At 70.1% G+C, this 56636-nt stretch carries 49 protein-coding genes and 4 pseudogenes (2 of these 53 running past the window's edge); 18 read left to right on the forward strand and 35 right to left on the reverse strand.

From position 1 onward, the window contains the following. From ACJX2R_RS10530 to ACJX2R_RS10555, 6 genes are all read right to left on the reverse strand, one after another. Nucleotides 1-1534, reverse strand: the 5' portion of a protein-coding gene (locus tag ACJX2R_RS10530; RefSeq protein ID WP_413099851.1) for an FAD-dependent oxidoreductase. Its footprint begins 449 nt before the window's first position; only the first 1534 of its 1983 coding nucleotides appear in the window; it begins with the start codon at nt 1532-1534; the stop codon falls past the left edge of the window. 29 nt (nt 1535-1563) lie between these two features. After that, nucleotides 1564-3210 (reverse strand): GMC family oxidoreductase, encoded by a 1647-nt coding sequence (locus tag ACJX2R_RS10535; RefSeq protein WP_413099852.1) that lies wholly within the window; start codon nt 3208-3210, stop codon nt 1564-1566. Between the two features lie 319 nt (nt 3211-3529). Further along, entirely contained in the window at nt 3530-5974 is a 2445-nt protein-coding gene (locus tag ACJX2R_RS10540) for a beta-glucosidase (RefSeq protein WP_413099853.1), read from the reverse strand. A gap of 99 nt (nt 5975-6073) precedes the next feature. Continuing rightward, nucleotides 6074-7426, reverse strand: a complete 1353-nt coding sequence (locus ACJX2R_RS10545; RefSeq protein WP_413099854.1) for an MFS transporter — start codon at nt 7424-7426, stop codon at nt 6074-6076. Between the two features lie 44 nt (nt 7427-7470). Continuing rightward, nucleotides 7471-9219 carry a sulfatase gene (locus tag ACJX2R_RS10550; protein WP_413099855.1) on the reverse strand — a complete coding sequence of 583 codons (1749 nt, stop codon included), beginning with the start codon at nt 9217-9219 and terminating at the stop codon, nt 7471-7473. Between the two features lie 39 nt (nt 9220-9258). Beyond that, nucleotides 9259-9864 carry a PadR family transcriptional regulator gene (locus ACJX2R_RS10555; RefSeq protein ID WP_413099856.1) on the reverse strand — a complete coding sequence of 202 codons (606 nt, stop codon included), beginning with the start codon at nt 9862-9864 and terminating at the stop codon, nt 9259-9261. 156 nt (nt 9865-10020) lie between these two features. Here ACJX2R_RS10555 and ACJX2R_RS10560 point away from each other — a divergent pair, with 156 nt between their 5' ends. Continuing rightward, on the forward strand, nt 10021-10995 hold the full coding sequence (locus tag ACJX2R_RS10560; protein WP_413099857.1) for a formylglycine-generating enzyme family protein: 975 nt from the start codon (nt 10021-10023) through the stop codon (nt 10993-10995). 28 nt (nt 10996-11023) lie between these two features. Here ACJX2R_RS10560 and ACJX2R_RS10565 read toward each other — a convergent pair. The 7 genes and pseudogenes from ACJX2R_RS10565 to ACJX2R_RS10595 all read right to left on the reverse strand — a co-directional run. After that, nucleotides 11024-11248, reverse strand: a pseudogene (locus ACJX2R_RS10565) (response regulator transcription factor); the annotation flags it as partial. Nucleotides 11249-11408: 160 nt separating this feature from the next. Beyond that, nucleotides 11409-11876 (reverse strand): cupin domain-containing protein, encoded by a 468-nt coding sequence (locus ACJX2R_RS10570; protein WP_413099858.1) that lies wholly within the window; start codon nt 11874-11876, stop codon nt 11409-11411. Continuing rightward, complete coding sequence (locus ACJX2R_RS10575; RefSeq protein WP_413099859.1) at nt 11873-12811, reverse strand: NADP-dependent oxidoreductase; 939 nt, start codon at nt 12809-12811, stop codon at nt 11873-11875. The genes ACJX2R_RS10570 and ACJX2R_RS10575 overlap by 4 nt, the downstream gene beginning before the upstream one ends. 132 nt (nt 12812-12943) lie before the next feature. Then, nucleotides 12944-13093: a hypothetical protein gene (locus ACJX2R_RS10580; RefSeq protein WP_413099860.1), complete on the reverse strand. Its 150-nt coding sequence runs from the start codon at nt 13091-13093 to the stop codon at nt 12944-12946. Beyond that, nucleotides 13090-13341 (reverse strand): hypothetical protein, encoded by a 252-nt coding sequence (locus ACJX2R_RS10585; protein WP_413099861.1) that lies wholly within the window; start codon nt 13339-13341, stop codon nt 13090-13092. Before ACJX2R_RS10585 ends, ACJX2R_RS10580 begins: the two co-directional genes overlap by 4 nt. Nucleotides 13342-13512: 171 nt before the next feature. Then, complete coding sequence (locus tag ACJX2R_RS10590; RefSeq protein WP_413099862.1) at nt 13513-15066, reverse strand: hypothetical protein; 1554 nt, start codon at nt 15064-15066, stop codon at nt 13513-13515. Between the two features lie 176 nt (nt 15067-15242). Beyond that, nucleotides 15243-15710 (reverse strand): annotated as a pseudogene (locus ACJX2R_RS10595) (TetR/AcrR family transcriptional regulator C-terminal domain-containing protein); the annotation flags it as partial. A 105-nt stretch (nt 15711-15815) separates the two neighbouring features. Between ACJX2R_RS10595 and ACJX2R_RS10600 the strand changes: the two are divergent. Continuing rightward, on the forward strand, nt 15816-16154 hold the full coding sequence (locus tag ACJX2R_RS10600; protein ID WP_413099863.1) for an FAD-dependent oxidoreductase: 339 nt from the start codon (nt 15816-15818) through the stop codon (nt 16152-16154). After that, nucleotides 16145-16954 carry an FAD-dependent oxidoreductase gene (locus ACJX2R_RS10605; protein ID WP_413099864.1) on the forward strand — a complete coding sequence of 270 codons (810 nt, stop codon included), beginning with the start codon at nt 16145-16147 and terminating at the stop codon, nt 16952-16954. The genes ACJX2R_RS10600 and ACJX2R_RS10605 overlap by 10 nt, the downstream gene beginning before the upstream one ends. A gap of 34 nt (nt 16955-16988) precedes the next feature. Here the strand turns inward: ACJX2R_RS10605 and ACJX2R_RS10610 are convergent, their stop codons facing one another. Beyond that, nucleotides 16989-17333 carry a hypothetical protein gene (locus ACJX2R_RS10610; protein ID WP_413099865.1) on the reverse strand — a complete coding sequence of 115 codons (345 nt, stop codon included), beginning with the start codon at nt 17331-17333 and terminating at the stop codon, nt 16989-16991. Nucleotides 17334-17345: 12 nt separating this feature from the next. Between ACJX2R_RS10610 and ACJX2R_RS10615 the strand changes: the two genes are divergently transcribed. Continuing rightward, a complete protein-coding gene (locus ACJX2R_RS10615; RefSeq protein WP_413099866.1) occupies nt 17346-17624 on the forward strand; it encodes a hypothetical protein in 279 nt (92 codons plus the stop codon). A gap of 177 nt (nt 17625-17801) precedes the next feature. On the opposite strand, the gene ACJX2R_RS10620 is transcribed toward ACJX2R_RS10615, so the two are convergent. Further along, the gene (locus ACJX2R_RS10620; protein ID WP_413099867.1) at nt 17802-18461 is read right to left on the reverse strand and encodes a GntR family transcriptional regulator; all 660 of its coding nucleotides are present in this window, start codon (nt 18459-18461) and stop codon (nt 17802-17804) included. 24 nt (nt 18462-18485) lie between these two features. Next, nucleotides 18486-19658 (reverse strand): acyl-CoA dehydrogenase family protein, encoded by a 1173-nt coding sequence (locus tag ACJX2R_RS10625; RefSeq protein WP_413099868.1) that lies wholly within the window; start codon nt 19656-19658, stop codon nt 18486-18488. A gap of 83 nt (nt 19659-19741) precedes the next feature. Here ACJX2R_RS10625 and ACJX2R_RS10630 point away from each other — a divergent pair, with 83 nt between their 5' ends. Beyond that, a complete protein-coding gene (locus ACJX2R_RS10630) occupies nt 19742-20866 on the forward strand; it encodes a CaiB/BaiF CoA transferase family protein (RefSeq protein ID WP_413099869.1) in 1125 nt (374 codons plus the stop codon). A gap of 16 nt (nt 20867-20882) precedes the next feature. On the opposite strand, the gene ACJX2R_RS10635 is transcribed toward ACJX2R_RS10630, so the two are convergent. The 3 genes from ACJX2R_RS10635 to dapA are packed head-to-tail and all read right to left on the reverse strand — an operon-like array spanning nt 20883 to nt 23169. Then, nucleotides 20883-21518, reverse strand: coding sequence for a flavin reductase family protein (locus tag ACJX2R_RS10635; protein WP_413099870.1), 636 nt, complete (start codon nt 21516-21518; stop codon nt 20883-20885). Beyond that, entirely contained in the window at nt 21515-22264 is a 750-nt protein-coding gene (locus ACJX2R_RS10640) for a hypothetical protein (protein ID WP_413099871.1), read from the reverse strand. The genes ACJX2R_RS10635 and ACJX2R_RS10640 overlap by 4 nt, the downstream gene beginning before the upstream one ends. Beyond that, on the reverse strand, nt 22261-23169 hold the full coding sequence (gene dapA, locus ACJX2R_RS10645; RefSeq protein WP_413099872.1) for a 4-hydroxy-tetrahydrodipicolinate synthase: 909 nt from the start codon (nt 23167-23169) through the stop codon (nt 22261-22263). Before dapA ends, ACJX2R_RS10640 begins: the two co-directional genes overlap by 4 nt. Nucleotides 23170-23273: 104 nt before the next feature. On the opposite strand from dapA, the gene ACJX2R_RS10650 reads away from it, so the two are divergent. Then, entirely contained in the window at nt 23274-24176 is a 903-nt protein-coding gene (locus ACJX2R_RS10650) for a LysR family transcriptional regulator (protein WP_413099873.1), read from the forward strand. A gap of 83 nt (nt 24177-24259) precedes the next feature. On the opposite strand, the gene ACJX2R_RS10655 is transcribed toward ACJX2R_RS10650, so the two are convergent. The 4 genes from ACJX2R_RS10655 to ACJX2R_RS10670 all read right to left on the reverse strand — a co-directional run bounded on the left by ACJX2R_RS10655 (nt 24260) and on the right by ACJX2R_RS10670 (nt 28341). Then, nucleotides 24260-25636 (reverse strand): MFS transporter, encoded by a 1377-nt coding sequence (locus ACJX2R_RS10655; protein WP_413099874.1) that lies wholly within the window; start codon nt 25634-25636, stop codon nt 24260-24262. Then, the gene (locus ACJX2R_RS10660) at nt 25623-26552 is read right to left on the reverse strand and encodes an amidohydrolase family protein (protein WP_413099875.1); all 930 of its coding nucleotides are present in this window, start codon (nt 26550-26552) and stop codon (nt 25623-25625) included. The genes ACJX2R_RS10655 and ACJX2R_RS10660 overlap by 14 nt, the downstream gene beginning before the upstream one ends. Before the next feature lie 99 nt (nt 26553-26651). Further along, nucleotides 26652-27053 carry a Rid family hydrolase gene (locus ACJX2R_RS10665; protein ID WP_413099876.1) on the reverse strand — a complete coding sequence of 134 codons (402 nt, stop codon included), beginning with the start codon at nt 27051-27053 and terminating at the stop codon, nt 26652-26654. Between the two features lie 202 nt (nt 27054-27255). Beyond that, complete coding sequence (locus ACJX2R_RS10670) at nt 27256-28341, reverse strand: hypothetical protein (RefSeq protein WP_413099877.1); 1086 nt, start codon at nt 28339-28341, stop codon at nt 27256-27258. 349 nt (nt 28342-28690) lie between these two features. Here ACJX2R_RS10670 and ACJX2R_RS10675 point away from each other — a divergent pair, with 349 nt between their 5' ends. The 4 genes from ACJX2R_RS10675 (at nt 28691) to ACJX2R_RS10690 (ending at nt 31746) form a co-directional block, all read left to right on the forward strand. Next, a complete protein-coding gene (locus tag ACJX2R_RS10675) occupies nt 28691-29287 on the forward strand; it encodes a TetR/AcrR family transcriptional regulator (RefSeq protein ID WP_413099878.1) in 597 nt (198 codons plus the stop codon). A 71-nt stretch (nt 29288-29358) separates the two neighbouring features. Then, nucleotides 29359-30417 carry an SDR family oxidoreductase gene (locus tag ACJX2R_RS10680; protein ID WP_413099879.1) on the forward strand — a complete coding sequence of 353 codons (1059 nt, stop codon included), beginning with the start codon at nt 29359-29361 and terminating at the stop codon, nt 30415-30417. 65 nt (nt 30418-30482) lie between these two features. Next, complete coding sequence (locus ACJX2R_RS10685) at nt 30483-30803, forward strand: nuclear transport factor 2 family protein (protein WP_413099880.1); 321 nt, start codon at nt 30483-30485, stop codon at nt 30801-30803. A gap of 97 nt (nt 30804-30900) precedes the next feature. Continuing rightward, the gene (locus tag ACJX2R_RS10690; protein ID WP_413099881.1) at nt 30901-31746 is read left to right on the forward strand and encodes a MerR family transcriptional regulator; all 846 of its coding nucleotides are present in this window, start codon (nt 30901-30903) and stop codon (nt 31744-31746) included. A gap of 264 nt (nt 31747-32010) precedes the next feature. On the opposite strand, the gene ACJX2R_RS10695 is transcribed toward ACJX2R_RS10690, so the two are convergent. Beyond that, on the reverse strand, nt 32011-32775 hold the full coding sequence (locus ACJX2R_RS10695; protein WP_413099882.1) for a TetR family transcriptional regulator: 765 nt from the start codon (nt 32773-32775) through the stop codon (nt 32011-32013). 165 nt (nt 32776-32940) lie between these two features. Between ACJX2R_RS10695 and ACJX2R_RS10700 the strand changes: the two genes are divergently transcribed. Beyond that, nucleotides 32941-34161, forward strand: a complete 1221-nt coding sequence (locus ACJX2R_RS10700; RefSeq protein ID WP_413099883.1) for a metallophosphoesterase — start codon at nt 32941-32943, stop codon at nt 34159-34161. A 135-nt stretch (nt 34162-34296) separates the two neighbouring features. Here the strand turns inward: ACJX2R_RS10700 and ACJX2R_RS10705 are convergent, their stop codons facing one another. Beyond that, complete coding sequence (locus ACJX2R_RS10705) at nt 34297-34512, reverse strand: integrase core domain-containing protein (RefSeq protein WP_413105819.1); 216 nt, start codon at nt 34510-34512, stop codon at nt 34297-34299. Here ACJX2R_RS10705 and ACJX2R_RS10710 point away from each other — a divergent pair. The 3 genes from ACJX2R_RS10710 to ACJX2R_RS10720 all read left to right on the forward strand — a co-directional run bounded on the left by ACJX2R_RS10710 (nt 34429) and on the right by ACJX2R_RS10720 (nt 39593). Then, a complete protein-coding gene (locus ACJX2R_RS10710) occupies nt 34429-34629 on the forward strand; it encodes a hypothetical protein (protein WP_413106182.1) in 201 nt (66 codons plus the stop codon). The genes ACJX2R_RS10705 and ACJX2R_RS10710 overlap by 84 nt on opposite strands. A gap of 69 nt (nt 34630-34698) precedes the next feature. Then, a complete protein-coding gene (locus ACJX2R_RS10715; protein WP_413099884.1) occupies nt 34699-38118 on the forward strand; it encodes a protein kinase domain-containing protein in 3420 nt (1139 codons plus the stop codon). Nucleotides 38119-38225: 107 nt separating this feature from the next. Then, nucleotides 38226-39593, forward strand: a complete 1368-nt coding sequence (locus ACJX2R_RS10720) for a protein kinase domain-containing protein (protein ID WP_413099885.1) — start codon at nt 38226-38228, stop codon at nt 39591-39593. Here the strand turns inward: ACJX2R_RS10720 and ACJX2R_RS10725 are convergent. Genes ACJX2R_RS10725 through ACJX2R_RS10735 form a run of 3 tightly spaced genes read right to left on the reverse strand, consistent with a single transcriptional unit; the run spans nt 39505 to nt 41867 of the window. Next, nucleotides 39505-40116 carry a nucleoside hydrolase gene (locus tag ACJX2R_RS10725; RefSeq protein WP_413099886.1) on the reverse strand — a complete coding sequence of 204 codons (612 nt, stop codon included), beginning with the start codon at nt 40114-40116 and terminating at the stop codon, nt 39505-39507. The genes ACJX2R_RS10720 and ACJX2R_RS10725 overlap by 89 nt on opposite strands. Before the next feature lie 39 nt (nt 40117-40155). Further along, a complete protein-coding gene (locus tag ACJX2R_RS10730) occupies nt 40156-40980 on the reverse strand; it encodes a helix-turn-helix domain-containing protein (protein WP_413099887.1) in 825 nt (274 codons plus the stop codon). Beyond that, on the reverse strand, nt 40977-41867 hold the full coding sequence (locus tag ACJX2R_RS10735; protein ID WP_413099888.1) for a helix-turn-helix domain-containing protein: 891 nt from the start codon (nt 41865-41867) through the stop codon (nt 40977-40979). Before ACJX2R_RS10735 ends, ACJX2R_RS10730 begins: the two co-directional genes overlap by 4 nt. A 315-nt stretch (nt 41868-42182) precedes the next feature. Between ACJX2R_RS10735 and ACJX2R_RS10740 the strand changes: the two genes are divergently transcribed. Beyond that, nucleotides 42183-42662 (forward strand): hypothetical protein, encoded by a 480-nt coding sequence (locus ACJX2R_RS10740; RefSeq protein ID WP_413099889.1) that lies wholly within the window; start codon nt 42183-42185, stop codon nt 42660-42662. Between the two features lie 254 nt (nt 42663-42916). After that, nucleotides 42917-44875, forward strand: coding sequence for an SMI1/KNR4 family protein (locus ACJX2R_RS10745; RefSeq protein WP_413099890.1), 1959 nt, complete (start codon nt 42917-42919; stop codon nt 44873-44875). Between the two features lie 41 nt (nt 44876-44916). Here the strand turns inward: ACJX2R_RS10745 and ACJX2R_RS10750 are convergent, their stop codons facing one another. Both ACJX2R_RS10750 and ACJX2R_RS10755 read right to left on the reverse strand, forming a co-directional pair. Then, nucleotides 44917-45828, reverse strand: coding sequence for a hypothetical protein (locus ACJX2R_RS10750; RefSeq protein ID WP_413099891.1), 912 nt, complete (start codon nt 45826-45828; stop codon nt 44917-44919). 4 nt (nt 45829-45832) lie between these two features. After that, nucleotides 45833-46195 carry a hypothetical protein gene (locus ACJX2R_RS10755; protein WP_413099892.1) on the reverse strand — a complete coding sequence of 121 codons (363 nt, stop codon included), beginning with the start codon at nt 46193-46195 and terminating at the stop codon, nt 45833-45835. A gap of 63 nt (nt 46196-46258) precedes the next feature. On the opposite strand from ACJX2R_RS10755, the gene ACJX2R_RS10760 reads away from it, so the two are divergent. Continuing rightward, a complete protein-coding gene (locus ACJX2R_RS10760; protein ID WP_413099893.1) occupies nt 46259-50533 on the forward strand; it encodes a CHAT domain-containing protein in 4275 nt (1424 codons plus the stop codon). A gap of 99 nt (nt 50534-50632) precedes the next feature. On the opposite strand, the gene ACJX2R_RS10765 is transcribed toward ACJX2R_RS10760, so the two are convergent. The 5 genes and pseudogenes from ACJX2R_RS10765 to ACJX2R_RS10785 form a co-directional block, all read right to left on the reverse strand. After that, nucleotides 50633-51412 (reverse strand): SagB/ThcOx family dehydrogenase, encoded by a 780-nt coding sequence (locus tag ACJX2R_RS10765; RefSeq protein ID WP_413099894.1) that lies wholly within the window; start codon nt 51410-51412, stop codon nt 50633-50635. 458 nt (nt 51413-51870) lie between these two features. Further along, complete coding sequence (istB, locus tag ACJX2R_RS10770) at nt 51871-52632, reverse strand: IS21-like element helper ATPase IstB (RefSeq protein ID WP_413099895.1); 762 nt, start codon at nt 52630-52632, stop codon at nt 51871-51873. Then, nucleotides 52629-54063: pseudogene (gene istA, locus ACJX2R_RS10775) on the reverse strand (IS21 family transposase). The gene istB and the pseudogene istA overlap by 4 nt, the downstream one beginning before the upstream one ends. 272 nt (nt 54064-54335) lie before the next feature. After that, on the reverse strand, nt 54336-54809 hold the full coding sequence (locus tag ACJX2R_RS10780; RefSeq protein WP_413099896.1) for a hypothetical protein: 474 nt from the start codon (nt 54807-54809) through the stop codon (nt 54336-54338). Nucleotides 54810-55997: 1188 nt separating this feature from the next. Further along, nucleotides 55998-56585: pseudogene (locus ACJX2R_RS10785) on the reverse strand (MerR family transcriptional regulator); the annotation flags it as partial. A gap of 43 nt (nt 56586-56628) precedes the next feature. Between ACJX2R_RS10785 and ACJX2R_RS10790 the strand changes: the two are divergent. Then, nucleotides 56629-56636, forward strand: partial view of a hypothetical protein gene (locus ACJX2R_RS10790; RefSeq protein ID WP_413099897.1) — the 5' portion only. It continues 178 nt past the right edge of the window; 8 of the gene's 186 nt are visible here — the first part of the coding sequence; it begins with the start codon at nt 56629-56631; the stop codon falls past the right edge of the window.

Here is a 56636-nt window from a genome sequence, read left to right on the forward strand (position 1 = left end):
CGAGCACATGGGCGGCACCGGCCAGCGAGGGAACTCCCCGCGCCAGCGCGGCCGACGAGGCCATGGCCCCGGTCTCCCGCAGCGGCAGCAGCGGCGATGTCTCCTCCGCGCCCGTGGCCAGCACCACGGCGTCGAATCCGTCGCGTCCTTCACGTCCTTCGAGTTCGGCGCCCGGCTCCACGGTCCGCCCCAGACGTACGTCGACACCCGCCGCGTACAGCCCCCGTTCGTAGAAGCCGAGCAGCGCGGCCCAACCGGTGCGGTGGGGCGCCAGAGCCGCCGTGGCAAGCTGTCCGCCCAGCCGATCGGCGGCCTCGTAGAGGACGACATCCGCCACCCCGGCGTGGGCGAGACTCAGCGCGCACTCCAGGCCCGCGGGTCCCGCCCCCACGACCGCGACGCGCTGCCCGGTGGCGCGTGCCGGATCCCACGCGCGCACCAGCGGTGCGGCGGGCCGACGCGGTTCGCCGGGCGGTGCGAGGTCCGGGTTGACCACGCACAGCAGCGCCGGATCGAACGTCCGGCAGTCCTCGTTGCAGGCCACGCAGGGCCGGACCTCCGCCGCACGGCCGGTGAGCACCTTGTGCGGCAGGTCCGGATCGGCGATGAGTGCGCGCGCCATTCCCACCAGGTCGGCCCCGGCCGCCAGGGCGGCGCCGATCGCGGCCGAGGTGCGGAAGGCGTGGGACGCCACGAGCGGCCGGGTGACAAGTGGCCGCAGACGTGCCAGATCGTCCAGGACCGGGGGGCGTTCGGTGGCCATGTCACGGACGTACGTGGTCCGCACCCCGACGGTGACGTTGACGTAGTCGACCAGCGGATCCACGGCCGGCAGCAGCGCGGCCAGCTCGTCCGGCGTCAGCGCCACGTCCTCCGAGGCGTCGACGCTGAAACGGATGCCCAGCAGCGCGTCCGCCGACAGCCCGCGAACCGCGTCGATCACCCGCGCCAGCACCTCCAGCCCGTCACCGCGCGGGTTCGTGCGCGGCGAGAGGAACTGCTCCAGCAGATAGGCGTGCGCGGCGTGCAATTCGATGCCGTCGAACCCCGCTTCCAGAGCGTGGGCGGACGATACGCGGAACGCCTCCACCACCTCGTCGATCTCGCCGCCGAGCAGCGCACGCGGCGCCGTCGGCTCACGGGGAGAGCGCACCGCCGCGGGAGCGACCGGCGCGTAGTACGACTGGGCTCCGAGCGTCTCCCGGCCGAGGTGAACGAGCTGGCAGACGGCGACCGCGCCTTCGGCGTGCATGGCCTCCACCCGCCGTCGCAGCGGCTGGACCGCCTCCGGACGATGGAGCTGAAGGATGTTCCCCTGCCGCGGCGCGGACTCCGGCGCCACCGTCGTACCGCCGCAGACCAGCAGCGCCGCACCACCGGCCGCCAGACGGCCCCAGTACTCGGCGTCACCGCCAACCGGCAGCCCGTCCCGTACGAAACCGCTGGCGTGGGCCGTGGCGACCAGCCGGTTCCGCAGCGTCGACGAACCGATGACCAGCGGCGCGGCGGCCGCCGGAAGATGTGACGCGGCCATGGGCCCTCCGGCATCGTTCGTGATCGTGACTACGCCGGGGTGACGGCGCCCCCGCCCGCGACGGGACCGGCGAGGCGTCCGCGGATGACGTCCGACAGCCGTTCCGCGGCGGCGATGGTCGGCAGGTTCGTGTTGGCCCGCGGCACCTCCGGGAACACGGAGGCGTCGGCGACCCAGAGCCCGTCGACGCCGAGGACGCGTCCGGACGGATCGACCACCGCACGGGGGTCGTCGGGGGCGCCCATGCGGCAGGTTCCGCAGATGTGGCCGGTGTCGCCGATGGTCTCCATCAGCCAGCGGTCGACCGTCGCGTCGTCGGACAGCGTGTCGAGGCCCCGGCCGGCGATGTCGATGGCGATGTGCTCGAAGGCGGTGTCGAACGGTCCGCTGCGCAGCAACTCCACGCACTGTCTGACGCCGTCACGCATCCGGACGAGGTCCGAGGGGTGGCTCAGCAGATCCTGGTCCATCACCGGATGCGCGTCGGGATCCGCGGAGGCCAGGCGCAGCACGCCGCGCGAGAACTGCTGGTTCGCCCACAGACAGAGCAGGCCGGGACCGCCCGCGGTGTGGCCGCCGCCCGCACCGCCCCAGGTTCCGCCGGTGCCGTCCGCGACGAGATGCGAGTCGCCGGGGTCCGGCAGGGCGAGCGTCTGGTTGATCGAGGCGATCATCATGTCGTTCTCACCCGCTCCCTCGAGTCCGGAGGAGTAGCGCAGACAGCAGTTGGTCTGCCGGGCATCGACGTCGGGATGGAGCCCGGGCCGGGCGTACAGCCAGAACAGCGCCAGAGGATGTTCCTGCATCCCCTCACCGACCGGGAGCGCCGCCACCGGGCCGTCCGGCCCGATGCCGGACCGCAACAGGATCGCCGGAGAGTGCACCGCCCCGGCGCACAGGACGACGTGCTGGGCGCGGACTTCGGTCCAGTCGTTCCCCCTGCGTAGCCGCACTCCGACGGCCCTGCCGCCCTCGACGAGCACCGTGTCCACCGTCGCACCGCCGAACACCCGCAGGTTGGGGCGGTGTCGGGCCGGCTCGAGGTAACCGTCGTTGGTCGTGACCCGCGCACCGTCGCGGGAGCTGATGGCGTACGGCGAGACGCCGGTCCCCGTCGGCCCGTTGTGGTCGTCGCACCAGGCATGGCCACGTCCCAGCGCGGCCTCGGCGAGCGCGTGGTCGGCAGGGCCCCAGTCCTCGCGGCCGAGCCGCTGCACCGGTATGGGTCCGTGATCGCCGTGGTGAGGGCGGTCGCCGAAGTCCGCGTCGCTCTCCATGCGTCGCAGGTACGGCAGCATGTCCGCGTACGACCAGCCGGGACAGCCGTACGCCGCCCACCGGTCGTAGTCGTCCGGCATGGCCCGGAAGGCGATCATGCCGTTGACCGAAGACGAACCGCCGAGGCCCCGTCCGCGCACATGCGGCCGCGGCGCCTGGGCGCGGCTGCGCCGTGACATAAGGCCTGGCCACTGGAACTCCGCGCAGGCAGTCTCGTCCAACGCCCGCCAGCCGTTCATGCTGCGCAACTGCGGTGGAGCGTCGGCGGACCGCCAGTCGCGCCCGGCCTCCAGCAGCACGACCTCGCTGGCCGGATCCTCGCTCAGACGCGCCGCCAGCACGCTCCCGGCGCTGCCGCCACCGACGACCACCCAGTCGGCTTCCACTGTCGGCGTCATGGTGCCCCCACCCCCATCCACAGGCTGGACATCGTCGCCTCGTCGAGCGAGGCGACGGCCCCGTCGTCCCACGGCGACCCGGGCGCCGGGTCGCGCGCGAAAGACGGGTATTGAACTAACTTCAATTCTGCGGGGAGCGTACTGCCTCGAACGGAACAGCGGCAAGGCTCATGACGGACATCGCCATGACACGTGTGACCGCCGCGCGACGCGCGAAGAACGACGGCCGTTTCGACCCGGGCCGCTGACCGCGCACCGGAAACCCGAGGGGCCCGGCCGCGCATCACGCGGCCGGACCCCGGTGCCCCGGTGCGCGCGGTCAGCGCAGACGCACGGGAACCGAGGCGGGCAGGTCCTCGGCACTGGAGCCCACGTGGAGGGTGAACTCACCCGGTTCGTACGCCCACGTGCCCTCGTCCCAGTGCGCGAACGCGCGGGCCGGGACGGTGACGTTCACGGTCTCCGTGGCGCCCGGGGCGAGGCGGACCGCCTCGTGGCCGACCAGCCATCGCGCCGGACGGTCGACCGCCGTGTGCGCGCGGGACGCATAGACCTGGACGATGTGCTTGCCCGTACGGCCGCCGGTGTTCGTCACCTCGGCGCGGACCTTCACCGCACCGCCGGAGCCGAACTCGGGGGTGGCGGTGGCCCGGTCCACGGTCCAGGTGGTGTAGCCGAGTCCGTACCCGAAGGGATAGGCGGGGGCGGTGCCGGATCGCAGCCACGCCCGGTAGCCCACGTGCACCCCTTCGTCGTACCGGACCTCCCCGTCCACCGGCGTCACATCGAGCACGGGTACGTCGCTCTGCCGCGCCGGCCAGGTGGTGGGCAGCCGGCCGCCGGGCTCGCGCGCCCCGGTGAGCACGTCGGCGAGCGCGTTGCCGTACTCCTGGCCGCCGAACCAGGTCAGCAGGACGGCGGCGACGTCCTCGCGCCACGGCAACTCGACCGGTGAGCCGGAGTTGACGGCCACCACCGTGCGGCGGTTGGCCCGCGCGACGGCGGATACGAGTGCGTCCTGGCGGCCGGGCAGGGCGAGCGAGGTCCGGTCGAAGCCCTCCGATTCGACGCTGCTGTTGGTGCCGACGACGACCACCGCCACGTCGGCCCGCGCCGCGGCGGCGGCCGCCCGCTCGATCAGCCCGTCCGGGTCGGAATCCTCCGCTTCCGTGCCGAGCGTGTACGCGAGGGCTCCGGCGAGGCCGGTGTCCTTCGGGATCTCGTACTCGACGCGGATCTCCACCGCTTGGCCCTCGGCCACCGGGACGGCCCCGGACGTGGTCGGCGGGTGCAGGAACGCGGCGCCGAGTTGTTCGTTGGCGAGCGGGACATCGGCGTCCAGGACGAGTTCTCCGTCGGCCCAGATGCGCGAGACGCCCGGGGCGGCGACACCGAGGCGCAGCGTCTCGGTGCGGGGGGAGGTGTAGCGGGTGGTGATTTCCAGGGTGTCGGAACGGTCGACCGGGGCGTCTCCGCCGAACCAGACGAGCCGGGTGGCGCGGCGGTCCTCGGTGAAGAGTTCGCGCCCTTCGCCCAGGAACCGTACGTGCGCCCCCGGTTCACCGGTGGCGGGGTTGGTGAGGGCTTCCAGCGGCAGTTCGGCGACGCCTTCCTGGACGACGGCGCCGAGCGCGTACTCGACCTCGGCTTCGGGGAAGGCGGCGATGATGCCGTCGAGGGGGCTGACGACCTTCTCCGGCACGACGGTGGCACTGCCGCCGCCCTGCGTACGGGCGCGGTCCGCGTTGTGCCCGATGACGGCGATCCGGGTCACCGCACCGGGGTCGAGCGGCAGCACCCCGGTGTTGCGCACCAGCACCATGCCCTCCGCCGCCGCCTCGCGTGCGAACGCGGTGCCGGAGCCGGGCGTCGCCGCCGGCTCTACCGCCCTGGTGCCCTCCAGTGCGCCGACGCGCGCGGCGAGGGTGAGGATGCGCAGCACCTTGCGGTCGATGTCCGCCTCGTCGACGGCGCCGGATTCGACGGCGGCGAGCAGGGCGTCGCCCCAGACTCCGCGGGGCCCTGGCATCTCCAGATCCTGGGCGGCCCTGGCGGCGTTCACGGAGCGGACGGCCGTCCAGTCGCTGATCACCACGCCGTCGAAGCCCCACTCCGAGTTCAGCGGGGTCTGGAGAAGGTCGTTCTCGGTCGCGGTCACTCCGTTGACGGCGTTGTAGGCACTCATCACGGCCCAGGCACGGGCCTCGGTCACGGCCTTCTCGAACGGCAGCAGGTACACCTCGCGCAGCGTGCGCTCGGAGACCTCCGTGGAGGCGGTGAAGCGGTCGGTCTCGAAGTCGTTGGCGATGTAGTGCTTCGGCGTCGCGGCCACGCCATTGTCCTGGATGCCTCGTACGTAGGCGGCGGCGAGGCGGCCGGTCAGCAGCGGGTCCTCGCTGAACGCCTCGAAGTGCCGCCCGCCCAGCGGGGAGCGGTGGAGGTTGATGGTGGGGCCGAGCACCACGTCGACGCCCTTGCGACGGGCTTCCTGGGCGATGACCGCGCCGTAGCGGTAGGCGAGGGCGTCGTCCCAGGAGGCGGACAGGGCGGTCGCGCTGGGCAGGTTCAGGGAGGGCTCGCGTTCGTCCCAGACCGGTCCGCGTACGCCGGAGGGGCCGTCGGACATGAGGATGCTCCGCAGCCCGATCTTCTCCAGGGGCCATGTCGACCAGAAGTCGCGCCCCGTGAGCAGCCTGACCTTCTCGGCGAGGGTCAGGCGATCCAGGAGTTCTCGCGCATCGGGGGCGGCGGGGTTGGTGGACACGGTGCTGCCTTTCTCGGTGGGGTTTGGGGGGAAGTGGGGTCTTCACCGCGGGCGTGCGCGGCAGACGTACGTCGCCGGGAGGGCGGGCGGCGGTGCGGATCAGGCGCTGTCGCGGGCGAGCCTGCGGCGCTCTTCGAGGGTGTGCGTAACGCGCCGCGCGTCCCGTGGGTAGGTGGTGTGGAGCACGCCGAGTACCACGGCGTTGAGGAGCATGAAGACCACCATGACCCAGAGGAAGACCTCCTGGAGGCCAAGGCTCTCGGCGAGCTGACCGGCGGCGAGGGAGAAGAGGGCCCAGCCGATGGTCTCGAAGATGGACAGCCAGATGGCGAATGCCTGGCCACGGAGTTCGGGGAGGACGACCGCGGATACCAGTGGCCGGTTCACCGGGGGGTTCAACCCCTGGCCGAAGCCCATGAGGGCCCAGAAGACGCAGTAAATTGCGATCCCGCCGGAGTAGTGGAACTGGGTCCCGAAGAAGGCCACGACGGCGAAGAGAACCTGTGCGAGCTGGAGATAGGCCACGCGGCCCCGCATGGGCCACCGCCGGTCGACGAACGCCAGAAGGTAGCCACCACCGATGGTCCCGGCGAGGTATCCGACGCCCATCGGAATCCCCACGACGGCCGCGGTGGCGTTGGTGAATCCGCGTTCGGAGGCCAGGAACTGGATTCCGAAGACGGCGATGAGCAGGTGTCCGGAGAGGAGCCGCGAGAGCATCATCACCGAGTAGGTCGGGATGCGGAACAGCGAGAGTACGGACTTCACCGTGACGGTGTTCTTCACCCGCGCCGTCTCGGTCAGGTCCGCCAGCTGCTCCTCGGCAGCGCCGACGCCGGGGTCCTTGAAGGCGACCGCGACGATGAGCCCGGCGAGGACGCAGACCCCGCCGATCGCCCACATCCCGTAGCGCCAGCCGTCGCTGAAGCCCGTGAAGAGAGCGATGACCGGGCCGATGGCCTGTCCGAACGTGGCGGTGATGCCATAGAGGAGGCCGACCGCCTTTCCCCGTTCGCGGTCCGTGAAGGAGTCGGCGATGACGGCGTTGCTTATCGGGGAGGCGCCGATCAGACAAGCGGCCATGAGGGTGTTGCACAGCAGCAGGAAGCCGAAGTTCTGGGCGAATCCCGCGAGGATGCCGAAGAGGCCGCCGAGGACGGTGGTGAGTACGAGGGTGACGCGACGGCCGATCCGTCCCGCCAGCCACACCCAGAACGGGCCGGTCGGCACGGAGGCCACCTTGCCGAGCGCCGCGAGCGTGCCCAGATTGCCACTGGTGAGGCCGAGGGCGCTGGAGATGGAGGGGAAGAGGGTGGATGTCGCGTTGCCCTCGGTGTTGTCCACGGCGGTGACGCCGGTGAGGGTCAGCAGGTTGCGCCAGCGGTGGGGGACGCGGGAGGCGGTGGCGGTGTGGGGTGCGGCGGTGGGTGCCGCGGACTGTTCCGTTGCCATGGGGCGTTCCTGTCGGTGTGCTCAGGCAGCCATGGGGAAGGTGGCTACAGGTCCTGAAGACAGTCCGCGAGGGACCGCAGCGTGCCGGTGGGAATGACCGCCCACCGCGCCAGGTCGACCAGGCTCGACTGCGGGGGAAAGGCGATGAGTTCGGTGTGGGTGAGGTCGGGGAGGTGTTTCTCGACCGCCGTCCTGACGGCGGGGTCCCGGAGCAGTTCGAGCACCGGTCGTTCGAAGAGAGCGCCATTCGGCAGGTCGTCCGGGAGCGGCATCGGCTCCGCGAGCGCGGCCGCGCGCTCCGCCTGCTCCCGGACGAGCAGGTGCCGCTCGGTGATCTCACCGTCGTAGGGGATGCCGAGCCGGTCGAACTGGCTGCGGGGGGCGTCACTGGCGCGCAGGAGATCGGCCAGCAGGCGCAGCATCCGCAGCTCGGTCTCCGGGTCGTCGAGGGGCTGCTGCTGCCCGGGGTCGCTTTCGAGGTCGAAGAGCAGGGTTCCGTGCCGCCACGGATTCATCCACCCGCCGGTGGTGGGGATCCGCAGGGTGCGCAGCCCCTTGGTGAAGGGGAACGGGTCGGCCGGCTCCCAATCGGTGAGCTCCGCCACGCCGAAGCGCGCCCGCATATGCGTCGGCATGAGCGTGTAGTCCTCCAGCGGGCCGTTCTCCGGGGTGGCCCCGGCGCGCATGTACACGTAGCGGCCGTCGGTCACGTTCACATGACCGCCGTGGATCCCGAACAGCGCGCCCTCGCGCAGGCGCCGGTCGTCGCCGAGAACGGCCGCGAGGTCACGCCCCTGCACGTCGGGCGGGGTCGTGAGCCCGAAGTACCGCAGCAGGGTGGGGGCGATGTCGATCGTCTGGGCGAGCGCGCCCCGGCGGGTGTCCGCGCCCCGGGTGCGCGGGTCCCACAGGAACATCGGCAGGTGCACCAGCTCGTTGAACCACGGCATCACCGACTTCGCCCACCAGCCGTGCTCGCCGAGCAGGAAGCCGTGGTCGGTGTTGACGATCAGCAGGGTGTCGTCCCACATGCCGTGCTCGTCCATGGCGTCGAGCACCCGGCCCAGCGAGTGGTCGCACATCGACACCAGCGCGGCGTACCGGCGTCGCGCTTGCTCGACCTGGTCCGTCGGCTCGGTGACCTTCTGGTAGCCGGGCCAGTCGAACTCGGGGCCCGCCTGGCCGTCCAGGTAGCGGGAGGTGTAGGGCTCGTGCACGAAGAAGGGCTCGTGCGGGTCGAAGAGCTCCAGCTGGAGCAGCCAGCGGTCCGCGTCCGCGTTGGTGCGCAGGAAGTCCACTCCGGCGTCGACGGTACGGGTCTGGGAGTGTTCCGCTTCGGTGGGCATATAGGTGCGGTTGATCGCGTCCTGCCGCCGGATGGGCGGGCCCTCACCCTCGCGGAGCCCGTCGACGACGCCCTTCCATGGATCGCCTTCCTGACCGCGGAAGAATTCCCATGTGGTGTAGCGGGTGTGATAGGTCGCCCCGCCGTCCTCCCAGTAGTGCGGATGGTCCGAGACCAGGTGGGTGTGGATTCCCGCGTCCCGCAGCATTTGCGGCATCGAGTCGTCGAAAGGCTCCAGCGGACCCCACGAACGGTGCAGGAAGTTGTAACGCCCGGTGTGGAGTTCCCGGCGGGCCGGCATGCACGGCATCGATCCGGCGTAGAAGTTGTCGAACGTCACCGCCCGGGAAGCCAGCCGCGCGAAATTCGGCGCGTCCACGATCGTGTCCGCGTACGGAGCGAGCATGTGCCGGTTCAGGCTGTCGAACATGAGAATGATGGCGCGCACGGAAGGTGTTTCCTTCGTTCAGCGGGGGTCGCGGAGGGTTCAGCGGGCGTCGCGGAGGAGGCAGAGGAGGTCCGGGGCCCCGGCACCCTCCGGAGCGTCGAGCAGCACTCGCCTCAGCGCCTCCAGGCGCTCGATATGTGCGTCAATCGCCTGCGTCCCGGCCTCGTGGGCCCACTCGCCCACGAGCGTCGCCAGGTCCTCGTCGAACGGTGCGCGGGTGTCGACGGCCTGGCGGCGGTCACGGAAGCGGTAGCGGGCCACTTGCTCGCGGCGCGCGGTGAGCTCGGTGTCGATGAGACGCAGAAGCTGCTCGCGCGTCATGAATCCGGCGAAGGTGATCCGTACACCGAAATCCGGGTCCTCGAACCGCGTCGGGGGAATGTACGGCCCGGTGAGCCAGTCGAGGAAAACGGTCATTCCCTCGTCGGTGATCCGGTACGTCTTGGCGTCGGTGGCACCGGCCCGCTGCTGAACGGTGTGGGTCACCCACCCGCTGGATTCCATCTTCCCCAGTGACCGGTAGACCTGACTCATCTGGGTGTTGGAACGCAGGAAGCGCCCATGGGTGTCCAGGTACTTCTTCAGGTCATAGCCGGTGCTGGGGTGCCGGGCGAGCACACCCAGCAAAATGCTTTCGAGCTTCATCGCTCGCTCCTCACGGCGGCTCCGCGGACTGTCCCTGCCCGGCGGAGAATGCATGCCACAAGTGGAATGACTAAGGTGGGGAGACCATGACACATGTTGAATGCCTCCGCAAGGGTTCCAGCCCCTGGCGCACACCGAACGGAGATATCGCCGCACATGTCCCCGCACTGCTGTCCGCCCGGCCGGTCCGGCGACCCGGCCGCCGTTTCCGCCCCTGTCTCCGCGTCGCCCGCCGAGGGGAACGGCGACAGCGCCCGTGCCTCCGCCATACGGCTCCCTGGCGGAACCTTCCTCATGGGCAGTGAGGATGCCGACCTCAACCCCGGCGACGGCGAGGGGCCGGTGCGCCCGGTCACCGTGGCTCCCTTCGCCATCGATGCCCACTGCGTGACCAACCAGCGCTTCGCCGCCTTCGTCACGGCGACCGGGTACCGCACCGAGGCCGAACGGTTCGGCTGGTCGTACGTCTTTGCCGGCTTCCTCCCCGGCGAATTGCGCCGCCTCTCCCCGCGCCCCGAGAGCGCGCCCTGGTGGTGTGGGGTCCAAGGAGCGTACTGGGCGGCGCCGGAAGGGCCCGGCAGTGACCTGTCCGGCCGCCCGGACCATCCGGTCGTGCACGTCTCGTGGACGGACGCGGACGCGTTCTGCCAATGGGAGGGATCGCGGCTGCCGACCGAGGCGGAGTGGGAGTACGCCGCCCGCGGCGGCCTGGAGGGCAAACGCTTCCCCTGGGGCGACGAACTCACCCCCGGCGGCGAACACCGCTGCAACATCTGGCAGGGCCGCTTCCCCTCCCACAACACCGCCGAGGACGGCTACGCCGGCACCGCCCCCGTCACCGCGTACCGGCCCAACGGCTACGGTCTGCACAACGTCGCCGGCAACGTATGGGAGTGGTGCGCCGACCGGTGGGCCACCACCACGTCCCGGGCAGAGGACACCCGCGCCAACCCCGCCGGGTCGCACCATGACACCGCGCGGGTCCTGCGCGGCGGCTCGTACCTGTGCCACGACTCCTACTGCAACCGCTACCGAGTAGCCGCCCGCACCAGCAACAGCCCCGACAGCTCCAGCGGGAACACCGGCTTCCGCGTCGCTTGGCGCGCCGCGGCCGGGCCGGGCCGCCCCTAGGGCCCTTCTGACGGATCTCCGCGCCGGTTCAACCGGCCCTGGGACGGGCGAGTCCGAGGTCGTAGGCGAAGATCACGGCCTGGATGCGGTCGCGAGCGCCGATCTTGGCCAGGATGCGCCGGACGTGGGTTTTGACGGTGGACTCGGCCAGGAAGAAATGGGCGGCGATCTCGCCGTTGGTCCAGCCGGCGGCGACGGCCCGGATACCGGCGAGGAGTTCTTCGGGGCGCACATCCTTCAGGGAGAACGACGTCGGGGCGCAGCTCCGCCGCCAGGCGGACGGCAGCCCGAACCGATCGCCCGACGACCTCAGCCCTCACGCATCGGCCCGCCGTTCCGGACGGTCCGGGTTCTCTCCTGGCCCGGCCACGGCACCCGTATGGCGTTCTACGGGATCGCGGGTGAGAGACGGGCTACGGCCTCGGGTCGTCGACCTTGAGCTTGTCTCCGGTGTTGGAGACGTAGACCACCAGGAGCTTGGCCCGTTCGGTCCGGCTGGTGTTCTCGGTCAGGACGTGATGAGCGCCCGGCCGCTCGACCCAGTTCTCGCCCCGGCGGTAGGTGCGCACAGGCGTACCGGCGAGCTTGCTGCGCACGGTGCCTTCGAGGACGTAGGCGTAGACGAACGCCTTGCCGTGCCGGTGCGGCATCGCGCGGGCGCTGGGCGGGAAGTCGACGACCACCGAGGTGAACGTCTTGCCCGTCACATTCGGGAGGGCCTGCTGGAGCAGGGGCTTGACGGTTTCGGTGGGGTGCTTCGATGTCACGGCCGCGGCGGGCGTCTTGGCGTGGGCGGGCTGGTCCGAGGCGGCGGTGCAGGCCGTGGACGCGGTCAGCGTGGCGACGGCCAGCAGGCCACCGGCGATCCGCGTTCCGGTCATGAGGAGGCTCCCGTTCGGTCTTCCGCGACGCGGATGATCGTCTTGCCCGGGGTGCGGGTGGTGGGGGCGAACGCGGCGGGTGCCTCGGCGAGTGGCCGTACGGCGCCGACGACGGGCTTGAGCCGGCCGTCCCTCACTCGCGTGGCGAGGTCGGTGAGCCGGGCGCGGTCGGGTTCGACGACGAAGAAGATGGCCCGCCCGTCCTTGGGCCGGACCTTGGGCGGCACGACGATGGTGACCAACGTGCCGCTGGCCCGGACCAGGGCGGCCGAGCGGTCGAGGACGTCTCCGCCGATCACGTCGAACACGACGTCGGCCTCGCCGGCGTCCTCCACCTTCTCGGTCTGCAAGTCCAGGAAGGTGTCGACGCCCAGCGCGAGCGCCGTGTCCCGGTCGGCGGACCGGCCGGTGCCGATGACGCGGGCGCCGGCCTCGCGGGCGAGCTGTACCGCGATCGAGCCGACGCCGCCCGCGACACCGTGGATGAGGACGGTCTGGCCCGTGGCCAGACGGCCATGGTCGAACAGGCCCTGCCATGCGGTCAGCCCGGAGATCGGCAGTGCGGCGGCCAGGGTGTGGTCGACGTCCGCCGGCAGCGGCGCGAGATTGCGCGCCTCCACCGCGGCGTACTCGGCGAGCGAGCCGTCGCGGGCCCAGTCGGCGAGGCCGAACACCCGCTGGCCGACACTCAGGCCGGTGGTGCCGAACCCCAGCTCTTCGACGACACCCGACAGCTCGTGCCCGGGCACGCTCGGCGTCCGGTCGCGGCCTGCGCGATCGGTCCATGTGCCCGGCCAGTCCAGCTCTCCGGGGGTGAAGCCCGCGGCGTGCACCCGCACGATGACGTCGTTCTCGGCCGCGTGGGGGTAGGGCAGGTCCGTCAGGGACAGCCCGGCGAGACCGGCGTCACGGTCCCGGACAGTGATGGCTTGCATAAGGGTCCTTACTGGGGAAGGGCGCACGAGCGCGCAGCCCTTCACACAGGGCTCATCGCGGCTCGGCGCCCGAGGAACACAGAGATTTGGCTCTCATCTGGGGGACGAGGCAGCCCTTCGGGGCGCGACGGCTCAGACGTGGGAAAGCTTGGCCGGGTTGATGGCCCCGCGGTATGCGGATATCAGACCGTCCGTGATCTGTAGCGTGTCCACGGAGCAGACACGGCCCTCCCGGTGGAACACCGGGGCGAGCTCGCCACCGACCTCGACGAGCAGCCTCACCAGGCCGGCCAGGTCCCGGCCTCGTACGCGGCGCGGAAGACCGCGAGTACGCGTTCACGCTCCGCTTTCGACACCTGCGGCATGGACTGCTTCGCCTTGGCCACCCGCCGCCGAGCCGGCGAGGCGAGCTGCCGGGCACCCGGCACGGAAACGTCCAGCACCTCGGCGATCCAACCGAACTCGCTCTCCCAGCCGGCTCCGAGCACGTCCTCCCGCCCGGACGGCCCCGGCGCGTGCCCGTCACCCATGCAGACGCAACCTCCTCCAGCTCGCGGACCCAGAGTAGCCATCCGAACTCGTGATCCGCGGTGCGCCGCACCCGGAGGACGGGCGGATCCATGACGGCCGTCTGCGACGGCTGGTCGTCAAGGCCGTCAACCGAGCCCGGCCTCGTCGTCAGGGAAGCCGCGCCGTGGCGGCTACTGCTCTTCGTCCCCGGTCGACCGGCCCCGCAATTTGTGCCATATCCGGTGCAGGGACGCGCCGAGAGCCGGGTGGTGGAAGTGCACTCCGCCGGAGATGTGGCCGGCCTGGACGGTGGGGCCGTGGAAAGTGCCGTCGGAGATGGTGTTCGCGCTGCCTGTCGCCTTGCTCGGCGCTTGTTGTGCGGGCTCCGCCTCCGGCAGTGGCCGGATATCCACGAGACGGTACCCCGCAAGCCCGCCGCTTCCCTGATGGGTTTCGGTCTCCGTCGCGCCTATGAGACGTCGTGCCGCCTTCTGCGTGGCGGCCGCGATGCTGCCTTCCGCCTCAATCCGCGACGTGATGCGGTCGAGCTCGCCGCGGACCGCGTCAAGCAGGTTGCGGGTGTCGCGTAGTCGGTCGCGCGCTTCGCCCAGTTGTTGGACACTCGTGTCCCGCTTGGCGCGAGCCTCCTCTGTACGATCCGCGAGTAACCTGATGGCGCTCGCGAGGGGGTCCTCCGATCCAAGGGACCAGTGAAAGCTCACGCCGAGGGCTTCGTTCGTCGCATCGAGAACCTTGACCACTTTGGTGGACAGGCGGCGCCAGTCGTGCTGGCGGTGCGTGGCGCGCACGTGCCGGGCCATGGCGAGGAGGTGCCGTACGGACTCATCGACGGTTCCCGACGAGAGCAGCTCGGCCAATCTCGCCCGCCAGCTGCCGACCAGCTCGGGGTCGGCGGCGGATACCATCTCCAGATGCCGGTCCAAGCCCTCGAACTGGGCGCGGAGTTCGGGACCCATATGCTCGTCGAGACAGTCCTTCAACCTGGCCTGGAACACTTCCAGGCCCTTTATGTCGCCGTCTTCATAGCCGCGAACATCCCGCTCCAGCCACCTCGTTTCCCATTCCAGCCGTTCCGCCTCCCGTTCAAGCTGCCTTTTCTCCTTGCGGAGTTCAGCCGCGCGGCGGGAGTGGCCGAGGTCCCCGGCGATCTGTTTGCACAGGCGGTAGAGGCCGAAGTCGGGGCGCTCCGGCTCCGGCCAGCGTACGAGTACCGCCGTGCGCTCGGTGAAGTCGAGGAACAGAACACCGGGCAGCCACGACTCCGGTACCTCGAAGTACGCGGCACATCGGGACACCGCCTCGGTCCACGCGACATGGTGCTCTTTGGGCTTACGCGGGGCCTCCGCGAAGACATCGCCTGGGATCAGTGCTTCGCGGGCCGAATGGAGGGAATCGACGAACCGCCAGGCGAAGTCGTCCCCGACGCGGCAGAGCGGCAGGACGCTCAAGCCGTACAGGCTCGCCACGTCGTCCACGTAGGTGTCGCTCACGAGATTGAGCTGGTAGACGTCGGGCAACCGCCGTTCCGGGTCCGGGCAGAGGACGGCGAGAAGCTGCCCGGTGACATCGTGGAGGCTCGTCCAGTCGTCTGTCAGCTCCCAGTGCAGCGTCCGCGCGTCCGCGGTGCGCGCCAGGACGACCACCATGCCGGTGAAGTGCGCGTTCTCCGCGGCGCGGACAACGTGCGGAAGCAGGGCGGGAATCGAGGCGGGCGCCGAGAACATGGAGCCTCCACTGGACGTGCATGCCCGGGTGTCCACCAGGATCCTACCGAAGTCAGGCTCCTGGCCCACTCCACGCGAGGTCGGCCGTGTCATCCGTGCGGTGCAACCGCTGCGGTATCTGAAGGACGCCGTCGCGGCCGGCCCGGACCATCTGTCACCGCCCCGGGCCGCGGCGTTCATCCGGCGGTGTCGGACACCGGTGTCGGCTGGGGCTGGGGCTCGGGCTGGGTGAGGTTGTCCATGATCAGGCCGAGGGTGAAATCGAACCGGTCGTGCCCCGTGCCGGAGGTCAGCTCGGCGGCATAGCGTCGGGTCTGCGGAAACGTGTCGGCCGGCAGTGCGGTGAACCGGCTGATCAGCTCCTCGCGGCCAAGGACCCATTCCTGGTCCGGGTGTCTGCGCCGCTGCTGGACCAGCGACTGCTCCAAGGCGTAGGCGCTGACGTAGAGGGACAGAGCGTCCAGCACCCAGGAGGCGTTCCGCGGTTCGATTCCACCGGCGAGCAGGATCGCCAATAGCCCCTCCCTGACCCGCAACGTGGAGAGGTTGGTCGGGACTACGCCCAGCGCGGCACGGGAGACTCCCGGGTACTTCAGATACTGGTCGCGGATCTGCGCGTACACGTCGAGGATCTGCTTGCGCCAAATGGGCTTCTTACGTGGTGACGCCGCCACGGGCTCCCCAGCGGGCTGGGCGGGATCGTCCAAGAAGAACTAAGTTCGCCAGTCTGTTCAGGAGGAGGGGGTGTGATGCGAGTTTCCGTGGTCGGAGCCGGTCTGGGAGGTCTCTGCTTGGCGCAGGGTCTGCGCGGTGCCGGGATCGAGGCCGACGTGTACGAGCGGGACCCGGCGATCACCGCGCGGTTCCAGGGCTACCGGCTCATGCTGAGCCCGGTGGGGTTCGAGGCGCTGCGCGGCTGTCTGCCGCCCCGCTGGCACCCGCTGCTGGACGCGATCGTCGGTGACGCCCGTGCCGAGCGGCTGATCCTCGACCCGCAGCTGAACCGGATCGGCGAGCTCGGCCCCGGTAGGACCGGGACCGGGAAGGGGATCGTGATCGACCGGAACGGCTGCGGCACTTGCTGCTGACCGGACTCACCGTGCGCACCGGGGCCGCACTGACGAGCTATGACGTGCTGGACGACGGCAAGGTCGAAGCCCGGTTCGCGCACGGCGGCCCGGCCACCGCCGACCTGCTCGTGGGGGCGGACGGGGTCGGCTCCACCGTCCGCGCGGTGCTCTCGCCGCAGACCACCCCGACCGACACCGGCGCCCGGTTCGTCATCGGCCGCACGCCGCTGACCGAGCGCTTCGCCACCCTGGAGCCGGCCTTCGGCTCGAAGATAGCCGGGGACGGGGTGAGCCTGATGCTCGGAGCGATGCGTTTCCGTACCCCGCCGAAGCAGGCGGCCGAGGAACTGGCCCCCGAGGTGACCCTCCCCGACATCCGCGACTACGTGCGCTGGGCGATGCTCCTGCCACCGAACGGCGCGCTCGGCGCCCCGACCGCGCAGGAGGCCGCGCTGTCCAGGATGGAGGGCTGGCATCCGGACCTGCGGGCGCTCATCGAGCAGGCCGACCCGGACAACAGCACCCTGCTGTCCATCCGGGTGGTCGAGCCCCGCGAGCGCTGGGCGCCCGGTCCGGTCACGCTGCTCGGGGACGCCATCCACGCCACCTCCCCGACCGGCGGCAACGGCGCGAACACCGCCCTGCGCGATGCCGACCTGCTGCGCCGCCGCCTGATCGATGCCGTCGAGCGCCGCCAAGACCTCCTCGGCGCGGTCGCCGACTACGAGCGGCAGATGTTCGAGTACGGCGGCGAGGCGGTGCGCCACAGCCTCGCCGCGCTACCCGCCTTCGCCCCGGCCCCGGAACAAACCCGATGACCGGAGAACAACCCGATGACCGGCCGCCCTGTCGTCAAACGATCCCCACCTCCCTCGGTCCGGTGAGCGGTGCGAAGTCGGCCAGTTGGGGGCATGCCTCGATTTTCAGGACGCCCAGTGAGGTCAGTGACTCCAGGCCGTCGATGCCCTTGAGACTGGTCAGGCGCTTGCAGCTGGTGAGGTGGAGTGTGCTGACATCACCGACGTCGGACAGCCCGTCCAGGTCACGGATGCCGGTACGGCCCACGTCGAGCTCGGTGAGATTGCGCAATCCGGAGAGTTGGTGCGCGTCCTTGAAGGAGCGGCAGCCCCGCAAGCTGAGCTTCCTCAGCGCGGGAAAGGCCACGCCGAATCCGTCGGCACTGCGCACCTGGGTCATGCCCAGGTCCAGATGGCGCAGATTGCTGAGGGTGAGCAGCGGCCGGACGTCCTCGACGGCACGGCAGCGGTGCAGGTTGAGGCTGGTCAGCGCGGTCAGGCCGCCGAGCGGTGCGAGGTCGTGGACGCCGGCGCAGCCGTTCAGGTCGAGTTCCTCGAGGTCGGTCAGGGCGGCCAGGTCGGTGATGTCGGTGATGTCGGTGACCTCTTTGCAGCGGAAGACCGTGAGGGTGCGGAGAGTAGCGCCTCCCCCGTGTCGGAGATGGCGATCAGCTCGCGGACGGCCTCATAGGCACGGGACGGCGCGGGCTCTTCCCGTAAGGCCCGCAGTTCGGCGACGCGGGCGCTGGGGACCAGGCCGGACTCGGGATCGGGTTCAGAAGCGCTGGTTCGTGCTGTTCAGGTCCGTACCTCGTACACGGAACTGCCCACGTCCGCAGCCGGCGCCTCGGCCCCACGGGCATACGGCTCAGTCGGTGGCGAGGATCTGCGTGAGCGTCGTCAGCGCGCGGTCGCGGTGCGCGTCGAGCCCGGCGATCACCTCGTCCGCCGCCCCGCGCCGCACCGCGTCGAGGATCTCGTCGTGGGCCTCGACCGCTTTCTCCCGCTCTTCCGGTGAGTTGTAGTACATCGCGCGGTAGGGCTCGGTGGAGTCCCACAGCAGCCGGATCAGACGCACCGTGTGGGGCTGGTCCGCCGACTCCAGGATGTTGAAGTGGAACCGGCGGTTGGCTTCCAGCTCCGCGGCGACGTCACCTCGCCCGGCGGCCTCCGCGCAGTCACGGGCGGCGAGGGCGATCCGCTCGACCGCGTCCTCGTCCAGCGCGGGCAGGGACTGGCGCACCGCCCGCTCCTCCAGCAACTGCCGCAGGGCATAGATCTCCCGCAAGTCCGCCACGCGCAGCTCGGTGATGAAGTACCCGCGCCGGGGCCGGTAGACCACCTGCCCCTCCTGCTCCAGGGCCCGCAGCGCCTCGCGGACCGGGGCGAGGCTCACCCCGAGGCTCTCGGCGATCTCCTCCTGGAGGACCCGCTGCCCCGGGCGATAGCGGCCGGAAACGATCGCCCGTCGCAGCTCGTCGAGCGCGTGCTGGGCCATCGTTCCCGGTCCACTGTGGTGTGTCGTCACCGTCACGACTCTAGCGGTGTGTGTTCACCGGAACGCGTCGATCCCGGTCAGCGCGGACCCGACGACCAGCGCGTGCACATCCGCGGTGCCCTCGTAGGTGACGACGGACTCGAGGTTGGCCATGTGCCGCATCACCGGGTACTCCAGGGTGATCCCGTTGGCGCCCAGCACCTGCCGCGCCGTGCGGGCCACGTCCAGGGCGGCGTCGACGTTGCCCAGCTTGCCCATGCTCACCTGCTCGGGCCGCAACCGGCCGGCGTCCTTGAGCCGGCCCAGGTGCAGTGCCAGCAGGGTCGCCCGGTTGACCTCCAGCGCCATCCGGGCGAGCTTCTGCTGCTGGATCTGGAAGCCCCCGATCGGCTTGCCGAACTGCGTCCGGGTCGTGCTGTAGTCGATGGCGGCCGCCAGACAGGCGCGCGCGGCTCCGGCCGCGCCCCATACGATCCCGAAACGCGCCTCGTTCAGGCACGACAGCGGACCGCGCAGGGAGGTGGCGCCGGGCAGCATCGCCGAGGACGGAAGCCGGACCTCGTCCAGGACCAGCTCCGAGGTGGTCGACGCGCGCAGTGACAGCTTCTTGTGGATGTCGTGGGACGAGAAGCCCTTGGTGCCCTTGGGCACCAGGAAGCCGCGGACGCCCTCCTCGGTACGCGCCCAGACCACCGCCACATCGGCCAGCGAACCGTTGGTGATCCACATCTTCTGGCCGCTCAGGATCCAGTCGTCGCCATCCCGCCGGGCGCAGGTCCGCATGGAGCCCGGGTCCGAGCCCGAGTCCGGTTCGGTCAGGCCGAAGCATCCGATGGCCTCACCGGCCGCCATCCGCGGCAGCCATTGGCGCTTCTGCTCCTCCGAGCCCCACCGATGGATGGCGAACATGGCCAGCGAGCCCTGCACCGACACCAGGCTGCGCAGACCACTGTCACCGGCCTCCAACTCCAGGCACGCCAGCCCGTAGGCGGTGGCGCTCGTCCCGGCGCATCCGTAGCCCTCGAGGTGCATGCCCAGCACCCCCAACTTGCCCAGCTCCCCCACCAGTTCCCGGGGCAGCCGCCCCTGGTCGAACCAGTCTCCGATCCCGGGGAGCAACCGGTCGCGGACGAACGCGCGGACGGTGTCACGGATGTCGCGCTCCTCATCGGAGAGGGCGTGGTCGACAGAGAGGAAGTCCAGCGGAGCTACTGCCGAATGGGTCATCGTCGGCTCTCCTCTTGTTCTCGGGATCGTGGGCCTTTAGCCTGACTCTCGATTTTCGAAAATCGAGGATTTGAGGCTCGCAGATGACCACCGCTCTTGGCAACCTCCGGGTCCTGGACTTCGCCCGCGTCCTGGCCGGTCCCTTCGCGACGATGCTCCTCGCCGACCTGGGCGCCACCGTCACGAAGGTCGAACGCCCCGGGACCGGCGACGACACCCGCGCCTGGGGTCCGCCCCACGACCGGCACGGCCAGGCCACCTACTTCCAGTCGGTCAACCGCAACAAGGACGCGATCGCGCTCGATCTGTCCGATCCGCGCGATCGCGCCGAGGCGCGGCGGCTGGCCCTGTCCGCCGATGTGGTCGTCGAGAACTTCCGGCCCGGGCTGATGGCGGAGTTCGGCCTCGACCACGATCAGCTCCGGGCCGAGAACCCGGGCCTGATCTACTGCTCGATCACCGGCTTCGGACGCGGCCCCGGCGCCCAACTCCCCGGCTACGACCTGCTCGTCCAGGCGCTCGGCGGGCTGATGAGCATCACCGGAGAACCCGAAGGCCAGCCCCAGAAGGTCGGTGTGGCCGTGGTCGACGTGCTCGCCGGACTGTTCGCCACCACCGGCATCCTCACCGCGCTCCACCACCGGACCCGCACCGGCGAAGGGCAGCGGGTGGACGTCGACCTGCTGTCGTGCCTGCTCGCCGGGCTGGTCAACCAGGCCAGCGGCTACACCTCCGGCGGTGTCGTACCCACCCGGATGGGCAACCAGCACCCCAGCATCGCGCCCTACGAACCACTCCCCTGCTCCCACGGCGAGCTGGTGCTCGCCGTCGGCAACGACCGCCAGTTCACCGACCTCTGCCAGGTGCTCGGCGCCCCGCACCTGGCCGAGGACGAGCGATACGCCACCAACACCGCCCGGGTGCGGCACCGGGGTCAGTTGCGCACGGAGCTGATACGCCTGCTCGCGGCCCGGCCGGCCGAGGACTGGGCAAAGGAGCTGACCCGCGTGCGCGTGCCCGCCGGGATCGTCAACGACATCGCCGGCGCCTTCGCGCTCGCCACCGGCCTCGGGCTCGCCCCGACCGTGGAGCTTCCGCGCGCCGACGGCAGCGCCGTGACCCTGTGCCGCAACCCGATCAATCTCTCCGCGACCCCACCGGTCTACCGGTCCGCGCCGCCACCACTGCCGCGCCACCGGAGCGTCTGACCCGCCGCGGCCACGGTCATCGTCCGTCGCCGTCCACGAGCACGGTCTTCGGCGTCCGGCCGATCGGCCGCATCGAGGTGATCTCGCCCAGAGCGGCGTAGTTGGGTCCCGCGATCCGGGCGATCGGCCGCATCGCGGCGGTGTCGACCTTGCCGTCGGCCATCAGCGAGTCCCGGATGTGGAAGGCGAGGATCTCGCCGACGACGAACTCCGCACCGGTCAGCCCGTACGCGGTGACACTGTGGAGGCGGCACTCCAGGCTGACCGGCGCGTCCCGCAGCCGCGCGACGCCGACCCGGTCGGAGCCCACCGTGTCCAGGCCCAGCGTCTCGACCTCGCTGACGCCGGACGGGTACTCGACCGCGCTGTGATGCACCGCCTCGATCATCGTCTCGTCCGGGATGTTGACGACGAACTCGCCACCGCGATGGATGTTGTGGCCGGTGTCCTTGCGCACGCCCGCCTTACGGCCGATGTTGATGCCCACCATCGGGGGTTTGCTGGAGACGAAGGTGAAGCAGCTGAACGGCGCGAGGTTGAGCACCCCGTCCTCCGACAGCGAGGTCACCCAGGCGATCGGACGCGGGACGACGACCCCCGTCATCAGCTTGTACGTCTCCTCCGGGTCCAGCACCGAAGGCATGATCTTCATCGGACTCCTCCCTCACGGGACCGCCGGTACTCGGCCAGCGTCTCGGCCGACGCCGGATAGACGCCCCCGAGCGGAGCCCCGGCCCTGACCTTGTCGCCGAGGAAGACTTCGAGGTCCTCCTGTTCGGCCGAGGCGACGGCCACGTCGTCCGCCATATGACGGGGCACCACGATCACGCCGTCGCCATCACCGACCAGCACGTCTCCGGGGTACACCGCGACATCGCCGCAGCCGACCGGAACGCCCTGGTCGGCCACGCGCAGGTAGGCGCGGCTCACGTTCGCCGTCCTGCCCGCGGCGTAGCACGGCAGGCCGGTGGCGCCGATGGCGGCCACGTCGCGCAGGCCGCCGTCGGTCACCAGGCCCTTCACTCCCCGCGCCTTGAGCCGCTCGACGAGGATGTCGCCACCGGTCGCGGTCCGCGACTGCCCGCGGGCATCGATCACCAGCACGGCGCCTGCCGGGGTGGATTCGACGACGTCGAACAGGGACAGCCCCGGCACGACCTGGGAGCCCGGCCAGAGCCCGTCCCGGTCCTCCCGTGAGGGGATGCAGCGCATCGTCCACGCGGCTCCCACCAGGCGGCATCCCGGCTCCAGTGGCGCCACCCCGGTGATGAACTGGTCCCGCAGGCCGCGCTTGAGCAGTTGGCTGGCGACGGTGGCCGTACTGACCCCGGCGAGCAGCGGTTCGGTCCGGGCGGCGAGCGGCGGCAAGCCGTCCGCCGCGGAGTGTCCGGCGGTCACCGCGCACCGTCCAGGAGGCCCCAGGACTCGGCCGCGGCGCGCACCCGCCGCTGACCGGCCTCCGACAGCGGTGCCAGTGGCGCGCGCAGGGTCGGGCCGATCTCGCCGGTCCGCGACATCAGCCACTTGACCGCGGTCGGGTTGGTCTCGGTCAGCACGACGTCGTTGAGGTCCAGCAGCCGGTAGTGCAGGTCCCGCGCCTCGTCCCAGTCGCCCTCGGTGAACGCCTCGTACATCCGGGCGATCTCGCGCGGCACGAGGTTCGCGGTCACGCTGATGAATCCGGCGCCGCCGATCGCGAGCAGCGGGAAGCACAGCGCTTCGAGCCCCGAGAAGAGCAGGAACTCCGGGCCGCACTCGCGGAGCACGAAGTTGGCGTGCGCGAAGTCGGGGCTCGCTTCCTTCATGCCGATGATCTGCGGCACATCGCGCGACAGCCGGCCGACGGTCTCCGGCGCGATCTCCACTCCGGTGCGGGCCGGGATGTTGTAGACGAGGAGGGGGATGTCCACCGCCTCGGCGAGTTCGCTGTACCAGGCGTACAGGCCCTCCTGCGTCGGCCGGGCGTAATACGGCACGATCACCAGGGCCGCGTCCGCGCCCGCCTCCTGCGCCTTCTTGGTGATCTCGATGGTTTCCGGCAGCTGATGGGTGCCGGTGCCGGGAACGAAGGGCAGCCTCCCCCCGATGGTTTCCGCGGCCACCTCGATCATCCGCAGGCGTTCGGCGAGGGTGAGCGCGCCCGGTTCACCGGTCGTACCGGTGACCGAGATCCCGTGGCTGCCCGCGTCCACGTGGTGATCGATCAGTTTGCGCAGCGCCGCGAAGTCCACCGCGCCGTCCGGGTCGAACGGTGTGACCAGCGGGACGATCGAGCCACGCAGTGTGGGCGGGGCCTTGGCCATGGCGGGTACCTCTCTCCGTTGCGGCGAGTGCTCTCGCATGGACGCTATGAAGTGCGCTCCGCCACCCTCAAGACACGCTGAGCGGCCATTGATAACGTCGATGCATGAATCTCGATACGGCGCTGCTGCGATCGTTCGTCGTACTCGCCGACGAACTGCACTTCGCCCGGGCCGCCGAACGCCTCCATCTGGAGCAGCCCGCGCTCAGCCAGCGCATCAAGCGGCTGGAACGACGGGTCGGCGCGAAGCTGTTCGTACGGGACACGCGCAACGTACGGCTGACTCCGGCCGGTGCCGGATTCCTGGCCGACGTGTCGGAACTGCTCGACCGCCTCGACGACGCGGTGGTCCGGGCCCGTGAGGTGGAGGCGGGCAGCCGCGGCACGGTACGCGTGGCCTATACGCTCAGCGTGGGATACGAAACGCTTCCCGTGCTCTTCGGCAGTGTGCAGGAACGGCTGCCGGACCTGTCCTTCGAGGCCATCGAGATGTGGGAGAAGGACGTCCTCGACGCGGTCCGCCGGCGGACGTGGGACATCGGGCTCGTGCGCTGCAACCCGGATGACCCGGGGATCGCCTCGGTGCTCATCCGCAATGAGCCACTCATCCTCGCCGTTCCCAGCGGGCATGGGCTGGCCGGCCGGACCAGTGTGCGGATGGCGGAGCTGTCGGGAGAGCGTTTCGTCATCACGCCCTCGAGCCTCGCGCCGGGGTATCAGGGATTGATCGAGAAGGTCTTCGCCACGGCGGGCTTCTCCCCGGACACCGTGGGCAACCCCGTGCCCGGCAGCCGTGTCATGGCGGTCCTGCGCCGGGAACGATCGGTCGCCCTGCTTCCCGCTTCGGCCAGACATGTGCATCCGGAAGGCGTTGAGGCGTTCGTCCCGATCACCGACGACTTCGCGAAGCTTCCGGTGCGGATGCTGCACAGGGAGAACCCGGGGCCTGCCGTCCGGCTGCTGGTCGAGACCGTGCAGCAGGCCGCTCGCGAACAGAAGTGGCTGTGAGCGAGCGGCCCTGCCGCCGGGAGCGCCGGGAGACGACCCCGAGTGGCCCCCAGGGCCTTCAGCCCCCAGAGGCCCCAGGACCCTCAGGGCGTCGGGCTGTCCAGCGCGCCGCGGGTCTCCCCCGACCTGGCGAGCAGCCCGAGGAAGAGCGCTCCCAGGAGCACACTCATCACGATCAGCGTCGGCACCATGTCGTCGGCGCCCACGCTCACCGCGGTCACCACCGTGGGCATCATGCCGCTCAGGCCGTAGCCGACGTTCCAGGCGAACGCCGTGGCGCTGGAGCGGAGCTCGGTGGGGAACAGCTCGTTCAGGAAGATGATCAGTGGTGCGCTGATCGCGCCCGACGCCATCACCATGACGGCGCTGCACGCCAACAGGAACGCCGGGGCCGGTCTGTCCACCCAAACCATCACGGCGTAGAGCCCCGGGATCAGGACCAGGCAGGCCACGCCCGCGCCGAGGAACACCTTCTTCCGTCCCACACGCTGGCTGAAGTGTCCGCAGAGGGCGGCAACCGCCGCCGAACCCACCACGTTGATGATGACGAAGGAGCTCGTCTCCCCCTGGGAGAGCCCGAAGACCTGCTTGTACACCGTGGGCAGGATGCCGGTGGTGAGGTAGTACGGGGCCGACGCGGTGAACACGATCGCCGCGCTCGTCAGCGTCAGCGTCCGCCACCTGCGCGAGAACAGGGCCCGTCCCGGACGCTCGACCTGGTCCGGTCCGGCACCGGCCGGAGCCGACGCCGCGAGCTGGGCCCGCCGCCGGAGCCACAGCGGGGACTCCTCGGTGCGGCGCAGCGCCAGATAGTTGAGCACCGAGCCCAGCAGCCCGGCCAGGAACAGCACACGCCATCCCCAGGCCGCGAAGCCGTCCGGCCCGGCCACCGCGGTGACCGCGAGGATCAGCAGGTTGATGGCCACCACCGCGAGGCTGGCCCCGCCACCTTTGATGAGCCCCGCCGTCAGACCGCGGAACCGCTCGGGCACGCTCTCCGTGGCCAGGGTGTGCGCCGAGGCGCTGACACCACCGACGAACACGCCCTGCACCACGCGCAGCAGCATCAGCGACACCGGCGCGGCCACCCCGAGCGTCGCGACGCCCGGCAACAGCCCCATGAGCGCCGTCGTCACCCCGGCCCCCAGCACGGCGATGGCCATGGCCCGGCGGCGCCCGGCCCGATCGGCCAGCGACCCGAACACCAACCCGCCCAGCGGGCGCACCACGAGGCTGACCGCGAAGGCGCCGTAGGTCGCGGTGAGACCGAGCATGGGGTTCGCCGAGGGGAAGAACGCCGTGGACACGTGCGACGCGACGTGCAGGATGAGCATCAGGTCGAACATGTCGACGGTCCACCCGAGCACGGCGGTCCCGATGACCTTGACGTCGGCGCGGCTCAGCCTCGGCAGCGTCTCCGGGTCCGGACCGATCGATACGGGGGTCTCATTGCCGGTCATCGAGGACACCGCCCGCCTCGCCCGTGCCGTCGTCGGCGTCCGGGCCGTCCGCGAACGCGAACAGTCTCCGGGGATTGGTGACCAGGATCTGCCGCCGGGTCCGCTCGTCGGGAGCATACCGGGCAAGGAGGTCCAGCAGCTCTCCGTCATTGGGCACCGGCCCCGGATGCAGGGGATGCGGCCAGTCCGTGGCCCAGAGCACCCGGGACGGCGCGTGCTGGATGTACTCGCGGGCGTAGGCGGTCGCGTCGTCCCACGGATACCCGGTGGCCGACCGGCGGTCGCCATTGGACAGCATCACCCACCAGTTGCCGCGCGCGAGCAGCTCCAGCACATGCCGGAAATGCGCGTCGGCCGTGCCGTACTGGTACCGCAGGGGCCCCATGTGGTCGATCACGACGTTTGCCTCGACGTCGTCCAGCAGCGGCGTCACCTCGCGCGGATCGATGCCGTTCATGTGCAACTTCAGATGCCAGCCGAGCGGGACGACGCGCTCCGCGGTGCGCCGCACCTCCTCCGGCGTCGGCAGGCTGTTCCTCAGCTTCGGGTGGAAGTTGAAACGGGCGCCCCGCACCCCGGCCTCGTGCATCTCGGCGAGCTCGTCATCACTCACCGAGTCGTTGACCACACCGCATCCGCGATAGCCGTCGCCGGCCACCTTCAGCGCCTCGACGAGCGCACCGTGATCGGTGCCGTACGCGGTCGACTGCACGATGACACCGCGCTCGATACCGAGCTCCTTGTGCATGTCCAGCATGGCTCCCACCGTGGCGTCCAGCACGACGTACGCCGCGTCCGGCCGGGTCGGGAACCGGAGCGGGTCGCCGAAGATATGCACCTGACTGTCGCAGGCACCGGCCGGCGAAGCGTGCTTCGGGGAGCGGGGGGCGGGATCGAAATGGGCGTAGCGAGGCATGACTCCTCCTGCTGAGGGACGGTACGGCTCGCGCACCAGGTGGATGCGGGTGGTATCGCGCGCGGGTGCGCGGAGCGAACGGCGGCTGTCACCGTCTGATCAGGAGTCGCTGCCTGCGAGCACCGCGACGACCTCGCACTGCACGAGGATGTGTGGCTTGGTGGTACCGACGGTGACCTGGCGCGCGGGCCGGGAGCCGTCGTCCGGGAACAGCTCACACCACTGCCGGTTCAGCTCCGACCGGCTTGCCGTGGGCGCGAGACGCACCGACACCTTGACGATGTCATCGAGGCTTCCGCCCGCGGTGGTGAGGATGTCGCGCACGCGGGAGAACATGTGTGTGCACTGCTCGGCGAAGTCGCCGGGAAACTGGTCCGGGTCGCTCCCTCGGCCACCACCGTGGATCGCCCCGGTGAAGAGCAGGCCATCGAGCCGGCACGCCGCGGGGACAGGGTTCTCGTGACTGAATTCCTTCAGATGGATGCTCTGTCGACGCGCCATATGGCTCCTCCGCTCAGACGAAAGTGAGGCAGGTCACCGACGCTAAGGAGAGCGGATCACCTCTTCAAATCACACCCGAAGGGGTTTGATGCATCCTGCGCATGGATCACGTCCGGTGCGGGCGCCTGTCGATCCCTCGTTACGGGCCCCACCGCTCGTGCGCGAGCGGTGGGGCAGCAGGAGAGCGTGGCGGTCGGTGCGATCAGTAGAGGTGGCGGATGAAGACGTCCGACTTGCCGTTGGTGTCGCCGGGCACGATGTCGTCGGCCGTGGACTGGAAGACCACGTCACGCCCACCGGCGCTGACCGCGTCGGTCCCGGCCGAGGCGGGCTGGTTCGAGACGATCTCGTCGGTACCCGTCTCCAGGTCGCGCAGCGCGAGCGACGGTCCGTTCGTGTCGTGTGGGGCGTACAGCAGATAGCGGCCGGTGGGATCGATGGCCACGCCCCGCGCGTTCGGCACCACTTGGTCGGCGCCCGAGCTCTCGTCCTGGACGTAGGTGTCGGAGTCCGAGAGGTAGACGATCTTGTTGCCGTCCTTGCTGATCTGGACGAGGGCCGCCGCCTTGGACGGGCCCTCGATCGGACCGGCTGAGGTGTCGTCGGTCCGGTCCCACACGAAGACGTCCTCCGCCTGGCCGTCCTGGTAGGCCACGAAGCGGCCGTCGCCACTGATGGACGGCCGGGCCGCGACGGTGTGGCCGAACTGGGCGACGGTCTGCGTGTGGTTGGCCCGCCAGTCCTGTACCTCGATGACCTGCCGGGACGGCGGTCGGTTGAAGGTGGCGACCTGGGCGATGTAGCGGCCGTCCGCGCTCAGCGACGGCTGACCGCAGCTGAGGCCCGAGCAGTTGATGCCGATCGTGCTTGCCGAGCTCACCTGGGACAGGAAGGTCTTCGTGTCCCTTTGCAACAACCCCCACAGGGCGACGTATTGCCCGTCACCGCTGATCACCGGGGGCTGCATCGGAGGGGTGAGCGTGCTCATCAGTGTGGTCTGGCTCGTCCGCTGGTCGCGGACGAACACCCGCTCCCCCGTCGCCGGGGTGGCGGGTGCGAGGTTCTTCGCCGACGACGCGAAGGCGATACGCCGGCCGTTGGCCGTGATCGTGGCGCCGGCGGAGTCGCCGTCGCCCTGGGTGCCGTCGGTCGCGACACTGATCCGCTCGACCCCGGCTCCACTGGCGCTCGTGATGCCCGGCACGGTCATGGGCTCAGCCGAAGCGGCTCCGGGCAGCGCCGTCATGACCGCGCAGACCACGACCGTGGCGCCTAAGGCGGTCCGCACACGTCTGGTAGCGCTCCGATTCGTGTTTCCCCTCATTTTCCCCCCTAAGACAGGACATGCTCCTTCTCCCCGGTTCCCCAACCGAGGGCCACAAGCATGCAACCGCGATGGCACTGGGGGGTCAATGCGTCGCATGACTATCGAGAGACGCGGTTCCGGTCAGCTGAGAGCGGTCGGCTTCGCAGCGCGCGGGGCCTCAGGCCCGATGAGACACCGAGCGGGAGGCCGAGCGGGGACGACGACTTGAAGGCGTCTTATCGAAAGCGTATTGTCGAAAGTGCGTTTTCGATACTTGGTGTGCAAGCAGTTGGACCGAGCTCGGACCGACGACCGGCGACGGGAATCACGGATGAGTAAGCAGGCACCGGCCTCCAACCGGCGCAAGCGGCTGACGGAGGAGCGCGAACGCGAGATCCTCGACGTCACCTTCGACCTGGTCGCCGAGGTCGGGTACGCGGAAGCGACCGTGGACGAGGTGGCCAGGCGGGCGAAGGCGAGCACGGCCACGCTTTACCGGCAGTGGGAGAACAAGCCCAGGCTCGTGATCACCGCGATGATGGCGCGCAAGTACGCGCCCCTGCCGCACATCGACGCCGGCAGCCTGCGCGATGACCTGGTGGCGCTGGCTCGCCTGATGCCGGCGCCGCACCCCAAGGGCGCCCCGACCCTGGGAATCTGGCAGGCGGTCATGTCCGACCCGGCCCTCGCCCAGGCACTGAGGGACGTCCTGTTCGCCCCTTACCTCGACGCGTTGCGCACCATCCTGGCCCGGCACGTCGAGCGCGGAACGATCCGTCCCGACAACCCCGCCCTGGCGCACGTCGAGATGTTCCTGATGGGCAGCGTCTTCGTGGAGAAGCTCTTCACCGGCACCGAGGCCGACGCCGACCAACTCATAGCGGTCATGGACGCCCTGCTGCTGCCGACGCTGACCAGTCGCGGCTGACCCCTTCCTCTTCTGGCCGACGTCCCTTGGACCCGGCCGGTACGCGCACGAAAAGACAAAGGAATTCGGCAATGAACAGCACTTCGACCGATACCGTCCTGGTCACCGGAGGCTCCGGGTTCCTGGGCGGGCGTGTGATCGCCCAGGCGCTCGGAGGGGGCTACCAGGTCCGCACCACGGTACGGTCCCTCAGCCGCGAGGCGCAGGTCCGCGAGGACGTGGGGGCCATGGGTGCGGATGCGGGTGAGCGGCTCACTTTCGTGAAGGCAGACCTCACCGCGGACGAGGGGTGGGCCGAGGCGGTGGCGGGCTGCCGCTACGTACTGCACACCGCCTCCCCCTTCCCGGGCGGCGAGCCCGACCACGAGGACGACCTGATCGTCCCGGCCCGGGAAGGCACGCTGCGCGTGCTGCGCGCCGCCCGCGACGCGGGCGTCGAACGCGTTGTGGCCACCTCCTCGTTCGCCGCCATCGGCTACGGCAGGCCTGCCACTGAACGGCCCTTCACCGAGGACGACTGGACCGACCCGGACAGCGACATCCCCGCCTACATCAGATCCAAGGTGCTGGCCGAGCGGGCCGCCTGGGACTTCGTCGAGCGCGAAGGCGACGCCCTCCAGCTCACCACCGTCGCCCCGGTCGGCATCTTCGGCCCCGTCGTCGGCACCGACCACTCCTCCTCGATCAACATGATCACCGGCCTGTTCAGCGGCGCCATGCCGGGCGTACCCCGCCTGTACTTCGCCGTCGTCGATGTCCGGGACGCCGCCGACCTGCATCTGAAGGCCATGACCGCTCCCCAGGCCGCGGGCGGACGCTTCATCGCCGCCGCCGGTGACGCCGTCTCCCTGCACCAGATCGCACTCGCCATCCGCGACCGGCTCGGCGACGCCGCCAGTGCCGTCCCGGCCGCCGAACTTCCGGACGAGACGGTACGCAAGGCCGCCGAGGCCAACCCGGCGCTGAGGGGCATGCTGCCCAACCTCGGCAAGATCCGCCACGTCAGCAACGACAAGGCCCGCACCGTGCTCGGCTGGAACCCCCGCAGCAGCGACGACGCCGTCACGGCCACCGCCGAAAGCCTCCTGGAACTCGGCCTCCTGCCCGCCGTAGACCGGTCAGCCGCTTGAGTCTCTCCCAGCGGGAGGGTGCAGGCTCGCGGTCATAGACAGCACTGCCGTCACAGGAGAAGACCATGCTGGACATCCAGGACTTTGCCGAGGAGTACTTCGCAGCGGCGGTCGACCCCGACGGGGAGCGCTACTTCTCGCTCTTCGCCGACGCCGTCGTCGTACACGACGACGGCCGCAGCCACCACGGGCTCACGGCGGTGCGCCGCTGGCGCGCCGAGGTCCCTTCCGTGCGCTACGACCTGCGTGAGATCACCGGTACGGCCACCGCGTGCAAGGCCGTCGCGGCGATCTCCGGCGACTTCCCCGGCAGCCCGGTCACCCTCCGGTTCGCCTTCACCCGCGACGTACAGGGGAAGATCACCCAGCTGGACATCGAGCCCTGACACCGAGATGGCACCGGTCCGGACGAGGACCACGAGGCTCACGGATCACGAGGACCGCGAGGCTCACGAGGAGCACAAGGATCACGAGAAGGACACCGTGACTGAGCGACTGACCATCGGAGAGTTCTCCCGCATCACACACCTGAGCATCCGCACCCTGCGCCGCTACCACGAGCAGGGGCTCCTCGTCCCCGCGGAGGTCGACCCGGCCACGGGCTACCGCTACTACGCGCCCGCACAGGCCCGGCCGGCGCTGACCATCAGGCGGCTGCGCGAGCTCGACCTCCCGCTACCGGACCTCCGGCGCTTCCTGGAGGCGGAGTCCGCCCACGAGGGCGCGCCGGGCCATGGCGCGGCACAACAGATCGTCGCCGCCCACCTGCGCCGGCTCGAAGACCGGCTCGGTCGCACCCAGCGAGCGGTCCAGGCGTTGCGAGAGCTCCTCGATCCGCAGGCCCAAAGGGCGGTGAGCCTTGAGGTTCTTCCACCTCAGCGCGTCCTCGCCGTCTCCCTGGACGTTCCACCCGGAGCCGAGCTGAGCTGGTACGACGCCGCGATGCGTGAGCTGGACGCGGCAGCCGGCCGACGTCCGGTGCTCCCGCCCGGCGGCCGCTACGAACACACGATCTTCACCGAGGGCCACGGCCGTGCCACCGTCTATCTCCCGGCCGAGCCGCCCCTGCCGCCAGGAGCGTCTGATGCGGTGCGGGAACTCCACCTGCCTCAGCGGACAGCCGCCGTCGCCACCCACAGCGGTCCGCACGACGACCTCGACCTCACCTACGCAGCCGTTGGCAGCTTTGCCGCCCGGAACGACCTGCGCTCCGCCGACCTCGTCGAGGAGGTCTATCTCGTCGGGCCGCGCGACACCGACCAGCCCGATCGCTGGCGCACCCTCGTGGCGTGGCTGCTCGCCTCCGACAGCGCTCAATCGTCGGCGTAAGCGCTCAATCGTCGGCGTAGAGACGGCGAGGCCAGGCGCAGGCGGGCTTGGTCAGCTGTCGTCCCCGGCCGCCCCCGTGACCGCGGAGGCGAAGTCCGGCCGCACGCCCAACTGCGCGAGCAGGGCACTGATGCCGAAGTAGCAGTTGAACTCCTTGATCTTGCCGTCTTCGACGTACCAGAAGTCGGCGGTCGGGACACTGAGCTTCGCGCCGGTCGGCTGGATGACGCCGACGAACAGGTCCTGGAACCGTCTCCGCCCTGGTCAGCGGACGATGGCGGGGTACCCGTGGAACGCTCCGGCCACCACGGGGATCAGCTGGCGCTCAATCTGCTCGGTGGGCATGGCGGCCAGCTCGGTGCCGATGGGTGACAGCGCGAGCCAGTTCAGCATGCCGGCGGCGCATCGCGTCCGGAAGATGAGTTCCCGCTCCTCGACCCCGGGGAGGTTCGCCGTCAGCACCCGGAGGGCATCCTGGCGGGCCTGGTCGAACTTGCCGGCCAGCCGGCCCCACCCCTGGGGCGGATCGATTCCGACACGCGCCACGGTCCGCATCACGGCCAGGTCTTGCCCACCGGCCCCCAGCGCACGCACCATCGGCCGGGCGAACGCCTCCGCCAGCTCCTGGAGTGTCGAAGTGGCACCAAGGGATTCGACGGCCAGGATCTGCGCGTCCAGGTACCGTTCCAAGGCCCGCTCGATCGCCGACTCGCACAGCCCTTTCAACGATCCGAAGTGGTAACTCACCGCGGCGACATTGGCGCCGGCGCGGTCTGTGACCTCGCGGAGCGTCAAGCCTTCCCGCCCTCTTTGCGCGAGCAGTTCCAGGGCGGCCGTCAGCAGGCCGTCCCGCGTGCGCTGACCGGCCTCTCTGCGCAAATCCGTCTTTTTGCCCCGTGTCACGGTAATGAACTCAAGCAGTTGCTTGAGTTTATTGTCAAGCAGCGGCTTCGGCGCATCGCACGGCCTCCGGGCAGCAACGTAGTCAGGTCCGTCCGGCCCGGCGGCCGCGTGTCCAACCCACGGCATGCCTCCCCTGAATGGCCCGGCGCCGGCCCTGGCCCGGGGTGAGCGCCGCTGTCCCGGCTCGCGGAGAACCCTTCGCCCCAAGGCGTGCCCATGAACGCCCGTACGGCCGACCCAAGGCGACCGGATACAGTGCGCGAGACGGCAGTCTGGTCAGGGAGGGGCAGCGTGACCGACACCAGCGACACCCGGCCCGCCGAGGGTGAAGCGCAAGCGCCACGGCAGAGCCGACCGCGCCGCCTGATGCGCTACATCCCCCTGATCGCCCCCGTCCTGCTGTGGGCCGTGCCCTGCTGGGTGCTCCTGCACAGCGGCCAGCACTGGCCACTGCCCGTCACGCTGGCCGGCACCGCCCTGTTCACCCTCGGTCTCATCGGTATGCCGCTCGCGATGATGCGCGGCCACGGCCGGCGCCAGCAGGACCGGGCGGCGATCATCGGCGACACCCTGCTGGGCACCATCTGGATTCTGTTCACCTGGTCCGTACTGCTCGGCGTCCTCTTGCGCCTCGCCCTGACCGTGTCCGGCGTCGGCGAGAGCCAGGACCGGGCCCGAATCGTCACCTGGGCCATCCTCGGCACAACCGCCGTACTGCTCGGCTGGGGCTACGCCGAGGCCCGCCGCGTACCACGCGTGCGCCAACTCGACGTGCGACTCCCACGGCTGGGAGCCGGGTTGGACGGCATCCGCGTCGCCCTCATCACCGACACCCACTACGGCCCACTCGATCGCACCCGCTGGTCGGCACGGGTATGCGAGACGGTGAACACGCTGGAAGCCGACCTGGTCTGCCACACCGGCGACATCGCCGACGGCACGGCCGAACGCCGCCGCGCCCAGGCCACCCCACTCGGTACCGTGCGGGCCACCCGGGCCCGGGTCTACGTCACCGGCAACCACGAGTACTACAGCGAGGCCCAGGGCTGGGTCGACCTGATGGACGAGCTGGGCTGGGAACCGCTGCGCAACCGCCATCTGCTGCTCGAACGCGGAGGCGACACCCTCGTGGTCGCCGGCGTGGACGACGTCACCGCCGAGTCCTCCGGCCTGGCAGGCCACCGCGCCCACCTCGCCGGAGCCCTGAACGGCGCCGACCCCGACCTACCCGTCCTGCTCCTGGCACACCAGCCCAAGTTCATCGACCGGGCAGCAGCCGCCGGCATCGACCTCCAACTCTCCGGCCACACCCACGGCGGCCAGATCTGGCCCTTCCACCACCTCGTCCGCATCGACCAGCCCGCCCTCGCCGGCCTCACCCACCACGGCCCCCGCACCCTCCTCTACACCAGCCGCGGCACCGGCTTCTGGGGCCCGCCGTTCCGCGTCTTCGCCCCCAGCGAGATCACCCTGCTCGTACTCCGCTCCCCGCACCTGCCCACCTCGCCGTAGACGGGGCGGGCGATGACCAGGCTCTTGGCGAGCCGAACATCGTCAAGTGGCAACTCCGTACACCCGCCGAAGGCTTCACGATTGCATGCGCCCGGCCCCGTAAAGGCACGGCAGTCTGCACTGTTTGGAAACTTGTCACCGCCGGCCAGGCGCGGCATTCGTATTCGCCGATCGGCTCACCGAGGAAGCGGGTCCCAGAGACCCGAGGCTGCGGTGGGCCCGTCCTGCGTTGTAGTGCTCGGCATACGTGGTGAGGACGGTGCGCAGGTGTCGTTCGCCGGTGATGAGGAGGCGGTCGGTGCATTGGGTACGGACGCGGCGGTGAACCTGCTGTCCCGTTTGGTGTTCCATGCGCCGGTCGGGCGGGCCGTGACGCGGTGGCCAGCGCGCTCCCGCACCCCCGCGGTGAGCCTGAAACATCGACACCAGGATCGACGACGTCACATACTGACCCTCGTCGAAATCTGACAACGGGGCCTTCTGCGTCCGGGCCTTCCAGGACGGCGGCTTCTGCCGCGATCACGATGAGGAATCGCAGTGAACGCACCTACGTCGCCAGCCGTTTGGACGACCGGGGAGACCGTCGACGGCCGGTACCGGGTGATCGGCGAGCTTGGCCGGGGCGGGATGGGCGTCGTGCACCGGGTGCGGCATCTCGCCTGGGGCATCGACATGGCGGTGAAGAGTTCGCGGCCCGAGCTGTTCCGGAGCCCCGGCGATCAGGAGCTGTTCGTCAGGGAGGCCGAGACGTGGGTGTCCCTCGGGCTCCATCCGAACGTCTGCGCCTGCCATTACGTGCGGGTGATCGACGGTGTCCCCCGCGTGTTCGCCGAGTACGTCGACGGCGGCAGCCTGGCCGAGTGGATCGGCGACGGGCGGCTCCACGCCGGGGATGCGCGGCAGGCCCTCGCGCGAGTTCTCGACACGGCAGTCCAAGCGGCCCGTGGGCTCGAGCACGCCCATCGCGGAGACCTGGTGCACCAGGACGTGAAGCCGGCCAACATTCTGCTCGACGGCACGGGCGCCGCGAAGATCACCGACTTCGGTCTCGCCCGGTCCAAGGCCACCACGGCCCCGGCCGACCTCCAAGTGGCGCCGGGTGTCAGCGTGTTGGTGCCGGCCGGCGGCATGACGGTCGGCTACGCGTCCCCGGAGCAGCTCGCGGGCGAGCCCGTCGGGCGGCGCAGCGATGTCTACAGCTTCGCGGTCTCGGTCCTGGAGATGTTCACCGGCGGTGTGCGTTGGGCGGCTGGTTCGGTCGCGGGTCTCGCGCTGGAGGAATACCTGGCCGACCCCTCGAATCCGGTCGCGGCGCCGCCGGAAGTCGCCCACCTGCTCCGGCGCTGCCTGCGGCAGCACCCGGCCCACCGGCCGGCCTCGATGGCGGACATCGCGGATGTACTGGCCGGGATCTACGAGCAGGCGACCGGCTCGGCGTATCCGCGCCCCACGTCGCAGGCCGCCGATCTGCGCGCCGACGAGCTCAACAACCGTGGCCTGTCGCTCCTCGACCTGGACCGGGCCGCCGACGCCGAGCACGCCTTCGACCAGGCGCTCGCGGTCGACCCGCACCACGTCGGGGCGGTGTACAACGGTGGCCTGTTCCGGTGGCGTACGGGGGCGATCACCGATGGGGAACTCGTCGCCCAATTGGAGGCGATCCCACGTGGGTCCGGCGCGTCCTCCTGGCAGGTGCGGCTGTTTCTGGCCCGGGTCCACCTCGAACGCGGCGACCTCGCGGCGGCACACGAGTTGCTCGACGCCCTCGCGCGCGAACGGCCCGACGACACCGACGTACGGGCGGCGCTGCGAGTGGCCGCCTCCGGAACCGTGGCCGATGCCCGCCACACCGGCACCCGCGAGTTTCGCGAGCCGTTCGCGCTGCCTTTCGCGCCGGTGAGACTGCTCGCCCGGCACAAGGTGATGGGCTACCTGCCGATCCGGTTCACTCCCGACGCACGCCTCGCGCTGAGCGGCCACTGGGACGGCGTGCTCCGGCTGTGGTCCACGGCGACCTGCGCACAGCGGTTGTCAGTCAGGGGCCACCGCACGCAGGTGCTCGGCATCGACCTCACCCCCCACGGCTCGTACGCACTGTCCACGAGCCGCGACGGCACGGTGCAGTTCTGGGACCTCAGGGCGGGCAAGCGCACCCGCGTCATCCGCTCCGCCGCACGCGCCACGGGGTGCCCGGTCAGGTTGAGTGCCGACGGACGCATCGGTGTGTGGCAGGGCGCGGACGGGCGCGTCCAGGTCTGGGAACCGCGGACCGGGACCTTCCTGTGGTCGCTCGGGGCAGCCTTCAGGGACAACTACCTGGACGGCTCGACGTACGAGGTGAGCGCCGACGGGCGCCATGTGCTCACCGCCGAGGAGGACGGGGCGCGGCTGTGGAGCGTGGCCGATGGCCGGTGCCAGGTGCTGCCCGCCGACTCGGAGACGCATGCGCTGTGCTTCAGTCCCGACGGGCGGATGGTCGCGGTGGCCGGCAAGGACCGGGTGATCCGGTTGTGGGATGTGGGGAACGGGCGGCGGGTCCGTGCGTTGCGTACGTTGACGGGGCTGACCGCCCCGGCCGGTCACCTGGCCTTCGGCGACGGCGGGCGACTGCTGCTGTCCGGAACGACCGGCGATCACACCGTTCAGCTCTGGGAGCTGAGCAGCGGCCGGTGTCTGCGGACCTTCACCGCCCACGCGTACGGAATGCACCACGTCGGATTCCCGGACGGCGACGACCGGTTCGGCGCTTCCGTCGGCGGGCATCCCGAACTGCCCATGCACCGCTGGCGGTTGCCCGATACCGTATACGCCGCCGAGCCGCACGTGATCAAGCCGCGCGAGTACGCGGAGGTCAACCGGCTCGGCGAACTGGCCGGGGAACTGCTCGCCGACGCACGCCAGGCGATGTCGAACGGCCGTCACCGGTCGGCCCTCGGCCTGCTGACCCGCGCACGGGAGATACCGGGATACGAGCGAGCGCCCCAGGTCCTGGCCGCCTGGCACGAACTGGGCCGCTCGACGCGCCGCGTACGGCTGCGCTCCGCCTGGTCGCGGCCACTGGACGCCGGCCACCTCTCCTACGGCGCCATCACGGCGATCGGTGTCGCCGCGGATGTCCGGCTCGCCGTCAGCGGGCAGAACGACGGCACCGTACGGATCTGGGATCTGGACAGCGGCGCGTGCACGCACATCCTCGACGATCACCAGGGCAGGGTGGGCGGGGTGGCATTGAGCGACGACGGCCAGTACGTCCTGTGCCAGGGCACCAAGCCGCTCGCGATCATTCGGCGGCGACTGGCGGACGGCGAGTGCCGGCGGCTGACTCCGGACTGGGACATGAGGCGGACCATCAGGTTCACCGGCGACGGAAGGTACGCCTGGCTCGGCGGCGGCGACGGTGTCCTGCGCCGATGGGACCTGGACGACGACCGCTGCGTCGCGACGATCAGCGGGAACGGACCGGTCAACGTGATCTCCATGTCCGCGGACGGACGGCTCGCGGCGGTCGGCGACACCAACGGTGTGGTCCGGCTGCGGGATCTCGACACCGGAGCCTGCCTGCGGACCTGGACCGGCCCCCGGGAACCGATCCTGTCGGCGTGCCTGAGCGCCGACGGCCGCCTGGCCATGTCCACACACCAGATCATGTCCTCGGGCGCCGGGGACGAACCGATCCGGCTGTGGGACGCCGGTGCCGAACGCTCCGTACGCGAGTTCGCGGGGCACGAGGGCTGGGTCTCCGCCGTGCGGTTCACACCCGACGCCCGGTTCGCCTTCTCGGTCGGCCGCGACATACGGATGTGGGAGGTCGCCACCGGCCGATGCCTGCACGTGCTCGAAGGGCACCAGCAATACATCCGGCACCTCGAACTCACCCCCGACCTGCGCAACCTGGTCTCGGCGGGAGACGACGGCATCCGGCTCTGGGACCTCGACTGGGAGCTGGCGGCCGACTGAGCGGAGCGGGATGCGTACTGTCCGACCCCGCGGACGGCACGCTCACGTCCACCGTCCCGTCCCCGAAGCCCTCCCCCTTCCCCCCACACACAAGGAGACGATCCTCTGTGACGCCCTCGGCCACCGTCACGCTCACCCTCGTCGAGGGCCGGGTCAAGCCCGGCGCGTACGTCTACGAGGAGCGCACCACCTGCGTCCTCGGCCGCTCCACCGACTGTTCGCCGCAACTGCCCGACGACTCCGACCACAAGACCGTCTCCCGCCACCACTGCCTGCTCGACATCAACCCGCCGGACATCCGCATCCGCGACTTCGGCAGCCTCAACGGCACGTACGTCAACGGCGAGAAGATCGGCCAGCGGCGCCGCGGCCTCACCCCCGAGGAGGCCGTCGCGGATTCCTACCCGGAGCACGACCTCGAGGACGGCGACCGGATCCGCCTCGGTGACACTGTGTTCCGCGTCGACATCAAGCGGCCGCAGGTCGCCACGGTGAGGCTCGCGCGCTGCGCCAAATGCGAGCGCGAGCTGGGCGACGAGGCGGGCGGCCGCCCCGGCGAGGTGTTGTGCGCCGCCTGTCAGGCCCGGCCCGACGCCGTGCTCAAGCTGCTGCTCGAACTGGCGCACGGCGGCCGGGCCGACCTCAAGGCCATCCGCGGCTACTCGGTGATCCGGGAGCTCGGCCGTGGCGGCATGGGCGCGGTATACCTGGCCCGGCACGAGGCCACCGGCGTCGAGGTGGCGCTGAAGGTGATGCTGCCGAAGGTGGCGGCGAGCGAGACGGCGCGCGCCCGGTTCCTGCGGGAGGTGGCGCTCACCCGGGCGATGAAGCATCCGCACGTCGTCGCGCCGCACGACGCGGGCTTCGGATACGGAACCTTCTATCTGACGACCGAGTTCTGCACCGGCGGCAGCCTGGACCGGCTCGTCGCCCGACGCGGCGGGCGGCTCCCGGTCGAGGAAGCGGTGCCCCTCGCGGTGCAGGCGCTCAAGGGCCTGGAACACGCGCACGAGCAGGGCGTCGTCCACCGCGACCTGAGCCCCTCCAACATCCTGCTGCACCGGGAGACCGACGGCTCGACGACGGCGAAGATCGCGGACTTCGGCATCGGAAAGGCCTTTGACCAGGCGGGGCTGAGCGGGCTGACACGCACCGGCACCACGGCGGGCAAACCGATGTTCATGCCGCGCCAACAGGTCATCGACTTCCGCAAGGCCACCCCCGCCGTGGACGTCTGGGCATTTGCCGCCTGCCTCTACCACACGCTGACCGGAAGGACCCCGCGCGAGTTCCCGCGCGCCATGGACCCCTGGCAGGTGGTCCTCCAGAAGCCGGCGATCCCGATCCGCCGCCGCGACCCGGCCATCCCGCGACGCCTCGCGGAGGTCATCGACACGGCGCTGCGGGAGCACCCCGAGATCGGCTGCGCGAGCGCGGCGGAGCTGCGCGGGGCCCTGGAGCGGGCGGTGCGGTGAGCCCCGACTGCGGCAGTTGCGCATGGCCGTAACGCGCTGCCCTCAGGCTGTGGAGCCGGCCTCGAGGTGCACCAATGTCCGCCGGTGCGGTGCCCGCGGCCCGGATTTTGGACTCGGCCCAGGGTGTGTTGTTTCCGGGCACGGTCACCGCGCCGCCCATCACCGAGATTCCGGCGATCAGGTTCGGCAGCTCCGGCTCGATCATGAGTGCCATCGCGATGTTGGTGAGCGGCCCGGTGACCATGATCTCCAGCTCGCCCGGGTGCTGCCGGGCCGGCGTGACGAGCTGCTCGGCGGCGGAGATGTCGGTGCGTACCCGCACATCCCGGTCGATGGGGATCTCGCCCAGCCCGTCGGAGCCGTGCACCTTGGCGCTGTACCGCACCGGCTGGGCCAGTGGGCGCCGGGCCCCGACGGTGACCGGCACATCCGTACGTCCGAGGGTCTTGAGCAGCCCCACGTCGGTTCCCAGCGCGGCGAAGAGTCCCTTGACGCCACGGCCGGGTCCGAGGGTGCGGAACACATGCGGCGCGGAGTCGAGCCGGCGGTCCCTAATAGGCGCTCAAGGGTGGAAGCACTTCCGGCCCGCACCGTCCGCCGGTATGAAGCACAGCCGCACATCGGTCCTGGCCGGGGCGCCGACCATCGGCGTGAAGCGGTAGGCGCCCGTGTCCGCCGTGTTTCTGACGACGATTCGATGGGGCCGGGTGCCGGGGGCCGAGACCTCGATCGCGTCCCCGACCTTCGAATGCCAGATCCGGCCCCACGCGGCGGCACATACGCCGCTATACCGAATCTCCACACCCGCGCCGGTCCCGGTGCGGTGCTGCGGCCCGAGCGAGTCCACCCGGCCGGGCAGTCCGCAGAACATGCGGTCGGGATCCTTCCCGTCACATGACTTCCCCTGGCATCCGGGGGCGGGATCCAGCGCCGCGGACGTCAGGCTCGTAGGCTGTCCAGTGCCGGGGCCCCGCACGGACAGCGCCGTTATCACCGCGATGGCGGCCACCGCGACCATCCCCGCACCGACGGTGAACAGCAGCCGGCGCCGGGGCCACCCGGGGGCGCCCACGGCGACCCCGGGATCTGCGGGGGTCGGGGCGGGCAGGGGCGGGACAGCGGGGCGGGTGTGCCGGGCGCGTCCGCTCCACTCGGCGTCCGCCAGTTCCCACAGCGCCAGCAGCCGCCCGGCGGGCTCCCCCGCCATCGCGCACAGTGCCTCGACGGCCTGCCTGGGTGCTGGTTTCTTCCCGTTGAGATAGCGCTCCCACGACGACTTGCTGTACGGCGTGCGCTCGGCCAGTGCCGCCAGGCTCAGGCCCGTACGGGCCCTCACTTCGCGGAGCCCCTCGGCCAGCGCCACGCACTCCGGTGCGAGGCCGGTCATCCGCGCAGCACCCGCCAGGTGTGCGGGCCCACGATGCCGTCCGCCGGCAGCCCAGCCTGCTTCTGGAGGCGTGCCACGGCCGCGATGGTCTGCTGGCCGTAGATCCCGTCGGCGGTGCCCGGATCCATCTTGTGATAGCGCAGCAGGCACTGGGCCTCCACCACGTCCCAGCCCGGTCCGGCCAGGACGGCGGTGCGCGTCGTGCTGTATCCCGCCCCCAGTCCCCCGCCCGCCGAGCCGGTCCTGCGGACCTTGCAGGGGTAGGACTTGCCCAGCTTGAAGATGTACTGCCCTGGTCCCTCGGTGGCGGTGGTGGTACTGCTGCTCGGCTGTGCGCTGGTCGTGGCGACCGTCGTCTTCGTCTCGTCGCCCCCTCCGTCGTCATCGCCCCAGGGCGCGGCGATCAGCATTCCGGCCCCCACCCCCACGAGCGCGGCGGCCACGACGGTGACGAGGGCGATGGGCCTGCGCTCCCCCGGGGACGGGGCGGCCGCCGACGCGGGCCGCTCCCCCGAGGCCCCAGGCCCCTCGGCCGCACCGGAGTCCTCGGCCGCGTCGGAAGGCTCGGCGGCCGCCTTGTCCCGGGCTCCCCGCCCGCCACCGTCCTTGGCACCGGCTCGTTGCCGCCAGGCTTCCTCGGCCACCTCGTACAGCACCAGCAGCCGGGTCGGCTCCGCCCCGGTGACCCGTGCCAGCTCCTCGACCGCCTGCCGTGGCGGCAGCGCCTTCCCGTTGAGGTAGCGCTCCCACGATGAGCGGCTGTATCCAGTCTTGGCCTCAAGTGAGGCCAGACTCAGCCCGCTGCGGTCCTTCAGTCTCCGTAACTGCACCACGAGTTGCCGGGCCCTCTGGTCCAGCGAATCCGGCAGTTCTTTCCAACGCGCCATGCTCCACCCCATACGCGTCAGGGGTCCCCCGAGGCTTTGGCCTCCTTATGCTCTCTGGTACACCTCGCGCAGGCTCCCGGTTCCGGCTGAGGCGCCACGCCCGTGTCTTTCGGCCATGCCCCACGGGGGCGGGCGTCCCTGCGATGCCGCAGCCCGCCTGACATCCCGGCAGGTCAACGCGTGGGACGTCCCACGGTGTCCCAGCCAGGCTCACTTCACTGGCCCCGATCCGAAATGGCCAGCAATCTCTGTGGTGCAAACCGGGCGGCGCGGTCCACCCCGCGCCGCCCTCAGCGCCTACGGGGAAGGAACACCATGCGTAACAGGAAGGTCAACGCGCGAGTCGCTCTGCTCGCGGCAACAGCCGCCTTGGGCGTGGGCTCGCTGCTCATGCCCACGGCCAGCGCCAGCTCGGCCGCCGACGCTGCTCCCGCGAGCGATATGGGTGCTGAACGGGCAAAGGCCGGTTGGTGCACCCTCACTGCCGGGTGGGGAGGCAAGTTCTATTGCGGCAGTTCGTACATGCACAAGTTGCCGAACGGCCGCTCGCAGGCGTTCGTCATCGGGACCAACAGGCAGGCGTACACCAAGTGGCAGACGGCGAGTGGGCTCAGCGGCTGGAAATCCATGGGCGGCCAGTGCATCGAGCCGGGGAACGACTCGATCGATTTGTACTGGAAGAACCCCCGAGATGGATGGAATTTCACCATCCAGTGCAAGGGAACCGATCACCACAGGTGGCTGAACACCCGCCATTCGAATGGCTCTTGGAGTGGCTGGTACAGCGTGCGGTAATCCGCTGACACCTCGGTCACCCATACGTGTCCCGGCCGGCTCACCGGCCGGGACACGCCCAGACGGACCAACAGCAGGGCACGGGGCGAGCGCTGCGGCAGCGGGTCCGCGCGGGTGGACGCGTATGAGCCCAGGAAGCCGCAAGCCGCGCCGTTCCGACCGCTGGGGAATCCGCATTGCGCGGACAGGCCAACGAGGCGCTGACCGCAGCGAGCGGCGGAGTGTTGTCAGTGGCGGGTGGCAGCCTTGGGCGCATGACGGACACCACGACATTCGACTGGCGGTCCTTCCTGCTCAGGTGGGGCGGGGAGTGGGCGGATTCCCTGCCGGACGGCGAGGCGCGGAGCGCGGACGACGAGGCCGCCCGGCAGTCGCGGTGGCTGGGGTTCGAGCCCGCGTCCGAGGAGCGGATCGCGGCCATGGAAGGGCGCCTTGGCCGGCGGATGCCCCCGTCGTACCGGGAGTTCCTCAAGGTCAGCGACGGGTGGCGGCATGCGGGCGGGTTCGTGTGGCTGCTGGCGGGGACCGAGGACGCGCGCTGGCACAACAACGAGTCGGGCCTGGCGGACATGTTCGAGGAGTACCTGGACGAGGACGCCGGGGCCGAGGAGCGCGGGGAGTCGGACGTCTGGCGGCGCGGGTTGCAGCTCGACGTGGAGTCCGACATCACCTACGTCCTCATGGATCCCGAGGACGTGGACGAGGACGGTGAGTGGGCCGTGTACACGTGGTCGAGCTGGCGGGCCGCGCCACCCGAGCGGCACACGAGCTTCCTCGCGTTCATGCGCGATATGTACCGGGAGTTCCACAGCCTGCGGGCACAACCGAGCGACGGGGAGCCGGTGTTCGCCAACGACACGACGCGCGAGCTGGACGCCCAGGTGGAGGAGGCCCGGCTGGAGGCGCTGCGCGGCGGATGGGAACGGGCCGGGAAGGCGCTGGAGGAGGCCAAGGAGTACGGCAGGCCGAGGGCCGTCGGGCTGGGTGACCAGATACGCCGCCTGCTCGGACAGACCTCCACTGTGTACTTCGACGGACTGGTGACGGACCGGCGGTACGCTCCCGAGCTGCTGCCACCGCTGGTCGCCGAGCACGCGGCCCACTCCTACCGGGACGACTCCACGCTGACGTTCCATCTGCGGGGTGCCGACGACGACCTGGTGTCACTGGCCTACACGACGCTGGATCAGGTGCGGAACGGCACGTACCGGTACAGGGCGGCCGGACCGTTCGGGGAGGCGGTCGAGCGGGCGCGGGAGCTGGCGCGGTGGGGAGACACCGACAGGGCATGGCGGACACTGATGAACGCTCTGCCCCTGTGGGAGCCGCTGGGACCGGACCACCTGGCACCCCTGGGGTGGGTGGCGGACCCCGTGCTCGGGCCGCTGCTGACTCCGGAGCGTGGCCGCGAGCTGCTGTCCACCCCACGGGGCGGGCAGACGGGCGAGACACCGGCTCCGGCGGCCGGGCTCGACACGGGCGGCCTGGCGTGGCTCGCGGAGCCGGACCCGGGCAACAACCGCACCTCCTACCGGTTCGTCCTGGTGGACGGCGTGGAGCCGGAGGAGCTGCCCGGCCGTCTCGCGGACGCGGAGGGGGACGGCACCGTGCTGATCGAACCCATGACTTTCTGGGAGGCGCGCCACAGGTCGCTGAGCGACCAGAGGGAGTTCTCGTCCTACGACGACAGGGCTCTCATGGCGGTCGGCCGGGCCGGCACCGGCTGGAGCTTCGCCTTCGACGGCGACCCCGCCCCGTTCGACCGGCGGCGGTTCGTCTCCCCGGCCGCGGCGGCCAGCGCGGGCACCCGCGCGGTGGTGGTGTGGAGCGGCCTGAGGTCATGGCACGGGGAGCCGTTCTTCCACCTTTCGGTGGCGCGGGACGGCGTCGAGGAGTACGCGTTCACGTACGCCGACGGAGAGGTCCGGTCAAGCGGGGAGATACCGCAAGCGCTGGACCCGCGCGGGTTCTTCAGCGATCTGGAGGACAGCGCCGAGGCGGAACGGCCGCTGCTGGAAGCGCTGACCCGGGAGTTCGGTGCCCATCTGCCGCGTCACGCCATCATGAACGGCCGACTGCACACGTTCGCCACCCGCTCCTGGACGCGGCCGCCGAGAGGCGGCGAGACCTACGCGGTGATCCGCATGCACTGGGAAGCCGCACGCCCGGCGGATGGCGAGCGGACGGGAGACGACTGGCCGGGAAACAGCTAGAGACCGGCCGGACCACGCCCAAGGCGGAGCGCGCCGCTCGGTCACCTGCCTTTGCGCACTTGGCGGGTGATCTGTTGGCCTTCGGCGAGGGTGAGGGGCCCGGTGCTGTCGGCAGGTGCGGTGCCGAGCGCGACGGCGAGGGCGCGGCCATGGAGGTCAACCACCGATTCGCTCAGGTCGGTGAGCTCGGCAAGTGCGGTCCGGGCTCGCATCCATGCGCTGAGGCCCGTGACCAATGCGATCAGCAGGGCCGGCCACCACAGCATGCCGAGTACGAGGTAGGGCAGCGCCCACGCCCCGGTGACGATGGTGGCGGCGAACTGACCGTTGATCGTGGTGAGTTCGGCCCGTGCGTGGTCCGGCAACACCAGCCAGAGGCGTGGCCAGCCGAATCGGAGGTCGAGTCCGTACCTGTCGAGGCTGATCTGCTCGACGGCGGCGACGCGATCACCCATCCACGTGGGTCGGGCGGGCATCGCCAGGGACAGCCGGTTGATCCGGTGCGCGACCGTGTCGATGTCGTGCTGCTGCTCGGGAGTTCGGTCGGGCAGCGGGTACTGCTGCTGGAGCTCCCGCCGGCGCTCGACCAGCCTGGTCCATCGACGCCTGCGTGCCCGGGTCCGCCGCCGCGCCGCCCACCCCAACCCGGTCGGCCACTGGCCGAGCCACCACGCACGCAGCGGCGCCGTGAGTGCCTGCACGATCAGTCCGACGCCCGCGGCGGCGAGCAGCAATGCGACGATGGTGAGGATCTGAGCCGGACCGGACGCGTTGCCCAGGGATATGCCGAGCACGGATGCCTTCGAGTCGAGCAGACGCAGGTCGAGGGCGTACGTCCAGCGGAGTTGCAGACCTACCCAGGCACAGGAGACGAACAAGAGACCGGGCACAGCGAGCAGGCCGACCCAGCGTTCGGCCAGCTTCCGGGCCAGTTCACCGAAGAAGTTGCCCATGTCGTCAACGGGAGGTCATGGGAAGACCGGTGAGCTCGCATCGCGGTATCGGGCCTGCTGGGACGCCGTGGACCACCCGGCCGCAGGCGCCGTCAGGACAGGCGAACGTCTCCTCGTCGGCCCGGCCGGAGCCCGCTCCTGGCAGGTTGCCGCTCAATCCCCGAACCGTGTCGGCTCCGCTGGTGCCGAGCAGTTGATCCAGCAGGGCCAGGATCGGGCGGCGCTCGCGAGCCTCGGCCTCGATCCGGGACAGGAGGAGCCGCTTCTCCTCGGTCTGGGCCGCGCATTCCCGTCGGAGTTGGCGCAACTCGTCGCACAACGTGGCCAGTGCGAGCCGTTCATCGGTATCAGTGAGACCGTGCTCCATGATCTGAGGAGCGTAGCGGCGAGCTACTAGCTGAGTGTAGGTGCGAGGTGGCATGTTGTTCTTGTGCGTTGGGAGTTTCGACGGCGGCCGGAACCGCAAGAACAGCCCGACAGGCCGCTCGAGGCGGTACTTCATCAGGTCCAGCTACGTCTTCTCGACTACGAGCGATCCGGTGACCCGTCGAGGATCCTGGGGGATGACGCGGTCGCCGATGCCGAGGCGCTGGCCGAGGGAATTCGGGCAGACGCCGTCGGGGAGCTGACGCCTGAGGAGCGGCAGCGCTTCGACCAGGCGTGCCATGCGATCGGCTGGCTGCACTACCACCGGTTCAATGTGTCACCGGGAGAGGCCGCCCTTGTCGACCTCGCGAAGGCGGCGTTTTTCCTCAGCGCGGTGGCGGGCGATCCCGACGCGATTCCCGAACGCATGCGCACTCTGATCGGCCCCACCGCGGTCGTCGAGACCCGTGCGGGCCTCGCGGGGAGCGTTCTGACCCGCGCTTCGGAGACGGGTGATCTCGCCCTGCTCAACGCGACCGTCGACATCCTGATGCTCTTCATCGCGGACACGGCGCACGATCGCGTCGAGCGGGCGACCATGCTGTCCGACCTCGGCATCGCCCTCCAGGTCCGGCACTCGCTCACCGGCCGGTTCGACGACGTGATGCGGGCGATCGAGGTGGGTGAGCCCGCGGTCGCGGCCATCCCCGCGGACCATCCCGAGCGGGCGAGATGCCTGTCGGACCTGAGTCTCGCGTACGGGGCTTGGTATCGGAAGAGCGGGCTGGCCGAGCACGGGGACCGGGCCATCGAACTGGGTGAGGCGTCGGTGGCAGCCGCCTCGACCGACGACGTCGACCGGCCGAGATTTCTGTCCAACCTCGCCGGTGCCTATGCTGCCCGGTCCGAGCGGACCAGGGCGGTCGCCGACCTCGACCGGGCCGTTGATCTGCTGGAACAGGCGGTTGTGGCCGCATCTGCTGACCATCCGCAACGCGCTGGGCTGTTCGCGAACCTCAGCAGCGACTACCGGGCTCGCCATGCGTACAGCGGTTCACCCGAGGACCGTGAGCGTGCGGTGGCCACGGCCGAGCAGGCAGTCGCGGCAGCTCCGGCGAATCATCCGGAGCGGGCGAGGTACCTCGCCGTACTCGACGCCGCGCGGCGGGAAGCGTATGCGGGCAGCAGTGCCCCGGAGGCCATCGCCCGCCACCAGCGCGGGCCGGACACATCGGCTGCTTTCGCACAGCTCGCGAACGCCATGCGCACATCCGATCCGGCGCCGTTGCACACCGCGATCGAGTTGCTCACCACGCTCGTCGAATCCACCGCTGACACGCATCCGGAACGGCAGGCGATCCTCGGCAACCTCGGTACGGCACACCTCGAGCGTTACCGGCGCGGTAGGACGGCCGCCGACCTCGACCGCGCGATGGAGCTGTTGGATCACGTCGTGTCCGCCACTCCGGCGGGCGATCCGAACCGCACGGCGCGCCTGTCGAACCTCGCACAGTGCTACCTGGAACGCCATGCTCTCCGCGGGGCCGCGCAGGATCTGGACCATCTCATCGCCATCAGCGCGCGGGTCGTCGCCGCGACCGCCCCCGAAGATCCCGTTCTTGCCGCGAACCTGACCACCCTGGGCGACGGCTACCTCATGCGATACGAACAGGGCAAGGTCGCCTCGGACCTGGAACAGGCGATCACGGCCCTGACCAGGGCGGTGACGAGCACCGCGGCCGACGATCCAGGGTTGCCGGGACGGGTGGCGAACCTGGGCAGCGCTCATCGGGCCCGGTTCGAACAGTCCGGGACGGTCGCCGACCTCGACCGAGCGTTCGACCTGGTCAGCCAGGCACTGGCGGTGATGCCGCAGCACGACCAGGCCCGGGCGATGACGCAGGCGCACCTCGGCAGGATCTGTTTCCTGCGCGGCCGCCACAACAGCGCGGTCGCCGACCTCGACCAGGCAATACACCAGTTCGATCTGGCGGTGGCCGCGACCTCGCCCCAGGGCCCTTCGGCGGCACGCCGGCTGCACGACCTGGCCACGGCGTACTTCGTCCGATACGAGATCGCCGGTGACAGCGGCGATCTCGACAGCTGTATCGATACGGGCCGCCGTGCCGTCGCGAGTACGCCGGGCAACGCACCGGAGCGTCCGAGCCGACTGTCCACCATCGGTATCGCGCACCGCAATCGCTATGCGCACAGTGGGGCCACCGCCGACCTCGACCAGGCGATCGACGCACTGAACGAGGCGGTCGAATCCACTGATGTCCCCTCGCGGCGGAGGCTGTTCCAGTCGAACCTCGGTTTGGCCCACCTGGATCGTTACCGGCGCCGGCAGTCCGACGCGGACCTGGATCAGGCCGTCGACGTACTGGAATCCGCGCTCGCCGACACGGCGGCCGACGATCCGGAACGGCCGATGCTGTTGACCAATCTCGGCTTCGCCCATCTGGGGCGATGCATCGCCCACCGCCGGGCGGCCGATCTGAACCGGTGCATCGACCTGCTGGGGCAGGCCGTGGCCATCACACCGCCGCATAGCCCGATCCGGAGCGGAGCGCTGTCGAACCTGGGCTCCGCCTACCAGATGCGGTTCGAACGTTCGGGCGAGACCTACGACCTGGATCGCGCCATCGAGGTCATCGACGAGGCCATTGCCACGATCCCGGAGGAGCACCCGCACCTCGCGCGCACACTCCACAACCTCGGCCGGTGCCACCGGTTGCGGTTCGACGTCGACCATCGAGCACTCGACCCGCAAACGCTGCGACAGCTCAGCGACCAGGTGGCCAGGACGGCGACGGCGCCGCCGATGGACCGCATCTGGGCCGGGCGCACCATCGGCTCGCTGGCGCATGTGATGGGTGCCCATCGCATCGCCGTCGAACTGCTGGACCCCGCGGTCGCGCTGCTGTCGTTGGTCGTGCCCCGTGAGGCCGGACAGGCAGACGGCGAACACCGGCTCGGCGAACAGATCGGCCTGGTCTGGGACGCGATCGCCGCTCACTGTGCGCTCGGCGATCCGGTCGGCGCGCTGGAGGTGGCCGAACTCGGGCGCGGGATTCTGGTGGCCAACCACCTGGACGCGCGCAGCGAACACACCGACCTCGAATCGGCCCATCCGCGACTGGCGGCGCGTCTGCGCGGTGTCCGCGACCAGCTCGACGCCCCGTACGGCCAGGCGGCGGAGTCCGTCGATCACGTCGAGAGACGCAGGCACCTGTGGGCCGAGCACGACGGCCTGCTCGCAGAGATCCGCGAAGACCCGCGCTTCACCCGGTTCCTGCGTCCACCGAGGTTCGCGGACCTCCGCGCGGCAGCGTCCGGCGGTGCGGTGATCGTGATCAATGTCGGCAGCGTTCGCGCGGACGCGATCGTCGTCACCGCCGAGTCCGATCCGGTGCTGGTGCCGCTGCCCGACCTCGTCCTCGACGACGCGCTCCGGTACGGCTCGGAGGTGAAGGACGCGGTCCGCGACACCACACGGCTCGCGGGCGCGCTCCGCCGTCAACGGGTCTTCACCGAGACCACGAGCTGGTTGTGGGACACGATCGTCGAACCGGTGCTGGCCGCACACGGCACCGTGGACCGGGTGTGGTGGCTGCCCGTTGGCCTGCTCGGATTGTTCCCGCTGCATGCGGCAGGGCACCCGGGGCGCCCCGGGGCGCTCGATAAAGTCGTGTCCTCCTACACCCCGACGCTGCGGGCGCTCGCGCACGCCCGAACCCAGGCGTCGGCGACCACACGGCACCAGCTCAGCGTCGCCGTCGCTCGTACACCCGACCTGCCGGACTTGCCCGGAACAGTCGCGGAGGCCATGAACCTGCACACCCGGCACCCACACACCCCGCTGCTGATCGACGCCGACGCGACCACCGCACGCGTAGCGGCGGCACTGCCCGCCGCCACATGGGCACACTTCGCGTGTCATGCGACCATCGACCAGACGACGCCGTCCAACACCGGTCTACGGCTGCACGACTCCACCCTGACCATCGCGGACATCAACCAACTACGGCTCACCAACGCCGAACTCGCGTACCTCTCCGCCTGCTCGACGGCGAACCGCGGCATCAGACACGCAGAGGAATCCATCCACCTGGCCACGGCCTTCCATCTGGCCGGATACCGCCACGTCGTGGCCAGCCTTTGGCCAGTGGCCGATGAGTTCGCCGCCGCGGCGGCACACCAGTTCTATCAGCGCTTGCCGGACGTCCCCAACGCCGACGCCGCCGCGGTCACGCTCCATCGCGTCACGAAGGAGTTGCGCGCTCGCTTCCCGGACCGCCCGGACCTGTGGGCCTCGTTGATCCACAGTGGACCGTGACCGGCCACGCCCGTTACGAGACCGTACCCGGACGTCCGGGCGCCCGGCGGGCGCCGGGCGGGGAACGGCTCGCCCCGCTCGCTCAGTGGACGCCATCTCTTATGACGTGATCGTGGATGTGCTGCCGGGCGACGGGTCAGGGTGGGTGAGGGTGGTGCGCATGAAGGTGTCGAGGGTGGCGGGTGGCCGCGTGTATGAGTCGGCATGGGCGGGGGCGCCGGCGCCGAGCATGTAGAGGGGGGTGACAGTGGTGCCGTCCAGGCCGAGGCGTTCGGCCACGGCGCTGTCGTCGAAGGCCCCGGTCTGGAAGGGGCCCAGACCCATCCCGGTGGCGGCCAGGACGAATGTCTGCCCGAAGTGGCCCGCGTTGAGGAGGCAGACGCGGTAGGCACGGGGGAAGCGGTATTTGACCAGCATGCGCTCGATCACGGCGACCAGCACGACCACGAAGGACGCGTCGGCCATCCAGGACTGGCCCCCGCCCAGGGATACCAGGTCCTCGCCAGTGCAACCCGCGGTGAGCAGTTCCAGGGAGTGCTCTCGCGCGTTGTAGTGGTACCAGCCCGGTGCGACCCCTACCACGTGGCGGATGCCGACGTACGCTTCCAGCTCATGTCGTGCTCCGCCAGAGGGGCTGGTGCGGCGCATCAGGGCACCGAGGCCTCCGGCGTCGATGAAGTCCACCGGCCCGAAGGTGGTGGACAGCAGTGTCGCCAGGTCTTCCAGCGCCACCGGTCGCGGGGCGAATGAGCGGTGCGTGCGGCGCCGGTAGAGGATCTCGCCGAAGGGTGCGTCCAGGCGTGGTGGGGTGCGGGGCAGCAGCAGGCGCTCCGCGTCCGGGTAGCAGGCGAAGATCGCTGGGCCCCAGCGGCGTGCCACCTCGTCATCCCGTCGCCGCAGTGGAGCTCACCCGGAATCCCGAGGACGCCAGCCGCAAAGCGGCCTTGCCCGTACCACACCCCAAATCCACCAGATCACGCCCAGGCGCGCCATGACGATCGATCAGCGCCTGTAGAGAGACCGACCCACACGTCGTAGTCATCAGACTGCGTCAGCCGGTCGTAGACCACAGCTGTGCGGTCGTACGCCTCCCGCACCGGATCAGCAACGTCCCCGCCCACCCTTCACCTACTTGAGGATTTCGTTGCCTCGCGTACGTGTACGGCAACGCGGCGTACCAGGGGCTACCGGAAGACCTCGGGACAATAGCGCCGAGGTATGAGCCGCCGTCACGTCTCCGGCAGCAGATTCTTCTGCGGAGAGCCACGTGTCGACGATCACGTAATTCCCAAGGGGCTGTGGCCACGTAATTCCCCAGCCCCTGGGGTCGGCTTCGGTTACTTGGCCGGGGGCTCGGCGGGTCCCTTCGGCCGTTTGTTGGGTCGGTAGCTGGGGCCGTTCATGATGACCTGGTGGCTGGAGTTGATCAGCCGATCCAGGAGCGACTCCGCGACGACCGGGTTGGGGAAGAGGGGATACCAGTCGCTGGGCGCCCTGTTGCTGGTGATGATCAGGGACCGGCCCTGTCGTTCGGAGACGAGTTCGTAGAGGTCGTCGGCCTGGGATGCGGACAGCTGACGCATGGCGAAGTCGTCGAGGATGAGCAGGTCGGGGCGGATGAGTTCGCGCATGCGCCTGTCCCAGGTGCGGTCCGCGTGGCCGCCGGCGAGCTCGGCGAGGATGCGGCTGGTCTTGGCGAAGCGGACGTTGGCGCCCTGGCGGACGGCCTGGTGGCCGAGGGCCTGAGCGACGTGCGTCTGTCCGACGCGGACTGGGCCGAACAGAATTACGGACTCACCGGAGTGGAGCCAGCGCAGGGCGGCCAGGTCGCGGATCTGGGCGGCTGGCAGCTTCGGGGAGGCGTTGAAATCGAAGCCTTCCAGGGTGGCCTGCTGCTCGAACTTGGCCTTGCGCAGGCGGCGTTCGAGCGCGACGCCCTCGCGGCGGGTGATCTCGTCGTGACAGAGGACCTGGAGGAAGTCGAGGTGTCCGAGTTCGCCTTGCTGGGCCTGGGTGAGGCGGGCGTCGAGGGTTTCGAGCATCCCGGACAGCCGCAGGGTCTTGAGGAAGTCACGCAGGGTGGTGGTCATCACGCTCATCGGGCGGCCTCCTCGGCGTCATCGTGGCCCTGGTCGTCGTGGACGCTGCCGGGAGTCTGGGTGGGGATGGTGGCCGCGAACAGGCCCTCGAATCCGTGCAGGAAGGCCGAGGCTCCGGCGTCGCCGGTCTCGGGTTCCGGGTCAGTCTCGGTGCCGGCGACCAGGATGCCCTTGACGGTGCGATAGGACGGGTCGCCGACCGTGATCGCCTTGCGGCAGGCGGCCTCCAGGCGGGTGTCGCCGTACTTCTTCCGCAGCCCGAGCACCCCCTGGGCGGCCCGGAGCCGGTAGAGGGCGTTGACCTCCAGGAGCTGGTCGATCACCTCCCGGCAGGCGTCCCCGACCTGGGATGCCTGGCCGCGGCACCAGATCGGCGTCCGCATCTGGAAAGCGATCTTCTCGGGCGGGTAGTCATTCTTGTCGGTGCGTTTGCCCTGCTCCAGGGCGGCGTGGGTCTTGACCAGCTCGCCTTCGTGGAAGACCTGCACCGTGACAGCGGTGGAGCGGACATCGACGCGGCGGCCGATCAGCTTCCAGGGCACCGAATAGAGGGTGCGGCCGACCTTGATGTGGATGTCCGGGCCGACCGTCGACTTCGACCATCTGGCCAGCACGAACGGCTCGGCCGGCAGCGGAAGCAGGGTCTCGGCTTCTACTGCCTCGAACACCGACAGCGGCTTCGCGCCGTCCAGCGGGCGGCACTGGCGCTGACCTGCGACGTTCGTGGCCCAGAGCAGGGCCTCGGCCTGCATGTGTTCCAGTGAGGTGAACGTCCGCCCGCTCCAGAACGAGTCACGGACATAGGGCATGGGCCGCTCGACCCGTGGTTTGTCCTTCGGCCTCGAAGCGCGGGCCGGGTCCACCAACGCGCCGTAGTAGGTGGCGAGTTCGGCATACGACTTGTTGATCTGAGGGTCGTAGAGATCCGGCTTGTCCACCCCGGTCTTCAGGTTGTCCGGCACCAAGCGCCGTGGGACGCCGCCGAAGAAGCGGAACGCTTCAGCATGTGCCAGCGTCCAGGCGTGCTGGTCCATGTGCGCCACCGGGCGGACGAACATGTGCCGCGAGGCGGGCAGCACCATCACGAACGCCCAGATCCGGTGCCGTTTCCCGGTTGCCGGGTTGATCCACTGCCCCAGGAAGCCGTAGTCGATCTGGGCCTCCGAGCCCGGCTCGACGTTCTCCCGCAACACTGTGACCTTGGACCGGGCGGCCTCCTCGGGCAGGTTCTCGTGCACCCAGCGTCGGAACGTCGACAACGACACCTTCAACTTGCCCTCGTCCCGCAGCCGTTGGTGGATCGTGGTCGGCCGCCTCCGCCGGCGCCAGGTACTTCCTGATCGTCTTGCGGTCCACCCCAAGCGAGGCGGACACCTGGCTCTTGGACCGGCCCGCGTACCAGTGCACGTAGATCTCGACGATGTCGACCACGGTGAATGTTCTCCTTGCCATCCGGTGCGTCCGTCGACCTCTCGGCTCGCAGGTCAAGGGACCGCGAAGGCTCCGAGAGGCCAGGACCCTCAACCCGGGCACCGGCATGCCCATGGGGAACCCGACTGATTCGCAAGGAATGACTAACTATCGCCCAAACCACCCGAAACAGGGAACATCAGGCCAGTTCGAGCGCGGTCAGCGGCACCACCCGCGGTCAGCGTCCCGGTGGGGAATCGTGACCACGGGGGTGGGGAATTGGATGACGCTGATCATGCAGATCGTGGGGAATTATCTGACCGCCGACAGCCACGACGCTCCAATTGCTGGCAAACGCTCTCCAGCAGCCGAGATCTCATGTTTTCATGCGCTTCCATTGCTTCTACATGACGATGCCCCGTTTTAAGCATCGCCTCAAAGGCGATCACAAATTCCGCGTCGACGCGCCGGAGGTCGATCTCGCTCGCCCGCTCACCCCGGTACGCCATCTCAGCCTCCTGCTTCCGCCGCCTGACACCTCTATAGGAATTCACCATCTTCTCGTGAATTTCCTTCGCCCTCCTCTCGCTTTCGCCCAGTTCCCGCAGAACCGGGAACCTGGCATCGTCCAGGGAGAACGGAAGCTGAGACTCAAGAGCCGCGTTTCTCCCCTTCTTGGCAGCACAGGCCTCAAGGGCCTCCCCTAGCCGGTGGTAACTCTCCGACAACTTCGCCTGCCGCTCCGCGGTCAAGAATTCTCCGTCCACACCAACCTCCCCTCCTTGCTGTCGATGAACGGGCGACAGGGGATCGGAAACCCCTCACTGTCCCGCCTCGCTGGAGTCCGACGTGGCCTTCTGGTGAGCAACCACGGCCCCTGGGCACGAACGGTTCACCCGGAGGCGGGGATCTCCGTGGACTGAACCGTTGACGGGGGCCTTCCGTGGTGTCCTCCTGAGCCGCGACCGGTGGCGAACCCGTGGGGGGTGTCCGAGACCGGTCGCGGCTCTCCCCCGTCGGCGCGCGCAGGCCCTGATCGCCTACCCGGCCTCCGCCGTGGCCCACGGCCGCTTTCGCCGCCGCCGGTGCGTGGCCTTCCCGGGCGGCGGATCCGCCGCTCCGCATGTCAATCGAACGTCAAATCGATGTGGAACACCGCTCGAAACACTCCCTCCGGATCGGAGCCGCCGAGTCCGGCATCGATGCCAGGCCTCCATGAGGTCGCAGAATGAGGGAGACTTTCCATGCTCGTCCGGAATCAGGACCTGATACAGCAAGCACTGACGGCGGAAAAGCAGATGAGCAGCCAGGCACCCGCGCAGCGGATGCGACCACCATGCGACCACCACCCCCGAAAACACGGAAAAGGCCGTCCCCGCATCTGTGCGGAAACGGCCTCTGGGCTGCGGAAACGCTGGTCGGGACGACAGGATTTGAACCTGCGGCCCCTTGCCCCCCAGCCGGGTCGAGCCTGTGCGGCATGCTCCGATCCGTTCTCCCAGGTCACGCTGACGCACAATCAGCCGAGTAAAGGAGTCCACCGTTTTCGGCTTCTGCGCCCCGAGTTGCCTGGAAGCTTGCATCGTGACCGGGCGTCGCATATGTACCGTATACGCCCGAAGTCACACCCAGCACAGGTCCAAACTCTCCACCGCACGCACTGCAACTCACCAGATGGAAACATGCTTCTCACCAGGCGGAACAAGATTTTCGGCGTCCGCAGAGAGAGAAGCCGGGACCAGGAGGCCCGTGGTTGAGTTGCCAACCCTCCAGGGCTGATGAGGACGGCCCAGAATGTCAGCGGCAGTCCGGTCCGGAATCCCCACGTACGGCCTGTTGAGATGTCACTCTCGGTTTTGGATTGACCGGTTCCTGATGTGGCCGGTCACGTACCGGTGGACGCGATGGGATGCCGGCCAGGTCGGTACCGGGCACAGGCGATCAACTGTCTGCGCGGGCGCATCGGGGTCGACGCCGTCGTCGAGGGCGGCCTCGGCCTCGTCGAGACGGTCCTCCTCGGCCCGTAGGTCGGGATGGGTGGCCAGCACGATGTACACGCCGGCCTGTATCGCGGAGCCGAGCGGACCGAAGATCCGTTCCGTGACCAGCAGGGCCTCCATGTCGGAGGCGCGCAATGCGCCAGGGGGCAGGTGGCTGAGCCGATCCGTCACCAGCTCGGAGAGCAGGCCCTGCGGGCTGCCCACAGCCCGCAGGCGCCCGACGGCCGCGCGTCGACGTTTGATGTCGGCCTCCTGGGCAGCCAGGGATTCCTCCAGCCGGCCCAGGGTCTCCTCGATGTCCCCGGATTCGTCGAAGGCGGCTCGCATGTCGTCCAGACTGATGCCGACCTCCGCCATTCTGCGGATCCACAACAGGCGGATCATGTCGTCGTAGCCGTAGCGGCGGCGGCCGTCTCCACCGCGCTCGGGTTCCGGCAGCAGACCGATCTGGTGGTAGTGGCGGATAGCGCGTGGGGTGGTCCCGGCGAAGGCGGCAGCAGCGCCGATCTTGACCTGGCGGGGCGGTGTGACGAAGGGGTACATCGCAGACGGAGCCTTTCGTGCTGTGGTGCCTCGACGACACCACATGCCGCT

Source organism: Streptomyces sp. Inha503 (assembly GCF_047215865.1).
GTDB classification, from domain to species: domain Bacteria; phylum Actinomycetota; class Actinomycetes; order Streptomycetales; family Streptomycetaceae; genus Streptomyces; species Streptomyces lycopersici.

What these genes read in the sequence shown, in the direction of transcription:
- ACJX2R_RS10660 (WP_413099875.1), bottom strand. Translation starts at nt 26,552, where the DNA reads ATGCCTCGCTACGCCCATTTCGATCCCGCCCCCCGCTCCCCGAAGCAC.
- ACJX2R_RS10730 (WP_413099887.1), bottom strand. Translation starts at nt 40,980, where the DNA reads ATGACCGGCCTCGCACCGGAGTGCGTGGCGCTGGCCGAGGGGCTCCGC.
- ACJX2R_RS10545 (WP_413099854.1), bottom strand. Translation starts at nt 7,426, where the DNA reads ATGGCAACGGAACAGTCCGCGGCACCCACCGCCGCACCCCACACCGCC.
- ACJX2R_RS10755 (WP_413099892.1), bottom strand. Translation starts at nt 46,195, where the DNA reads ATGGAGCACGGTCTCACTGATACCGATGAACGGCTCGCACTGGCCACG.
- ACJX2R_RS10535 (WP_413099852.1), bottom strand. Translation starts at nt 3,210, where the DNA reads ATGACGCCGACAGTGGAAGCCGACTGGGTGGTCGTCGGTGGCGGCAGC.
- ACJX2R_RS10585 (WP_413099861.1), bottom strand. Translation starts at nt 13,341, where the DNA reads ATGGGTGACGGGCACGCGCCGGGGCCGTCCGGGCGGGAGGACGTGCTC.
- ACJX2R_RS10680 (WP_413099879.1), top strand. Translation starts at nt 29,359, where the DNA reads ATGAACAGCACTTCGACCGATACCGTCCTGGTCACCGGAGGCTCCGGG.
- ACJX2R_RS10650 (WP_413099873.1), top strand. Translation starts at nt 23,274, where the DNA reads ATGAATCTCGATACGGCGCTGCTGCGATCGTTCGTCGTACTCGCCGAC.
- ACJX2R_RS10630 (WP_413099869.1), top strand. Translation starts at nt 19,742, where the DNA reads ATGACCACCGCTCTTGGCAACCTCCGGGTCCTGGACTTCGCCCGCGTC.
- ACJX2R_RS10625 (WP_413099868.1), bottom strand. Translation starts at nt 19,658, where the DNA reads ATGACCCATTCGGCAGTAGCTCCGCTGGACTTCCTCTCTGTCGACCAC.
- ACJX2R_RS10705 (WP_413105819.1), bottom strand. Translation starts at nt 34,512, where the DNA reads ATGGAACACCAAACGGGACAGCAGGTTCACCGCCGCGTCCGTACCCAA.
- ACJX2R_RS10610 (WP_413099865.1), bottom strand. Translation starts at nt 17,333, where the DNA reads ATGACCCAGGTGCGCAGTGCCGACGGATTCGGCGTGGCCTTTCCCGCG.
- ACJX2R_RS10685 (WP_413099880.1), top strand. Translation starts at nt 30,483, where the DNA reads ATGCTGGACATCCAGGACTTTGCCGAGGAGTACTTCGCAGCGGCGGTC.
- ACJX2R_RS10560 (WP_413099857.1), top strand. Translation starts at nt 10,021, where the DNA reads ATGTCCCCGCACTGCTGTCCGCCCGGCCGGTCCGGCGACCCGGCCGCC.
- ACJX2R_RS10665 (WP_413099876.1), bottom strand. Translation starts at nt 27,053, where the DNA reads ATGGCGCGTCGACAGAGCATCCATCTGAAGGAATTCAGTCACGAGAAC.
- ACJX2R_RS10575 (WP_413099859.1), bottom strand. Translation starts at nt 12,811, where the DNA reads ATGCAAGCCATCACTGTCCGGGACCGTGACGCCGGTCTCGCCGGGCTG.
- ACJX2R_RS10600 (WP_413099863.1), top strand. Translation starts at nt 15,816, where the DNA reads ATGCGAGTTTCCGTGGTCGGAGCCGGTCTGGGAGGTCTCTGCTTGGCG.
- ACJX2R_RS10570 (WP_413099858.1), bottom strand. Translation starts at nt 11,876, where the DNA reads ATGACCGGAACGCGGATCGCCGGTGGCCTGCTGGCCGTCGCCACGCTG.
- ACJX2R_RS10695 (WP_413099882.1), bottom strand. Translation starts at nt 32,775, where the DNA reads ATGCCGTGGGTTGGACACGCGGCCGCCGGGCCGGACGGACCTGACTAC.
- dapA (WP_413099872.1), bottom strand. Translation starts at nt 23,169, where the DNA reads ATGGCCAAGGCCCCGCCCACACTGCGTGGCTCGATCGTCCCGCTGGTC.
- ACJX2R_RS10555 (WP_413099856.1), bottom strand. Translation starts at nt 9,864, where the DNA reads ATGAAGCTCGAAAGCATTTTGCTGGGTGTGCTCGCCCGGCACCCCAGC.
- istB (WP_413099895.1), bottom strand. Translation starts at nt 52,632, where the DNA reads ATGAGCGTGATGACCACCACCCTGCGTGACTTCCTCAAGACCCTGCGG.
- ACJX2R_RS10635 (WP_413099870.1), bottom strand. Translation starts at nt 21,518, where the DNA reads ATGAAGATCATGCCTTCGGTGCTGGACCCGGAGGAGACGTACAAGCTG.
- ACJX2R_RS10735 (WP_413099888.1), bottom strand. Translation starts at nt 41,867, where the DNA reads ATGGCGCGTTGGAAAGAACTGCCGGATTCGCTGGACCAGAGGGCCCGG.
- ACJX2R_RS10590 (WP_413099862.1), bottom strand. Translation starts at nt 15,066, where the DNA reads ATGTTCTCGGCGCCCGCCTCGATTCCCGCCCTGCTTCCGCACGTTGTC.
- ACJX2R_RS10750 (WP_413099891.1), bottom strand. Translation starts at nt 45,828, where the DNA reads ATGGGCAACTTCTTCGGTGAACTGGCCCGGAAGCTGGCCGAACGCTGG.
- ACJX2R_RS10675 (WP_413099878.1), top strand. Translation starts at nt 28,691, where the DNA reads ATGAGTAAGCAGGCACCGGCCTCCAACCGGCGCAAGCGGCTGACGGAG.
- ACJX2R_RS10615 (WP_413099866.1), top strand. Translation starts at nt 17,346, where the DNA reads ATGGCGCAGATTGCTGAGGGTGAGCAGCGGCCGGACGTCCTCGACGGC.
- ACJX2R_RS10655 (WP_413099874.1), bottom strand. Translation starts at nt 25,636, where the DNA reads ATGACCGGCAATGAGACCCCCGTATCGATCGGTCCGGACCCGGAGACG.
- ACJX2R_RS10740 (WP_413099889.1), top strand. Translation starts at nt 42,183, where the DNA reads ATGCGTAACAGGAAGGTCAACGCGCGAGTCGCTCTGCTCGCGGCAACA.
- ACJX2R_RS10745 (WP_413099890.1), top strand. Translation starts at nt 42,917, where the DNA reads ATGACGGACACCACGACATTCGACTGGCGGTCCTTCCTGCTCAGGTGG.